Genomic DNA, 57,671 nt, shown 5'->3' on the forward strand with positions numbered 1-57,671 from the left:
AAGTGATCTCCAGGCAGGTGAGAGCGCACTGCGTACCGCCGCGCAGGAGTTCCTGGACTGCCACGCACCGCGCAAGGCCGCTCAAGCCCTGGAGTGGCTCGGCAACGCCGCCGAGGACGGCGGCCGCCCTGCCGAAGCCCAGGCCCTCTACTCCCGGGCCCTGTCCCTCTACCTGCCGGTGAACGGCGCCGATGCCGACCGTGTCCGCGACCTCCTCGCCCGCCTCGCCTGACCTGGCCGGCCCGGCTACCGGGCTGTCACCCCGACCGCGACAACCGATGAGGAACATGCGTGTACGCGATACGCGAGATGGTGCCGAAGGACCAGCCGGCCGCCAAGCAGCTGTGGGCAAGGCGCCTGGCCTGGGCGCGAGCCCGCGGCATCGGATCTATCCGCACTACCCCGCTCGCCACGGCCCGTAGGGCCATGCCCCTCGTCCTGACATCCGAGGGCGTGGTCGTCGCTCTGGCGGTCGTCACCTTCCCGCCCGACTTCGACGGCGACGGCCAGGCACTTGGCCTGGATCGGCTGGTGACCGACCCGGACGTCTCCATGCCCGAGGCCGCCCCGCTGAGCTGGATCTTCACCACGCGCATCAGTGACGTGGCCGCCCGAGAAGGCTACGACTGGGTTCGTATGGAGGTCGCTTCGGACCGGCTCGCCGAGCACTTTCAAGTCCGGCTCGCGTGGCGGCTCGAAGCCACGGTGCACCGCGACGGTGCCCCCGTCCACCACCTCCGCCAGCGCGCCGAGCGCAATGACGCCGTCCAAGCTCTCGCCCCCGCCACCAGCCGGACGCCGCTCTGCCCGGAGCTCCGGCCCTGACTCACCGCCGACGTACCCGTCCGCGGTCGACACCCCGGCGGTCCCTGATCCCCTCCCACGACCCTGAAAGGACCTCCGAAGCATGAGAACGGCGCCCGCACTTGAGGAGGACGAGAGCCTCCTCCTTCAGCACTTAGCCGACGGCGCCCTGCTCGCCGAGCTCCCCGGGCTGCTGAATATCCCGGTGCGAAAGGCCAGCGCTCTCTACGGCAAACTCTGCGATCGCCTCCACGCCCCCCGCAAGCCCGCGGTCTTGCTCGCCATCTGCTGCGCGACGGGGGCCAAGCAGCCCGCCCTGCTCGATCCGGCGGACATCGCGATGCCCGCCATCGAGCGGGAGCTGCTCCCGCTCATGGCCGTCGGTATGACCCTGGAGGGCATGGCCCAGCACCTGGCCCTTTCCCGAGGGACGGTGGAGCGACGGGTCCAGTCGCTCATGGAAAATCTTCAGGCCAAGACCTGGGCGCAGGCTGTCCACCTCGGGTGGCAGTACCAGATCGTGACCGCTGACGTCATCACGGCGTGGCTGAAGACCGGTGCGATCGGCGACACCGCAAGCAACGCGCGCCCAGCCCGGAGCCCCGCCCTGTACATCCAGGCGCGGGAGACAGAAGTCGCGGAAACGTCCCGGGCGTTGTGCCTGGTCCGTGGCCACTCCGGAGACCTGCCCATCCTGTCGTACTGGGACCAGACTGCGGGCGACCGCGACGAGCAGGGGGCACTGTGGGCCCGTCACTCGGGGGTGCTGAGCCGCAGCGGCCGGCCGGTGGGCCCAGCCGTGCCCGGCAGACATCCCAGCCGACAGTTCAGCGCGATGAGTCAGCAGCGGTGCCGGGTCGGCTTCTGCCCAACACCGCTGGATCTCGGCAAAGGTCACGCCCACCTGTATCTGGTGACCGCCAACGAGCTGCTTGCGGACGGCAGCGGCTACCGGACCGTCGAGCCGCCCACATGTATCGACCACGCCCTGCTATGCGCGGAAACCGAGCCGCGCCTCCAGGACGGGTACACCGCCCTGCTCGTCAGCTCCTCGACCATCTCCGGGGTGCTCGGCAAGCGGTTCGCACCTCTGGACGACGGAATCAACGTCGGCGCCACCCGCGACGAAGCGGAGTTCCACCCCTACACGGATCGGGACGCCATGCGCTCGGTGCTGGCCTACCAGCTCGCCCGTGACCTCACCTCGTACACGCCCATTGACCTCCGCCGACTGGTCCGCACGTACTTCCGCACACCACCGCTCTCCATGCCCTCAGCGCCCCGCTCCGCACTCTCGACGCCCTGACCGCCAAGCCGACGGCGGCCACCCGCCATCCGGCCAACCGACGTACCTCTCAGCCACTTTCCGAACCGGACCCGCATATGCCTACGTAAATACCTCTCAATAGAACGCCGATATCCGCAGCGCGGTGCCATCCTCGGTGGCACCTTTCATTTGGCATGCCGAAAATCTCAAGCCACCCTCATTCGAGAGGTCCGCGCGGCGGCGAAATGTGTTCCATCCACCGGGCAACCCTGTTGACCCCAGGCAGGAGACGGTTTAGCGTCCTCCCGACTGCATGCCAGAAGCGGGCAGAAAGGGAATCATCGGCAAGCTGTGTCGAATTCAATAAGTCCGACCTTCGCCAACCTGAAAGGCGACAAAAGGGGGACAAGTTCGGATGCTTTTGGGAAAGTGTCCGGCGAAGCCCGCTAATGCAGGCGGCCGCATCGCCGGGCACGCCGATCCGGCTCGCGGCAAGCGGCTGAAGCCGCCCACGCCGACACCCTGCGATGCCGTTCAGAGAAGGCAAGCCGAGGACGCCGCCGCACTCAGCGAGAGTCGAACCTCCGGCGCGACCGATCAACCAGCCGCCACCGCACCCCTTCAATCCCAACTCTGAGCCCTGGAGGCCGAATGACCGCCATCGTCGGACTCGTCCACAAACACCGCGTCCATCTAGGCGCTGACTCCGCCGGCGTATCCGGCCTCCAACTCACGGTCCGCGCCGACCGCAAAACCTTCCGGAACGGCCCGTATGTCATGGGCTTCACCTCCAGCTTCCGTATGGGACAGCTGTTGCGCTACGCCTTCCAGCCACCGCACCCCACCGGCGACCTCCATGGCTTCATGGTCACCACCTGGACCGACGCCCTGCGCGGCTGTCTCAGGGAGGGCGGGTGGGCCCGCAAGGAATCTGAGCAAGAGCAGGCCGGGACCTTCCTCGTTGGCGTACTGGGAAGGCTTTTCGTCGTCTGTGACGACTTCCAAGTCGGCGAGCACGCCGACGGCTACGCCGCGGTCGGCTGTGGAGACGAACTCGCCCTTGGCGCCCTCCACGCCACCGCCCACCTCGGAATGGCCCCGCGAGCCCGCCTCACCGCCGCCCTCGCCGCAGCCGACCACCACAGCGCCGGAGTCACCGGCCCCTACACCTACGCCAGCACTCCCAAGCAGTAGTCGTGGCAGGTCGCGAGACCCTCGCCGCCGACGACTGCCGCAGAAGGGCTCTCGACCATCGTGTCCCGCTAGTCGGCCGAGAACAACTGCGCCCTTTTCGGCCAAGATCACACCCGGCTGTCCCGGCTGACGGGCGGGCCCGTGTATCACGCACCGACCGTCGGCCCCAGAGAACAGGGGTTCGAGGTTCGGCCGAAAGGCGTGTATTCGAACTGTGTTCCCCCTCGTTGGACCCGGCATCCCCAACAACTGTGAAAGGGGGCGACGTTGATGCCTAGCAGACGGGCCTGGGCCCACCCATGGGCGACGTTGAAGGGGGATGAAGAAAGGTCCGCAAGGAAGTCCGCCCCGCAGCCGAGCCTGTGGCAACACCGGGACTTCCGTTGCTACTGGGGCGGCCAGTCCGTGACCGTTGCGGGCTACGGCATCACCACGATCGGCATCTCGGTGATCGCTGCTGTGGACCTGCAGGCCTCGACCATGGACGTGGCGCTGATCGCCGTCGCGGGCAAACTCCCGGCGCTTCTGCTGTCCCTCCATGCGGGCGTCCTCGCCGACCGCTACCGCAAACGGCCCATCATCATCACCTGCGACGTCCTGTGCGCACTGTCTCTGGGCAGCATTCCCCTCGCCCAGTTCGTCGGGCAGGTCACCCTGGGCCAGCTGTACACGGTCGCCTTCCTCGTCGCCGCCTTCCAGGTGGTCGGGAGTAACGCCTCGATCAGCTATCTCCCCACCCTGCTCTGCGGGGAGCAGCTCAAGGAGGGCAACGCCAAACTCGGCGCGACGAACTCGCTGGCCGACCTCGCAGGCAACAACCTCGGCGGGCTGCTGGTCACCGTGCTGGGCGCCGCCAGGGCGATCGCCCTGGACGCGCTCACGTACCTGATCTGCGCCATCTGTCTGCTGACCATCCGCCACCATGAGCCGGAGCCGGCGCCCCGGCCTGAGGACAGCAGCCAGTGGGCGGAGATCCGCGAAGGCCTCGCCTACACCCTGCAGACCCCCGTGGTCCGTTCCATCGTCCTGTCGAACGCCACCACCTCCTTCGCCCTGGCGGCCAGTTCCGCACTCTGGTCCCTGTACCCGTCGGCCCCGGGGCAACGGGCCAGGCCGTCATCGGTGCCTCTCTGCTGATCCAGACCGGGGCCGCGGTCGCCCATGGCGGACTGCAGCGCACTGTCCGCCAAGAGTTGTGCCCCGCCCATCTGCAGGGCCGCGCACAGGCCACTGGTACATGGCTCGCCTTCGGTCTGCGTCCGCTCGCCGCGTTCCTCGCCGGTGTACTTGGCACCCTCGTCGGCCTGCGGCCCGCCCTCGGCGTGATCACCCTCCTGCTCTGTGCACCGTTCGTGATCCTGTGGCGCTCCCCCGCCCGCGGCCTGCACACCTCCACTGCGCCGGCCCCCGGTGCCGGGCCGGGAGTCGTACCGCAGGTCCCACCCGGCCCGGCCGAATCCTCGTCCTCCACCTCATGAAAGGCGCCGCCCATGCCGCCGCCCCGAGAGCACATCCGTGAACTCGTCACCGCCTACCTGGCCCGCCACCCCGGTGAACGCGCCGCCCTGACACCCCTGCTGGAGGGGCTCGACGCCCTGTCCGACCCGACGTCGCGGGGGACGTTTCCCTGGCACATCACGTGCAGCGCCGTCGTGATCGATCACAGTGGCCGGGTGCTGCACGTACGGCACAACGCCTCGGGCGGGCTGCTGCTCTGCCCCTGCGGTCACGTCAAGACCCGCGACGTGACACTCATGGCCACCGCCGTGCGCGAGGTCCACGAGGAGACCGGCATCCCTCCGGCTTTGCTCAGCCAGACTGCTGCGTTCTGCCACGAGCCCGCCGACATCGACGTCCACCCCATCGACGCCAACTCGGCCAGGGGCGAACCGGCCCACCAGCACTACGACTTCCGGTTCGTCTTCCACCTCGTTCCCGCCTCTGTCGAGACGACCGTGCAGGCCGAGGAAGTCTCCGCGACCCTCTGGCTGCCACTCGACCAGGTCACCTCCCCCACCTTGCGGGAGAAGCTCCTCGACGCCGACCTGAGCGCCGCACCTGAACCGGTCAACGCGTCCGTGATCATCCACGACGCACGAGGAAACTACCTGCTGCACCTGCGCGACCAACGAGAAGGGATTTGGGAACCCGGCGTCTTCGCTCTCCTGGGCGGCGGCCGGGCCCCCTGCGACGCCTCCCTGGAGGCGACCCTGCTGCGCGAACTCGGCGAAGAGGTACCGGGGGTGAAGCTCACCAGCTTGGAGCCGTACGCCGTGGAGGAGACCACCAGCGTGGACGGGCTGAGCGTTCCCGTCCACATGTTCACTGGGGTGTGGGAGGGCCACCCGGACACCGCCGGGCTGCGAGAAGGGATCCTGCTGCACTGGTGCACCCTGGAGATGCTCGACCGGCTGCCCCAGTCCCCTGGCCTGGGAGACCTGATCCGCCGGCACGCCGCCCAGCACCCTGCGTCCACCGGCCCGGCGCGCAGGTCCCGTCCGCCGGCCGACCGGACGCCGGAAGGGACCGAGCTGCATGTGGTCGGGGTTCACCTCTACCTCCAGGACGCCGAGGGCCGGGTCCTTCTGGGGCTGCGTCACCCCACCTCCGCGTACGCCGGCGGCCTCTACCACGCCCTGGCAGGCCACTGCGAAAGGGAGGAAGCGGTCAGCTGCCTGATCCGGGAGGCAAAGGAAGAAGCAGGGCTCCTCCTCGATCCCGAAGGGATCGACCTCGTTCACCTGGTCCACAGCCAGGACTCGCCCACCGAGAGGCCGCGGATCCAGCTGTTCTTCCGGGCTCGGTCCTGGTCCGGTGTGCCGCAGGTGCTGGAGCCCGACCGGTGCGTGGAATGGCGGTGGTTCAACCCCAAGGACCTTCCGGACAACGTCGTGCCGTACACCCGGCAGGCCATCGAGGCGATCCGCGGGGGCCGCCCGTACTCGGACATGGGATGGACACGATGACCGCCGCGGGCACGGACCTCTCTTCAGGACCGGTCGGGATCGGTGCGCAGTCGCGGTACGCGGAGACGGTCCTGAGATTGACGGGTTACGCGTGCCTGTTCTTCACCGATCTGGAGGGCCGGCCCGTGCAGCTGCACGCCACGTACTCCTCGTCCCATCCCTGGCAGTTCCCGGGCGGCACGATGGACCACGGCGAGCAGCCGCCCCAGACCGCAGTGCGGGAGTGCCGCGAAGAGACGGGTCTGGTGGTGAAGGGGCCTTTGCGGCTGCTCGCCTCTGCCTTCAGCCCGCCCGGCGGCTCGTGGCCCTACAGCACGGCCGGGTGGATCTTCGACGGCGGCCGCCTCACGCCCCAGGAGATCCGGTCGATCACCCTGGACGCCGCAGAACACGACGACGTCCGGGCACTGACGATGGAGGACTGGAAAGAGCTGATGCCTGCCCAGGACTACGCCCGGCTGGACGCGGTCATGGCCGCCCGGGCCTCCGGCACCGCCGCGTACATCACCTGGGGCTGGGGGGACCAGTGAGCATGATCCTTATGTCCGACCCACGGGTCGCCGCGATCCCGGTCCGTGAATGCGGTGAACCCCTTGTCGACGTCCGCACCGGCCCGGTTCCGTTGCTCGTCGACGACCGCCGCAGCGACCCGGCCGGCGCCTTCGCGCATCTGCGTGAGCACGTACGCGACCAGCTCGTCGAGGCGCAGGCCCAGCTCCCCGACGGACTGCGGCTGCTCTTCGTAGAGGGCTACCGGCCCCTGAGCCTCCAGACGGAGTACTTCCAGCGGTACGCGCAGAGTCTGCGGGCCGCCCACCCGCAGTGGACGGCGCCCGAGGTGCGGGATGCGGCCAGCCGGTACGTGTCTCCCCCGGAGATCGCCCCGCACAGTGCGGGCGCCGCCGTCGACCTGACGCTCGTCGACGCAGGCGGCCGCGAGCTGGACATGGGTACAGCGATCAACGCGAACCCCGAGGACAGCGAAGGAGCCTGCTTCACCGCGGCCACGAACATCACCGCGACGGCGAAGGCGAACCGGACCCTCCTCACCACCGCCATGACCGCCGCCGGCCTGCAGAACTACGCCTTCGAGTGGTGGCACTTCTCCCTCGGCGACAGGTACTGGGCCCTGGTGCGGCAGCAACCCGCGGCGCTGTACGGGCCGAAGGACTGGCCCTGACGCCCAGCCCACATCCGTGTGCCCCACAGCCGTACGACCTTGACGTACCAACCCGCAGGACGAGTAGGAGCCGGAGCGATGATCGCTGTACCGAAGAAGCAGGCGTGGCAGGAGCACTACGCCGAGGGACGCGGGTTCCGTCCGGTGGGTGAGGTGGAGCGCGCTCTGCTGGCCGAGCACGTCCCCGTGCCCGACGGCGGCGGGCGGGCGCTCGATGTCGGCTGCGGCACGGGTGAACTGGCCATCACGCTGGCCGGCATGGGCTATGCGGTCGACGCGGTCGACTTCGCCGAGGAAGCCCTGGAACGGGCGCGTACCGAGTACGCGGGGGTGGCCGGAGTGCGCTGGCAGTGTCTGGACATCGAGCAGGACCCCCTCCTGGCCGAGCTGCCCGACCGGGACGGCGAGACGGCCGGCTTCGACCTGGTCGTGCTGCGGCTGAGCATCGCGTTCGTCCGGAACAGGACGGCCACCCTGCGCCTGCTCTCCGACCGGTTGCGCGCGGGCGGCACGGTCGTCGTCATCACCCCGCTCGTGGAGAACACCCCCGCCGAACGGCGGAACATTGCCCTGGATGAGGAGGAGCTCGCCTTGCTGGCGGAAGGGTTCCAGGAGGCGGCCCGGTTCGACGCCGAGGGCCTGGCCGTGCTCGTGCTGCGGGCGCCGGACGGGGAAGTTGCCGTGGTCGAGCGCGGCCGGCCGGAACCGCAGGCGGTTCTCGGCGTCTCCGTAGTCGTCACCGACGCCCAAGGGCGAGTTCTTCTGGGCCGCAAGAGGGCAGGTATGTGGGAGCTGCCGGCAGGTGGTGTCGAGTTCGGCGAGACCGCCGTGGCTGCCGCCGTTCGGGAGCTGGCGGAGGAGACAGGGCTGAAGGCGAGGAAGACGGATGCCTTCGTCATCACGGTGCTGCACGACGACCGGCTGGACGTCCGGCGGATCGCCCCCGTCGTCCGCGTCACCGCCTGGGAGGGCGAACTCGCCCTTCCCGAACCCGAGAAGTTCCTCCGCTGGGAGTGGTTTCCGCTCCACACGCTGGCCCGGTTGGGACGGCTCTTCGCTCCGTCCGCTCAGGCGCTGAACGCGGTGTGGCCCGGAGTCCTGCCGGGGCTGCCGACGATCCATTCCTATCCGTGAGCCGGCCGAGGCTGTCCGCCGACCTCGGGCCGCTCCTGGCCGGGGTGGGGAAGCAACTGCTCACGGCGCCTGACTCCTTCGCCACCACGGCTGTCGACAGCTCACCGTGGCTGCCGCGATCCTTTCCGACCGAGGGGAGATCGCCCGCGAGCGACCACTGCCCGGTCTCCTTGCCCGTCTGGACGAGGAGACCCGGAATCGGATCATCCACACCGAGTACTTCACCCGGATCACTCCCGGTCCCGACAGGGGCGATGCCCACCTGCTGACCCGCTGAACTGTGCGCGGGCGGGTGCCCCGCCCGCGCAGAGCTGTGAACGCGGACCGAACCCGTACCAACTGGAGAGCCATGACGACGAATCCCGTGTCCAATGACCCGCCCGGCACGTCCATGACCGACGAGGAGTACGGGCACCTGCGCGCGGCGGCCGCCCTGTGGGCCGGCACGTCGGTGCTGATCACCAACGTGCAGGGCGAAGTCCTCGTGCAGCAGGTGGACTACCGCACCACGCACCTCCTCCCCGGCGGAGCGGTGGATGAACGCGAGTCCCCCGCGGCCGCCGCCACCCGCGAAGTACTGGAAGAACTCGGCGTCGTCACGCCCATCGACCATGGCCTCGCCGTCGACTGGGTCTCCCCCGACGCCGCCTCCGCACCTCCGGCCCTGCGGTTCCCCGGAGAGATCCTCACCGTCTTCGACGGCGGCACCTGGAGCGAAGGCCGTATCGCCGAGATCCGCCTGCCGCCGAGCGAAATCACGGCGATCAAGTTTGTCGCCCCGGCCCGGCTGCCCGAACTGCTCTCCCCGGCCGACGCCCGCCGCGCGCTCTCCGCGCTGCGCGCCCGGATCAACAGCGGCGGCACGGTGCTGCTGGAAAACGGCGTCCCGATCGCCCCCACCGTCCTGGACCGCCTCGGCGTTCTACGCATCCCACCGCCCTCCTACCACTACCCCTGGCACCTGGGCAACGCCCCAAGCGAGTTGGCCGTCGCCCAGGCATGGGGGTGGGCCTTTTCAGGCGACGGCCGGGTCCTGGTCCTCCTCGACCCGGAGACCGGCACCGCCGTACTGCCCGGCGGCAAGCCCGAAGAACGGGACCAAGGCGACCCGGCCTCCACCCTGGTGCGCGAGGCCGACGAAGAGGCATCCGCACGGCTGGGAACGCCCCTCCTCCTCGGGCACGTCACCGATCCGGCCGGAAGCCGGGCCTACCTCCGCTACGCCGCAGCCCTCAAGGGGCTCGGCCCCGCCCGCCCCGACCCCGCCACCGGCACGACCTACACCCGCATCCTGGCCACCCCCGAACAAGCCACAGCTCTCTTCGACTGGGGAACCGCCGCAGGCGACCAGCTCGCCGCCGTCCACCAGGCCCGGCAGAGCCTCGGCATCCCCCGCGCCGCTCCCCAGCCCGTCACCGAACTCCCCGACCCCACCACCTGGTAGCAGCCCGCCAGGCCCGATCATCCGATCTGAGGAAACCCTCCATGCCCCTCTCGCGCCCCACCCCCACCGCTCTTACCGCCAGCCCGGGCACCGTCCTGGCGGAAGACACACCAGATACCGCCTCCGACCCTGAAACGGAGCACCGCACCGGGCACTGCCAGTGCGGCAACATCACCTACGAGGCCCTCGGCACACCCGACGACCCCCACCTGTGCTCATGCGCCCACGAGACCCGGATCTCCGGCGGGCCGGCCGTGCTGTGGGTCGGCTTCAGCAAGGACGGGCTGCGCTGGACCGGCCCCGGAGGAGAACCCACCTGGTACGCCACCTACGAGACCCTCCGGCGGGGTTTCTGCCCGCGCTGCGGCTCCCATCTCATCTCCGTCGCAGCAGGCTCGGACATGGTCATGGTCACCGCGTTCAGCCTCACCGACCAGAGCGGCACCGCACCGGTCGGTCACAGCTACCGCGAACACGCCGCGCCGTGGATGACCATCTCCCTCGCCCCCGACCAACCGGTGCTGCGCCCCGCCGCACGCTGAACACGAGACCGAGGAGAACGCCTCATCGGCGAAGGTTCAAAGAGGCGTACTTCCCGGCTCACCGACGAGGACCAGGGCGGCGTCATGGTCTACCTCAACGAGGGCGCCCAGGTACGCTCAGATCGTCGTGGACTGGCTCTCAACGGCCGCCTCGACCGCGCGGTGCTCGACATGGTCGAACCCGCCCGGACGGACCACGAGGCCGTCGTCCGCTACGAGACCGTCCGTTCCGCGATGGACACCGCCCTCGCCACGATTCTGGGCGGCTTTGCCTGCACCGCCCGTCGGCCGGATGTGTTCGGCTTGGGCCACATCGTCGAACAGCCCCCCAACGCCAGCCTCGACTGTTCAGGGAGTTTCCGTGCCCGAGACTGACCACACCCGCCCTCGGCCCCGCGCCGACGTCGTCGCCTACCAGCATCCCGACCTGCCCGGTCTCCTGCTCTGCCTCGAGCACGGCGACACCTGGCCCGGTCTGATCCCGCTCGCTTCCGGAGATATCCCGTACGGCGGCTTCTGCACCTGGGGAACATCCGACATGCACGTCTGCAGCCGCGCCCTGCCCCCGAAGAAGCTCCCGCGGTGACCCACCCCGAACGCTCACAGCTTCCGTGAGCAGGCGGCGCCATGGAAGACCATGACCATGCCACCTTCGCGTCACCTCGGCCGGATTGGTGCATCGCGCGCGAGGGTCGAACAGAAGTGCTCTGCTGTTGTCCGAGTCATCCATAACCGTCTAGGAAAGGACACCTGCATGCCCATCATCGGCCCTGGCCCGGACGATCCCGAATACGACAACTACGATCCGAACTGGCAGGATCAGGACACCCCGTTCCGCCGCTGGCTCGTGACGCGGCTGGCCGCCGCCGACAGCGCTCTGCCGGCGGACTTCGTCACGATGTACGCGCCTGCCAACCGGTACAACGGGCTCGATGAGGAGAGCGTCGAGACCATCGCGCTCCTCACCGGCACCGACCCCAACGACGTACGGGCTGCGCACGCCGCCGACATCACCGACTGGATCAGCGAGCAGCAACTGCGCGATCACCCGGACCTTGTCTCGGTCGACGCGGACCTCGACCGCATCCGGCACCGGTCGTAAGCACGTTGCGTGAGGGCCGCATCCAGAGCGGTCGTCGCGGACCGGCTGTCCCGGCTTTATTCTCCCGCAATGAGGTACGAAATAGCGGCGTAGGCCATACCCTTTTCCCATGACAAAGCCTGACAGCGGAACAAGGTCGGCAAGTCACATCCTTCCGGCGCAGGAAATCCTGTTGGCCGTACCGAACGTGCGCAACTTCCGGGACGCTTGCATTTCCCCTATGCGGCCCGGAATCCTCTACCGATCCGGTTCTTTGAACCGGCTGACCGCAGTAGGCTCCGAGCGCCTCCGAGAGCTGGGCATCCGTACGGTGATCGACCTACGCAGTGGTGTCGAAAGCAACGTCTGGCCCGGGCAGACGCACGGGCTCGACATCGAATGGGTTCCGATTCCGGCGCTGCCTGAACTGGACGCCCTGAAGGCGATGGGCTTCACCGACTTCTCCGGCTTCGACGGCAAGCCGTGGCCCGTGGACCCAGCCGCCCTGTACCCCTTCATGGCGACCTACGGGGCTCCGGCGATCGCAGCGCTGATCAAGCGGCTGGCCGAGCCGACCGCGCTGCCAGCGGTCGTGCAGTGCGCCGTGGGCAAGGACCGCACAGGTCTCGCGGTGGCGGTGATCCAGTCGCTGCTGGGCGCGCCGTGGGACCAGGTCGTCGGGGATTACGTGCGGTCCAACGTCGAGCTGGAGCTGACGGCTGGACCGACGTCCTTCCAGGACGAGGCGGGGGTCACCCGGTACTCGCACCCGGTCAGTGAGTCCCTGCTGGCCTCGGCGATGGACACGATTCTGACCGGGTTCGGCTCCATCCCCGCATACCTGGCACCCCACGGAATCACGGAGGCCGACTTGGATGCCCTTCGCTCCAACCTGCTCGCCTGACCAGACCCGCCCAACTGCGCCCGCGATCCGGTGGATCGCGGGCGCAGTTGCGTGAGCACTCCGGCCGGCGCGGCCGCGCGTCGATGCCACGTCATCCGTTCGGGTGACGTTCACTACGCGACGCACCGCGTGATCGTCGTGCCGCCGACATCGACTCCCAGCATCGCCGCAGGCCAAGCCGGTGCGCTTTGATCAATTCGGATGCCGGAAGTATTGAATTCGATCTTGAGAATGCCGGACTCTACATGCAGCAGGGCGAGTTGGTCACCCCGGGGCCGCTGCGCAGGGCGGCTCGTATAACATCGCTTGGGTCGCAAGGCGAGCCCTGGTGTCCTAGCGTGGAAATGTGCTGCCAGTAGACCCATGGGCCGATTCGGGATCTAGGTATGGGAGCGGCTTAAATGACTGATGCGCCTGGTGGTGCGGTCATGCTTTCCGGCGGACGGATGACCGACGGCGTCGTCCGGGTAGCGGATTCCGTACGCAGACCGGTTTCGGATTCTTCGGAATTCGTCGCCACCCTCCTGAAAGTATTCGAGCAGCAAGAATTCGACGGCGCCCCGAAATATCTCGGTCAGGCCGACGGGATGGACATTCTGAGCTTTCTCCCGGGTGAGGTTCCGGCGCGTTTCCAGGTGTGGGAGGACGAACAGGTAGCGGCGGCCGGTGCGCTACTGAGGGCCATGCACGACGCCACGCGGGGTAGCGACCTGGCCGGCCGCTCGCCCGTGGTGTGTCACCACGATGCCGCCCCGAACAACGCCGTATTCGTCGACGGCCTGCCCACCGCATGGATCGACTTCGACACCGCGGCGCCCGGCTCGCCCCTGGAAGACCTCGGATACGCCGCGTGGACGTGGTGCATCGCGTCCAAGTGCACCGTCCCGGTGGAACGGCAGGCGGAGCAGGTGAAGATCCTTGCCGACGCCTACGGCATTCAGGGGCCGGAGCGCGGTGCGGTGGTCGACGCCATCCTGGAGCGGCAGGCGCGCAACGCCCGGTTCTGGGCGGAGCTGATGGCCTCGCCCGAAACCGCGCCCGCCGAGCCCGAGGTGCTGGCCTCCCGGATCGAGTGGAGCCGCCGCGAGTTCGCGTTCACCGCATCGAACCGGTCGGTGTTCGAGGACGCTCTGGCCTGACCTGGCCCTTCGTGCGTCAGACGGTGGGCGGGGCCAGGACCGGCGCCGGGGGCAGCCCGAACATCGAGCCGCTGGTCCGTGCCAGTGCCGCGACGTCCACGACTTCGCCCCCTTCCGTGGTGTAGGGGGAGATGTTCCGGTCCAGCCTGGGGTTGACCAGGAAGAGTGTGGTGATGCGCCGCTCCAGCTGGTGGTTGCGGACCTGGTGGTAGAGCGGCGGGATCCGGCCGGCGGTCATCGCGGTGAGCACGCTGCCGGGCATGACGAGCAGGCGGCCGTCACCGACGGCCGCCTGCTTCATCTCCCCGTCGGTCTCGATCTCCAGTCCGGGACCGTCGGAGGTGGCGAGGGTGAACAGGTGGCCGTCCTCGTGGCGGTCCTGGAGCAGGTCCCGCTCGGGTTCCCGGAGGTACCAGTTGATCTCCAGGTAGGACGAGGTACGGAACTGCAGGTCGTCGCGGTAGCCGAAGTGGTCGGCCAGGCCGGTCAGCACCCGGTCGGCGGCGTCGGCGGCGACCCGCCAGTACGCGCCCAGGGCTTTGAGGAACGGGGCGACGGAGGCGGCCTCGTACCCGGGAACCCTGGCCGGGTCGTTCGCCCAGTAGGTGAACGAGCTGTTCATGTCGGGCCGTTCGGGCCTGACGGAGTACTGGCGCCCGTAGGGCCGGTAGCCGAAGTTGAAGTCGCCGCTGCCGTGCCGGAGCTTGGTCTCCTCGTCCTGGCTGAAGAACCGAGCCGCGTGGGTGCGCAGCTCCGCGAGGACCTCGGCGTCTGCAGCGGGCAGCGGAATCGTCGCGTGGCCGCGGTCGAGGAGGTCGCGGGCCGGGCTGGTGAGGGACATGCGGGCGCTCCTGGGTGTCTCGGGCCTGGGTTACAGGAAGTAGAGCTGGCTGAGGGCGGTGGCCTGGGCGGGCGGAGAGCTGATGGGGTCGCCGTCGAGGGTGACCTGCCCGGTGCCCGGGTGAACGCGGACGTCGCTGAGCCGGTCGTTGCGCAGCATGGTGGCCAGGCCGATCGTGCGGGTGTCGCGGACGGCGACGCGGCGGCGCCGGGTCGGCAGGGTGTCGGTGCCGCTGTCGTGCGCGGACCGGCTGACGAAGGCGACGGACAGGTCGGCCGCGGTTGCCCCGTATGCGCCGACCTGCGGCCCGAGGACGAGGGGCTGGCTCGTCTCGGTGGAGGCGTTGGGGTCGCCGGTGACGCCCCAGGCGGGGTAGCCGGCCTTGACTACGAGCTGCGGCTTGGCACCGAAGTAGGCCGGGTTCCACAGCACGATGTCCGCGAGTCGGCCGGGGGTGAGCGCGCCGACCTCGTGGGCCATGCCGTGGGCGATGGCCGGGTTGATGGTGAGCTTGGCGATGTAGCGCAGGACGCGTTCGTTGTCGTCCCCGCCCGGCTCGGGGTCCAGGGCGCGCATCTTGGCGGCGATCGCGAAGGTGCGGCGGACGGTCTCCCCGATGCGTCCCATGGCCTGGGAGTCCGAGGAGGTGATGGGGATGACCCCGAGATCATGGAGGACGTCCTCGGCGCCGAGCGTGCCGGTGCGGATCCGGTCGTGGGCCATCCGCCGGCAGTCCGGATCGTCCGGGTCGAGCCGGTGGACGGTGGCAATCATGTGGAGGTGCTCGGCGGCGGTGTCGCGGGTGTAGGGCAGGCTCGGGTTGGTGGAGGATCCGATGATGTTCGCCAGGCCGGCCAGCTGCAGGACGTTCGGGGCGTGGCCGCCGCCGCAGCCCTCGACGTGGAAGGCGTGCAGGATACGGCCGCCGATGACCGCGAGGGTGTCCTGGACGAACATGGCCTCGTTGAGGGTGTCGCTGTGCAGCGCGACCTGCACGTCGTGGTCGTCGGCGACGGTCAGGGCGGTGTCCAGGGCGCGGGGGTGGGCGCCCATGTCCTCGTGGACCTTGAACCCGGAGGCGCCGCCCTGCTCCAGGGCGCGCAGCAGCGGGTCCGGGTGGGAGGAGGAGCCGCGGGCCAGCATGGCGATGTTGACCGGGAAGGCGTCGAAGGCGCGTAGGGCGTGGCGCAGTTCGGCGGGGCTGGTGACGCCGCAGCCCCAGGTCGGGCCGAAGTTCTGGGAGACGATCGTGGTGACCCCGGAGGCGAGGGCGGCGCCCATGATGCCGGGTGAGCAGAGGTGGACGTGGGTGTCGACGATGCCGGGGGTGGCGATGAGGCCCTCGCCGGGGATGACGGTGGTGCCGGTGCCCGCGAGGACGTCGACGCCTTCCAGGGTGTCGGGGTTGCCGGCGCGGCCGACGGCGGCGATGCGTCCGTCCTTGATGCCGATCGAGGCCTTGCGGATGCCGAGGACGGGGTCGACGAGTAGGACGTTGCTGACGATCAGGTCGCAGGTCCGGTCGGTGAGGCGGGCCTGGTAGTGGATGCCGTCGCGGCCGGTCTTGGCGTAGCCGGTCAGGAACTCCTCGCCCCGGCGTTGGGCGTCGGCTTCGACGCGCAGGGTCAGGCCGGTGTCGGCCAGGCGGACGCGGTCGCCGGTGGTGGGGCCGTGCTGCTGCGCGTAGGTGAGGTGGCTGCTCACAGGTCGCCTTCCTGGTCGGTGGTGGGGCCGGTGTCGAGGTAGCCGGCGACGTGGGCGCGGGTGAGCGCCCTCTCGCGTGCGCCGGGGGCGTCCAGGGGGCCGTCGACCAGGCCGGCGAAGCCGATGACGACTCGGTCGCCGCCGATCGGGGTCAGCTCGACCTGCTGGGTGGTGCCGGGTTCGAAGCGGGTGCTGGCGCCGACGGGCAGGGCGAGGTGGCGGCCGTAGGCGGCACGGCGGTCGAGGGCCAGGGCGCGGTTGGCCTCGAAGAAGTGGAAGTACGAGGTGACGGTGACCGGCACGTCGGCGGTGTTGGTGACCTCGACCCGCACGATGTCGGCCAGCTCGGGCGGCGGCTGGTCGGCGGGCAGGACGGCACCGGGGGCGTGGGCCGGGTCGGCGGGCGGGCCGAGGGGGTGGGTGATGACGATGAGCTTGGAGCCGTCGGCGAAGACGGCCTCGACCTGGATCTCGGTCAGGATGCCCGGCACCTCGGGCAGCACGTCCGCGGCGGTGAGGGCCGCGCGCCCGGCGGCGACCGCCTCCTCGAGCCGGCCACCGTCCCGGGCGGCCTCGCACGCGGCGTGCGCGATGAGCGCGGTCGCCTCGGGCACGTTGAGCTTCACGCCGCGCTGGTGGCGCTCGCGGGCCAGCAGGGTGGCCGTGTACAGCAGCAGCCGTCCCTGCTCGGCGGGGGTCAGGTGCACGGCGTCTCCTTCCGGACGGGGGCGGTCGGGTTCATTCGCCGATGACCACGCCGCACGCCTTGGCGTGGGAGCGGATCGTGGCGCGGGCCTGGGCGAGGTCGTCGAAGGTGATCTCGGGCATCAGCGCGAGGGTGTAGTCCCGCATCGCGTCCTCCGGCATCACCACGTCCTGGTGCGCCCAGCGGGCCGAGACGGCGGCGAGGGTGGCGTCGTCGGCGACCGTGAGGCCGAGCTTCGCGGCGGCCTGCCGGGCGGCGTCGGGGGTGGTGAGGTAGGTGTAGTCGCGGGCGCCGGGCTGCGGGGAGAGCACCTCCGCGTCGATCGCCGAGAACACGCCGTGCTTGCCGCCTTCGGTGATCAGGGCCAGGATCCGCTCGAGATTCTCGGTCAGCAGGGCCCGGGTCATGCCGATGTGGCCGACGACGAAACCGGCGCGGATCAGCATGCCGTGGTCGCGGGCGACCGTGATCGCCTGCGAGTTGAGCTCGTACAGCTTCTCGGCCTCGGCGAGGACGTTGCGGCGGCGTCCGCCGACCGGCTTGTTCATCGCGGCGAGGGATGTCGCGGCGCCGGCGTCCATGCCGATCATGATCTGGCGCACTCCGAGAGCGGTGAGCAGCGCGGTCTTGCGGGGGTCGGCGATGCCGTCGGCGCGGCCGTACCCGACCAGGAGGGGCCGCTCGTCCTCGCTGAGGGCGGACCACCAGGCGGGGGCGTTCGCGGTCATGCCGGTCAGCAGCTGGGCGAACGTCAGGGGCAGTTCGTCGGCGGTCAGGTAGTGGTAGTCGTAGCCGGCGTTCCAGGCGGCCTCGATGGCGGCCCACGCCTGGGCGGGGGTGAGCTGGTTGCGCCACAGCTGTCCGGGGTGGATGGAGCAGAAGGAGCAGGCGTCGTCGGCGGCGAACTTCACGCAGCCGCGGCCGATGTCGACCGGCATGCCGGCCGTGACGGTTCGTCCGAGCAGTTCGTGGATCCGCGGGGCGATCCGGTGGCCGAACTGCCGGGTGTACAGCGGCGTCTGGGGGAAGGCCCGGTCCACCAGGGTGTAGTCGTAGCCGGAGAAGACCGGCTCGGCCCGCGAAGCGGTGGTGTGGACGAGGCCGTCGGCGCGGTACACCAGACCCGGGAACGCCGTCGGGTCGATCGGCGCCGCGGCCCGTAAGGCGCCGATCAGGTCGGTGAAGGGGCCCACGACCTCGTTGCCGACGAATCCGTAGTCCAGGCTGGGGGACGCGTTCATGCACGCCGTGGCCAGGGAGCTGAAGTGGTCGTTGCCCGCGACGGTGGTGATCCGGGTGTCGGTGTCCTTGGCGTGCCGGGCGATCAGGACGCCGGCCTCGTAGTTCGCGGTCAGCATGCCCAGGCAGACCGCCAGGATCCGGTCGGCGTGGGCGGTGATGTACTCCAGGACGTCGTCCAGGGGCGTGATCGTGCCGTCGACGTAGACCGGCTCCAGGGCGGGATTCGTCGCCAGCGAGGAGACGAGGGACAGCGCGCCCAGGCACAGGAAGTCCGACCAGTCGGAGTGCTCCTCGGGGCGGGTGACGTTCAGCAGCCGGCCGGTGATGACGGTGTTGGAGTTCGGCGGGACGACGACCAGGACAAGATCACGGGGCATGGCGGTCTGCTCTCTGCAGGGTCGGGGGCGCGCCCGGCGGGGCGCGCGGCTCACAGGTGGCCGGCCGGCCTACGGCTGAAGCTGCGGCCAGCGGTCGGACAGGGACTTCGCGAGGTGGTGCATGGCGGCGGCGGAGCGCCCGGCGGGCAGGCGGCGGTGCTCCCGTTGCCAGCGGTGGCGGCGCAGCGCGACGAGCACGGCCGCGCACAGGGCCGCGTCGCGCACCAGGTCGCCGTTCAGCGCGGCTCCGCTGCCCTGCTGGTAGCCGTCCAGCAGGTGGCGGGCGCGTCGGGGGGAGAATCCGCGCCGGCCGCACAGGCCGAGCAGCGCCATCCCCACGTCCAAGTGGGGCAAGTCCAGCGAGCCGTCCTCCCAGTCGAGGAAGACCAGGCTCCGGCCGCCGCGGACGACGATGTTGTCCGAAAACAGATCGCCGTGGACCGGAACATGGGGGGCGTCGTGCTCGGTGACGTGGCCAACGGCGTGCCAGGTTGAGCGCGCCCACTGGGCGAACGGCCCGTCCGGCAGCGAGTCCAGGGTGTCGGCGTCGTCGCCGTGCAGCCGCAGGTGCGGGAGCAGCGCACTGTCGAAGCCGGCCGCCGCGGTGCGGTGCACCCGCCCGAGGAGGAGCCCGGCCTCGTGGATCAGGCGGACCGGCAGTCGGGCGGGGCTGCGCCCGTCGACGAAGTCGCAGACGATGACCGGCCGCCCGCCGTGCTGGGTGACCCAGCCGCCGGCGCGCAGCGGCCGCAGCCGCGGTGCCGGGGCGCCGGTGAGCTCCAGGTGCCGCAAGAAGCGTGCGTACTCCTCGGCCTGCGCCGGCGACTTCTTGTTCAGCACGGTCACCACGACCGTGCCGGTGGCCGTCTGCGCCTTGAGGTGGGCGTTCTCCATGCCGCCCGAAAACGGCCGCGCCCGGCGCAGCATCAGGCCGTACGCGTCGAGCAGCTCGGCGGCGTCCAGCTCGGAGAGCGGCTCCGCTGCCGCGGCGGTGCTCACCGGGCCTCCAGCCGGGTCGTAGACAGGATGGCGGTGATGTCGGCGAGGGTGGTGTGGGGGTTGGTGACGGCGCGCAGCGCCTGGTCGAGGCCGCCGAGCGTGGCCGCGATGGCGGGCCGGGTGGCGGTGTCGGTGCGCCAGGTCAGCGTTCCGGCCAGGTGGCCGGCGTGCTCGTCCAGGACCCAGCGCTGCGCAATGCTGGTCGGCGCGCGGCGGGGGCCCCACCGCTCCAGGTCGATGTCCTGGCAGTGCAGGCCGTCCAGGGTCAGCGAGGTGGTGCGCATCGTGTTGAGCGCGAGCGTCACCCGGTACAGCGGGCCCGGCCCGAGGGCGCCGGTGTCGCGCAGGTCCTGGTAGAGGTCCTGGATGGGCAGGGCCTGGTGCTCGATGGCCTCGGTGACGGCGGTGTTCGCCTGCGTCACCAGATCCCCGGCGGTCATCGTCGGGTCGACGTGCAGTCGGATCACGGCGGTGTTCACGAAGTAGCCGATCAGGTGCTCGGCTCCGGGCCGGGCCCGGTTGGAGATCATCATGCCGATCCGCACGTCCCGCTCGCCGTCGGCGTGGTGCAGGACCAGGGCGAGCGCGGCGAGGAACGGTCCGGCCACTCCGCCGCGCTGCGCGCTGGTGGCCGCGGTCTCGCGCAGGCTCCGGACGAGGTCGGCCGGCACGAGGACCGGGTCGACGTCCACCCGGCTGAGGCCGTCGGCCTGCTGCTCGGCCCGGTGGCCGGGCAGCGGCGGGGCGAGTCGGCGGCGCCAGTAGGCGAGCTGGCGCTGCTCCTCGGGGCCGCCGCGCTCGGCGCGCATCTGCCGGCTGTGGGCGGCGAAGCTGCGGGGGATGGCGGGCAGGTCCGCGTCCCGCCCGGCCCGGGCGGCGTTGTAGAGCTCGGACAGGTCGCGGTAGAGGACGCCGATGGACCAGCCGTCGCTGACGGCGTGGTGGATCTGCAGCAGCAGGACGTGCCTCTCCTGGTCCAGGCGCAGCAGGTGGACGCGGAAGAGCAGGTCGTGGCGGGGGTCGACCAGCTGGGCTGGGGCGTGGCGCAGCAGTTCCTCGGCCGTGGGGAACTCCTGCCCGGCCGCGACGGCGTGCGCCCCGAGGCTCATCGGGTCCGGGGCGCGGTCGGTGACGAGCTGGACGGGCGCGCCATCGGGACGCCGGCGGAAGGTGGTGCGCAGCGCGGACTGCCGGGCCACGAGCGCGGTGACGGCGCGCCGGAGGGCGGCGACGTCCAGGGGGCCGTCGATGCGGATGGCGCCGGTGTCGATCGGGCGCAGCCGGGTCGGCGTGCCCGGAGTGGGCCAGGAGCCGTCGGGCAGGACGAACTCGGCGTCGAACAGGCGCTCCTGGCCGGGTGAGAGCGGCGCGATGTCGGTGACGAGCGAGGGCTCGCCGGCGGCGGTGGTCGCGGTCATGCGGGCTCTCCCTCGGTGGCGGGGTGGTCGGGGATGCCTCCGAGGAGGGTGTGCAGCAGTACGAGGCGTTCGCCGCCGGGCAGCAGCCAGCGAATGCGGTCGAAGTCGAGGCCGTGCACCGGGGCCAGAGCGAGGCCCGCTCCGATGGCGGTGTGGCACAGCAGTTGGCCGATGTAGCCGGCGTTCAGCAGGGCGAGGGGTTCGGCGTCGCATCCGTACAGCGGGGCGGACTCGGCGGGGTCGGTCGCCAGGATGATGCTGAACGCCGCGGTGTTCGCCAGGGGCCTGTTGGCCGGGCCGAGGTGGATGCCGGGGTCGAGGTCGATGTCCGGGGCGTGGGGGGTGAGGTCGTGGGCGTCGGGGTGGTAGCCGTACAGGCCGCCGGGCAGGCCCTGTACGCGGCCGGGCCGCACGTGGAGGTGGACCTGGACGGCGTACAGGCCGCCGGCTGAGGGGTAGAGGAAGGCGGGTCGGCCGCCGGCGTCGGTGCGGCGCAGGCTGTCCAGCAGGTCGGCGAGCGCGTCCAGGGTGACCGGGCGGGGGTCGAAGGTGCGCGGGGTGCGGCGCCGGGCCCGGATGTCCAGGTGGCCGGGTGCCCGTTCGGGCAGGGCGCGGGAGGCGGGCGCCGGGCCGTGTGCGGGCCGGGCGGCGCGGAAGGCGGCCCGCTCGGCGGGGTCGGTCAGCTGCGGCCAGCTGGACCACACTCCCGGTACGGCCGACACCGGGGCGTCGGTGGGCTCGGAGTTGTGCTGGAGGAGGGTGCGCAGGGTCGGGGCGGCGTAGAAGGCTTTGAGGTCGGGGCGCCGGCCGGTGTGCTGTTCGACGGTGTTGGCCAGCCGGATCACGTCGACGGAGGTGATCCCGAAGGCGAGCAGGTCCTCGTCCAGGCCGGGCCGTCCGGGCACGATCGCGGCCAGCGCCGCCCGCAGCTCCTTCTCCAGGCCGGTGTCGTGGCGGGCGGGCCCGGTGGTGGGCTGCGGTGCTCGGTGGCCGGGGTCTGCGGCGAGGCGTTCCAGCGCGCTGCGGTTGACTTTGCTGGTGGCGGTCAGGGGCAGCGCGGGCAGGATGGTGAGCGCGGCCGGGAGCATGTGGGCGGGCAGGCGGCGGGCGAGGTCGGCGCGTACCGCGTCCGGGGGGCGGGTGGTGACGGCGAAGGCGGCCAGGCGCAGCTTGGTGCGCTCGCCGGTGGCGACGACGGCGGCCTGCTCGACGCCGGGCACCGCGCGCAGCGCCGTCTCGACCTCGCGCAGCTCGACGCGGTAGCCGCGGATCTTGACCTGGGCGTCGCGGCGGCCGAGGAACTCCAGGGTGCCGTCGGGGCGCATCCGGCCCCAGTCTCCGGTGCGGTAGAGCCTGCGGCCGGTGCGTCCGTCGAAGACGAACGCGGCCTCGGTCAGCTCCGGGGCCTGCCAGTAGCCCAGCGCGGTGCCGTGGCCGCTGATGTACAGCTGTCCGGGGACGTGTGCGGGACACGGCAGCAGCTGGTCGTCGAGGACCTGGACGCTCTGCCCGGTCATCGCGGTGCCGTACGGGATGCTCGACCAGGCCGGGTCGAGGTTGCCGATCTCGTGGAGGATCGACCAGATCGAGCCCTCGGTGGCGCCGCCGAGGCTGACGATCCGGCACTTCGGGGCGAGCTCGCGCAGCCGTCCGGGCAGTTGCAGGGGGATCCAGTCGCCGCTGAGCAGGCACACCCGCATGCCCTCCAGCACCGTGTCGCCCGGGGGCAGGGTGTCCAGGAGCAGGTCCATCAGCACTGGCACCGAGTTCCACACGGTGACGTGCTCGGCGCGGGCCAGGGCGGTCCAGGCGGCGGGGTCGAGGCGCTGGTCGCGGGTGGGCACCACCAGGGTGGCGCCGGCCGCGAGGGTGCCGAACAGGTCCCAGACGGCGAGGTCGAACGTGGCCGGGGACACCGCCAGCACCGCGTCCGTCGCACCGATGCCGAAGCGCTCGTTGACGTCGAGAACCGTGTTGAGCGCTCCCTGGTGGGAGATCATGACGCCCTTGGGCCGGCCGGTGGAGCCCGAGGTGTAGATCACGTACGCGAGGTCCTCGGCCGTGCGGCCGCGCTGCGCCCGGCCCACCGTCGGGTCGCTTGTGGGGGTGGGGTCGTCGGTGAGGAGGACGGTCAGGCCGGCGGGCAGGCGGGTGCGGGCCCGGGTCTCCTGCTCGGTGACGACGACCGCGGCACCGGTGGCGGCCAGGAGGTCGTGGAGGCGTTCGGCGGGCCAGGCGGGGTCCAGGGGAACGTAGGCGTATCCGGCGAGCAGGACGCCCAGCGTGGCGGCGACCTGCTCGCGACCGGGCCGGCACAGTACGGCGACGAGTTCGCCGTCAGGCTCTGCGGCGGTGACCTGGTCGGCGATCTGCCGGGCCGCGGCGGCGAGTTCGCCGTAGGTGGTGCGCTCGCCGTCGCACACGATCGCGGTGCGCCGCGGGTGCCGGCGGGCCTGCTCGATGAACGGCTGGTGCAGGAGCCGGTTGCCACCGAGCGGCTCGGCGAGCTCGGGTGCCGGAGCGGGAGCGCCGAGGCGGGGCCGCTCGGTGGCGCCGGGGTCGTCGATCAGGGTGCGCAGCTGGGCGGCGTGGTCCTCGAGCATCGCCTGGACCAGGCCGTCGGGCAGGCGGCCGTCGACGGTGTCGAGGTTGATCACGAGGTGGCCGTCGGCCTGGTAGGTCTGGTAGTCGACCAGGACCTGCGGGGTCTGGCCGATCCCGAACCCGATGGTGCCGGGGAACGGGGTGGCCGGTTCGGAGCCGGGCACCTCCAGGTCGAGGGTGCTGGTGAACACGACGGGCGCGGCGGCCGCGGTCCGGTCCCGGGCCTCCCGCAGGTCCCGCAGGACATCGACTCCGCTGTAGCGGGCGTGGTCGAGGTCGGCCCACAGCTGGCGCTGCAGCGCGCGCAGCCGCTGGGCGAACGTCGGCGCGCCCAGGTCGATGCCGGTCAGGACGGTGGAGGTGAAGTCGCCGACGATCTGGTTGATCTGCGGATGGACGTCGGGCCGGTTGTAGATGGTGGTGTTGAGCAGGAAGGTGCTGCTGTTGGTGAACCGTCCCAGCGTCTCGGCGAAGACGGCCATCAGCAGCGCGGACAGGGTCGCGCCGTGCGCGGCGGCAACCCGGCGCAGCGCGGTGAGGTCGTCGGCGGGCAGGCGCAGTTGCAGCCGGGAGAACCGCGGCCCGCCGGCCGGGTCAGCGGGTTCGGGCAGGAGCGGCAGCGCGGGCGGTGCGGGCAGGGCCGGGAGCTTCGCCCGCCAGTAGGCGCGGTCGCGCTCAAAGCGCGGGCCGGTGGCCAGGGCGGGCAGGTGGGCCACGTAGTCGGCGAAGGTCAGCTCGAGCATGGGCAGTTCGGCGCCCGGGTCCACGTAGAGAGCGCGGGCCTCGCGGTAGAGGATCTGCCAGCTCAGCGCGTCGCCGATGAGGAGGTCGAAGCTGAGGAACAGACGGGTGACCCGGTCGGGCAGTAGGGCCGCCTCGATGGTGAACAGCGGCCAGGTGCCGGTGTCGCGGCGGGCGTGGGCCAGGCGCTCGCGTACCTGGGCGAGCTGCGCCTCAGGGTCGGGGTCGGAGCGCAGATCCGTGGTGTGGATCCGGTAGGGCGGGACGTCGGTGAGGATCTGCTGGCGGCCGTCGGGGGTGGTGACGGCGCGCAGCATCGGGTGCCGGTCGATCAGGGCCCGCCACACGGCGGTCAGCCGCTCCAGGTCGACCTCGGGCAGGTCGGCCTCGGTGTAGAGGTGGGAGTCGACTCCGCCGAGGTCGAAGTCCGCGTTGCGTCCGGTCCAGTAGGCCTGCTGGATGCCGGTCAGCGCGAACGGCTGCCCGGCGCCGGTGGGCGGGGCTGGGGTGAGCGGCGGTAGCGGGTCGGGGGCGGTGGTCTCGGCGGTGAGGAGGTGGCGCACCCGGGTGGCCAGCGCCCTGGGGGTGCCACCGGTGAGGAGGTCGCCGAGGGTGAGATCGACGCCGAGCGCGGTCCGTAACCGGGTCGCGAGCCGCAGCGCCAGCAGCGAGTGCCCGCCCGCTGCGAGGAAATCATCGTCGGCGCCGACCGGCCGGCTGAGGACGTCGGCGAAGGCGTCGGTCAGCACCCACACCAGCGGGTCGCTGCCGTCGGCCGTCCGGCTGGGCGCCGGGAGGTCGCCCGTCTGGGGCTGGCGGGGCTGGAAGGGGGTGAGGTCGCCGGTGGCCGCGGCCAGGTCGGTGACCCGAACCGTCGCCTCGCCGGCCAGCCGGTGCAGCATCGAGTGCAGGGTGTGCAGCGCGGCGCGGGCGTCGTCGTCACCTGTGCGGGTGCGGTCGTTGACCAGGCGCAGCCGCAATCCGTCGAAGATCTCGACGACCAGGGCGAGCGGGTGGCGGGTGCGTCCGCCCTCGGACCGGATCCCGGCAGTCTCCAGCACCAGGCCGGCCCGGGAGCCGCGGTCGCCGGTGTGCGGGTAGTTGGCGATCGACACCACGCTGTCGTACAGGGCGCCGCCCGGCGCGAGGTCGGCCCCGACATACAGCTCCGCGGTGGAGCAGGCGCTGTTCGCCTCGGCCTCGGCGAGCAGGTCCTGGATGGCGCTCACCCAGCGGCCGGCGTCCCCTACCGGGGCGGGCAGCCGGATCGGCATAGTCGTCGCGACGGGCCCGATCAGGTCGGCGACGCCGGGGAAGGCGGCCGTGCGCCCCGAGAGGGTGACTCCGATGGCGATGTCGTCGCGGCCGCGCTGCCGGGCGGCGACCAGGCCCCAACAGGAGATCAGCACGGCCGCCGCCGTGGTGCCGTGCGCGCGGGCGAAGCCGTCCAAGGCCTCGGCGGTGGCCGCGTCCACGTCGAGGTGGTGCTGCCCGTGCCGCTCCTGGTCCGGGAGCGGCGAGTGCTCGGCGACCGCGGGCAGCGGCTGGTACCCGGCCAGGCGCCCCGTCCAGTACGCCCGCTGCCGGCTGCGGTCCTGGGCGGCGAGCCAGCGCGCGTACGCGCCGAACCGCGCCCGCGCGGCCGGGACGTCCCCGGCGTAGCGCTGCAGGAGTTCGTCGACGAGCGCGAGGTGCGACCAGCCGTCCAGCACGCTGTGGTGGTGGGTCCACACCAGGTGGTGCCGCTCACCGTCGAGGTGCTGGACGACCAGGCGCAGCAGCGGTGGCCGCGTCAGGTCGAACGGCTCGGCCCGCTGGGCGCGCAGCAGCTCTTCCAGGTCGGTCTGCAGGCGGTCGGTGTCGTGACGGCGGCTGTCCACGACGCCGATCGCGCTCTCACTCCGGGTGAGGACGACTTGCTGCGGATCGGCGGCCAGGTTCCAGGCGAGGCCGGTCCGCAGGATCTCGTGGCTGGCGATCATCCCCGCCAGGGCGCGCTCCAGGCGGGAGACCTCCAGCGGCCCGGCCAGGGGGAGAACGGCCTGCTCGACGAACAGGGCGTCCTCGGGGGCGGCGAGCGTGCCGAGAAGGAAGCCCTGCTGCACGGGGGTGGCGGGGTGGACTGCGGCGATCGTGCGGTCGGTCATGATCGTCATCCCTCGAACGTGGCGGTGATCCGGCTCAGGTCGGCGGCCGAGAGCCCGGCCGGCCCGGTGGTGGTCTGCGGGCGGATGGTGAGCGTGGAGGCCGCACGGCGGGCGAAGGCATCGGCGAGGCGCTGGACGGTGGCGGCCGGGATGAATGCCTCGTCGAAGCGCCACCTGACCTCGACCGTCTCCGGCCCGGTCCACACCACGGCCTCCAGGCCGAACAGCGGGCTCGCGGCGGTGTCCGGAAGGTCGGGGCCGCGGTCGGCCGCGAGGTCGCCCAGGTAGTTGAGCGCCACCGGCGGCAGCGCTCCGCTCCAATCCCGGGGCTCCTCGATCCGGCGGTGCAGGGCGGCGGCCAGCGCCGCCGGATCGGCCAGCACATGCGGCTCGGCCCGCAGCGGCCGGAAGTCGGTGAGCCAGCCCACGGCGGCCGCCAGGTCGAGCCCGGGCCGGTCACGGCCGTGGAGCTCCACGCACAGCGCGGGCGGCAGGTCCGGGCGCACCTCGGCGAGCGCACCCAGCAGCCCGGCCCCCAGCACGGCGAGAGCCCAACGCGGGGCGTCGTGCTGCGCATCGGCCAGGGCTCGGCGGGCGTCCACGCTCAGCCGCGAGACGGCGTTACGGCACGCGGTCGGCCCGCCGGACCCGGGCCAGGTGGGAAAGGGCGTGGCGGGCCGTCCGTCCTGGTCCCGCAGCCACGCCCCGTACCCGTCCCCGTGCCGCTGCACCGGCTGGGCCGGGCTCGCGTAGGCGTGCCAGAGCTCCTGGTTCAGGCTCTGCAGGGAGACGACGTCGGCGACCAGGTGGTGGACGATCCACACGACCCTCTCCGCCTGTCCGGCGGAGCGGATCAGGCACAGGCCCACCAGCCGGCCAGCGAGGTCGATCCCGTCCTCCACCTGCTCCAGGGCGGCGGCCACGGCCCGCTCCCGCTCGGCGGCCGGGACGCCGTCCAGGTCGAGGACGTGCACGGGCACCGGGCCGGGCTCGCCCAGCCGGGCCGTCCACCGGCCGTCGGCGCGCGTGAACGACGTCCACAGCGCCTCGTGCCCGGCGACGGTCGCGGCGAGCGCCCGCTCCAGGCGCCCGGTGTCGACCGGGGCGGGAGCGTTGGCGCTCCACCGCACGGTCCACCGCTCGGGACGGGCGGCGGCGCGCGCGAGGAACCCGGCCTGGTGGGGCGTCAGCGGCACGGGCCCGGGCTCCACCGCATCCCGAACGCCGACCGGGCGCGCAGCAGCCGCGATCCGGCGCAGGGTCCGGCGCTGAAGGATGTCGTGCACGGTCAGCTCCAGGCCCGCCCGATGCGCCCGGCCGGCCAGCAGGACCGCCTTGATGGAGTCGCCCCCCTCGGCGAAGAAGTTGGCGTCCGGGCTGCTCGGCGGCGCGGAGAGGACCTCGCTCCACAGCGCGGCGACCACGGCGAGCTGCGGGTCGGCCGCGTCCAGCGCCTCCTCCCCGGTGGCGGGCGCGGGGCGTTCGGCCAGCGCCCGGCGGTCGACCTTGCCGTTGCCGCGCAGCGGCAGCCGGTCGAGGACCTCGTACCGGTCGGGGCGGGCGTAGAACGGCAGCCGGTCGGCCGCGAGCGCGGCGGCGGCCTCGGGCAGGGCGGCCGGGTCGGCGTCGGGGGCGGGGACGAGGAACGCGGCGAGCACCGGTGTGCCGCCGGTGGTGGTGACGGCGGCCGCCGTGATGCCGGGGTGGCTGGTCAGGACGGCTTCGATCTCGCCGGGTTCGATGCGGTAGCCGTGGATCTTGAGCTGGTCGTCGCCGCGGCCGAGCATCACCAGCTGCCCGCCGGGGCCGAGGTGGGCGAGGTCACCGGTCCGGTAGGAGCGGGTGTTGGTGTGCGGGCCGGTGGTGAAGCGGGCGTCGGTCTCGGCAGGCCGGCCCAGGTAGCCGGCCGCGACACCGGGCCCGGTGACGACGAGTTCCCCGGCCGTGCCGGGCAGCGCGAGCAGGCCGTTCGGCGTGCGCAGCTCGATCGTCGTGTTGTGGATCGGCGTGCCGATGGGCACCGGGCCTGCCGCCGGGTGCTCGCCCAGGCGCAGGGTGTGGGCGCAGCAGCCGACGGTGGCCTCGGTGGGTCCGTACTCGTTGGTGACGAGCAGGCCGGGTGCGTCCAGGAGGTCCAGGGTGGCGGCGGTCAGCTGCTCGCCGCCGACGACCAGGTGCCGGGCGGCCCGGGTGATCTGGGCGCCGGTCAGGAAGGTGCTGAGCAGGCGCAGGCCGCCGGGGGTGACCTTCAGCGGGCTCAGGCCGCGGGCCCGGGTGAGGGCTGCGGCCAGGTCCTTGGGCTCGTCGGAGGGCAGCAGGGTTACGGCCTGCCCGGTCAGCAGCGGCAGGAACAGGCTGGTGATGGTCATGTCGACGCTGATCGAGGAATGGGCCAGGGTGCCGCTGCCGTCCGCGGTGCCGTAGCGGCGTGAGGCCCAGCCGAGGTAGTTCATCAGGGCCGTGTGGCTGATGGGGACGCCCTTGGGGCGGCCGGTCGAGCCGGAGGTGTAGATCACGTACGCGTCCGTCTCCGGTCCGGCCGCGACCGGCTCGGGTCCGGCCGCCGGGATGCCGGTCGGCAGCGTGTCGATGCGGAGCACGGGCGGACAGTCGGCTGGCGGGAGGTCGGGGCGGTGCTGGTCCGTGACGAACAGTCGCGGGTCGGCGTCGGCGAGCAAGTCGGTCACTCGGCCGGCCGGAAGGGCCGGGTCGATCGGTACGAACGCGGCGCCGCGGCGGGCGACGGCCAGCAGCACGGCCAGCAGTGGCGCCCGGCGGCCCATGGACACGGCCACCCGGTCCCCGGCGGCCACGCCCCGCCCGGCCAGCGTCCGGGCGAGCTCGGCGCTCGCGTCGTGCAGTTCGCGGTAGGTGACCTCTTGGTCGTCGTCGCGGGCGGCGTAGGCGGCCGGGGTGCGCACCGCCTGAGCGTCGAACGCCTCCACCAGGGTGGTGGGCGCCGCAGTGCCGGCCCTGGCCTGGTCGGCGCCGTGCAGGCGGCTGTCGGAGGCGTACGGGTCAAGGATCCGCGCGGCCGCGAGCCCAGCCGGGGTGTCGAGGTGGTCCGGCAGGCCGGTGCACAGGGCGGCCAGCCAGTCGGCCAGGCGTCGGGCGCTGTCCTCGGTGACCGCGGCACTGTCCGCGTCCACGGTGAGGCGCAGTCGGCCGCCGATGTGCAGGGAGTGCAGGTCGAGGCGGATGCGGTCGGTCGCGGCCCGCAGCGCTTTGATGGCGACGTCCAGGCCCGGTCCGAAGTCCAGCGGGGGCGCGTCCACGTGCCGGAATCCGACGGTGAACTCGCCGCCCGGCCGCGGGTGGGTGAAGAAGTCGCCGAACCGGGCGGCGACCACGTTCTCGCGGTGGCAGCCGCGGACGGAATCCGCGAACGAGTCGGCGGTCTGCGGACGTACCAGCATAGGGACGCAGCGGCCCAGCAGGCCGATCGTGTACGGCAGTTGCTCCACCGGTCCGGGGGTGAACAGGCCCAAGGCCCCGTCCTCGCAGGGCGCGATCCGGTTCAGCAGCAGCCGCCACACCGTCACCACGACGGCGTCCACGCCGACCTTGAGGTCCCGGGCGAGACGGACGAGCCGGTCTCCGGCAGCGTCGTCCAACGGCACGGGAAGGTGCAGACGCGGACCAGGCGTGGCGGTGCGCATCACCAGGACGCGGGCCAGGTCCTCCGCCGCGGTGTCCAGCCGGCGGGTCTGCCAGTGCTCGCGGCCGGCGTCGGCGCCCGGGTCGGTGAGCAGGCTGGTGAGGAAGGCGTCGACCGTCTGCGGGTCCGGGCCGCCCGCCCCGGCGGCGGCCTTGGTCCGGTAGCCGGCGGCGACGGCCGCGGCGGCCCGCAGCAGGCCGGTGGTGTCGACCGAGCCGAGCGCCGGGCTCAGGCAGAGGGTGTGGCTGCCGTCGGCGGTGCGGACGAGCCGGACCAGGGGCTTCTCCCTGCCAGTGGCGGTGGCGTCGAGGCGGCGGCGCAGCGCGGGGTGCTCGCGCACGGTGTGTTTGGCGGCCTCGCGAAGCCGGTCGGCGTCCAGCGGTCCGGTCAGCCGCAGTTCGAGGATCGGGGTGGTGAAGGCGGCCTCGGGGTGGGAGGCCAAGTGGAGGTGCTGTGGTGCGTCCGGTGCGACGGCCGGGCCGCCGGCGGCGTCGATCTGCCACACGGTGGTGGCGGTGGCGTGTCGGGGGCTCGAGGTGGTCACCGGGATTCGCCGTCCTCTCGCAGGTTGGCCAGTCGGTCACGGAGCAGGTCGTGCACGGTGGCGGTGCCGGGCCGCAGAAGGATCCGCAGCCGCTGCAGGGGCAGTTCGGGCAGGGTGCAGAGCGCGGCCAGGACGAGCGGGTACGCCTCGGCCAGCCACGGCGGATCCACGGGGTGGCGGGCGTGGGCGTCGAACCGCAGCAGCGCGCTCGCCCCGTCAGCGTGCTCCTGGACGTCGAGCATCAGCGGGTACGGCACCGGCCACAGGGCCGGTTCGCTGCCCGTGATGGTGCAGCCGTCGAGGCGCAGCGGGTGCCTGGCGGGTGACTGGAGGGTGAAGAGCGTGTCGAAGACCGCACCGGCGCCGTCGGCGACCAGCCCGTAGGGCACCTCGGCGTGGCTCAGCGCCTCGGCCGCGGCAGCAACTGCCGTATCGATGTGCCCGCCGGCGGTGGCGGACCAGTCGACGCGGACCGGGACGGGGACGAGGTTGGCGAAGAAGCCGACCGTGTCGGCGAACGCCTCCTCGTTGCGGCCCGCGACCGGGCAGCCCGTCGCCACCGCATCCGTGCCGGCCGCGGCCGCGAGCAGGAGCTGCCAGGCGGCGAGGTGGACCGCGACCGGCGTGACGGACCGGCTTCGCGCCGCCGCCCGCACCGAGCCCATCAGGTCGGAGTCCAGTGCGAAGCGAAGGTGGCAGGGCTCGGTGGGCAGACCGGAGGGCGTGCTCCAGGGGCGAGCGGCTGCCCGGTCGAGCGCGGCGCGGACGGCGGCCGCGCCCTTGTCTGTGCCGCTCTCGCGCCGCAGGAGGGCCGCGGCACTGTACTGGGCGAACGTCGCACCGACCGGAACGCCGGCCAGGGCCTGCGGATCCGTGTACGCGGCGCCCAGGTCGCGCTGGAGGACGTCGACGGACCAGCCGTCGGCCGCGCTGTGGTGCAGCATCAGCAGCAGCACCTGGTCGTCCGGGCCCAGCCGCAGCACGGTCGCGCGCAGCATCACGTCCCGGCCGATGTCGAACCTCGCTGAGAAGAACCGGCGGGCCAGCAGGTCCGCCCGGTCGGCACGGTCGGTCTCCGGCAGGCTCGACACGTCGTGGACCTCGATGTCGACTCCATAGCCGGCGGTCAGCCGGCGCTGCACCAGCGCCCCGCCGTCGTCGACCAGCACGGTGCGCAGGGCCGGGTGCCGGGCGACGACCGCCTCCAGCGCCGAGCGCAGCCAGCCGAGATCGAGCGGGCCGGCGATCCGGTACGTCAGGGGGATGACCTGGGCGTTTCCGCGCCCGCCGATCGCCTCCGCAGCCCAGACGCGCTGCTGCCCGAGCGACGCAGGCGCGGTGTCCGCGTCCGACGGCAGCTCGTTGGCAGGCCGCTGCCCCGCGCCCGCCTGCTGGGCCGCCCCGCGGACGGTCGGATGCGCCAGGAGCTCGTGGACCGCCAGCTCCACTCCGTGTCGGCGAAGGCGCGCGCAGATCACCGCGGCGGTCAGCGAATCGCAGCCCAGCGTGAACAGGTCGTCGTGGACGCCGATCGGTGCGACCTTGAGCGTCTCCTCCCACACCGCAGTGATCCGGCGCTCCGTCTCGGTCTGCGGCGCGACGTACGGGGTGGTGGACGCCGTCTCGCCGGGGCGCCGGTAGGCGTCAACGGCCAGCGCGGCGGCCTCTTGCGAGACGGGCCAGCGCACCCGCGACGGAACCCCGGTGGGCGGGCACTCACCGGCGATCGGGGCCGCGGCGGCGGGCTGCGGCGGGGTGAGGAGCCGCCAGTCCAAGGTCGCGGCCGCCGAAGCATCCACCAGATCGGGCGCATCCGGGAGGTTGAACCGGGTCCGGGCAGCGTCGGCGAACTCTAGGGCCGGCCGGTTGCGCGGGCCCGGCGTGCCGGTGAGAGCGATGCCGTCGATGCCGAGAGCGCCGGCTCGCCCGGCCAGCTCCCGCAGGACGCACCACTCGACGTTGCGTCCCAGGGCGCGGCAGCTGACGAAGAAGTCCCTCACCCGCAGCACCCGGCCGTCGGCGTCGGCCGAGGCGAAGCCCACGAGCCCGTAGTCACCGAAGCGGTCGCGCACCCGGACCGACAGCGCCACCCCGGTGGCCGCGAGGACCTGACGGACCGTTCCCGGCGTATGGCCGCGCAGCGCCAGGTTGAACTGGGTGGTGCGGGCCGCGAGCTGCGCGATCCGCTCCACCTCGTCCCCTGTCGCCTCGGACACCTCCACACGGAGGTCCAGCTGCTCCAGGTACTCAGCCGTCGTCCCCGTTTGCGCCGCAGTCCTCCGGCGCCGGGCCTCCCCCGCGATCAGGGCCGTCCGCGCGCGGTCCTCCGCGGTCCCGGTGCCCTCCAGCGCCAGCTGCCACGTACCGCGCAGGGCGGCGGTGAAAGCCTCAGCCTCGGCGGGCAGGTCGACGACCGTGACTCCCGGGTGCGCGATGGCCACCTCGGCCCGCTCGGCCGCGCTGTCGTCGACGAAGACCAGCGACTCCACCGCGAAGCCGAGCTCGTCGGCGATCTCACCGACGGCGACGGACTTCGGGCCCCAGCCCGCTCGCACCACCGTGAAGTCCCCCAGGCCCAACGGCATGTCCGGGTGGGCGGCGAACACCGCCTCCAGGTCGCCCGGGTTGTTGCGGGAGCACAGGCACAGCACCCGCCCGGCTTCCTGCTGCGCGCGCAGCGCCTCCTGCACCAGCCGGTAGGAGCCGCCCGTGTCCACGTTCTCGGGCCCGATCTCGCCGCACACTCCGCCCCACAGCGTGTTGTCGCCGTCCACGACCACGGCCTTGACCACTGGCCGATGCGCGGCGGTCATCCGTCGCAGCACCGCCTCTGCCCACGCCAGCACCACACGAGGCTTCTCGGCGGCGACGTCGTTGGGCGTGAGGGGCGGCGGCTCGACCCAGGTCAGGCCGCGGGCTGCGACGGCCTGACGGACGATCCGCGTCTCGGCGGGCATCGCGCCGGGGCGAGAGGTCACGTACAGCGGCAGGGCTGAGGTCTGGGCCCAGCGTTCGGCGGCCGCGATCTGGCACTCCATCCACGGGGCTTCGGGGCGCGAGGCGCCGGGCCGCATGCCGTACAGCATGTAGATCTCCGATCCGGCGAACAGCGCGTCCTGTTCGAGGACCGTCTCGAAGCCCCGGCGCTGGAGGAGGGTTCGGAGTCTGTCCACCCGTCCGTCCCGGGCGTGGACCTCGGCGACGACCTGGCCGATACGGGGCCAGTGTTCGTCGTCGAGCCCGGCGAGGACGTCCTCCTCGGCGCGCTCGGCGTCGACCTTCAGGAGGTCGATGCGGCTCACGGCGTTGTCGCGGATCCAGTCCGACAGGCGGATCACCGGAACCTGGAGCTCCTGCCGCTCGGCCGTACGCGCGCGGGCTGTCGGCGCGAGGGCCTCGGCGGCGGCCGCTCGCAGCTCGGCAGGGAGTCCGGGAAGTGCCTCGGCCTGGTGGCGGGCGTACTCCCCCACGATGTGCTGGTCGCCCTCGGCGTCGGCGTAGAAGCCGGACTGCAGCGACGACTGCGGGTAGAAGGTGAGAGCCCGGACGCCTGCGCTCGCTCCGGCAGCAGCGCAGCTCACCGTGCCGCTGATCCCGTACAGGCTCATGTTCATCTGCAGTGCGCGGGCCACGATGGGGACCGGCTCGAAGGCGTGGACCGTGACCTTGCTCGCCTGCGCGGCGGCGAACAGAGCGAACATCCCGATGTTGGCCCCGACATCGACGACGGTGTCGCCGTCGCAGAGCTGTACGCCGTGTCGCAGGTACTGGTTGCGTACGACGATCTCGTCGTAGAGCTCACGTGTCTCGTTCGCGTTCGTCTGCGCGATAGGGCGGCCGTCCGGCAGCGCTCCCAGGCCCGTCCCCAGCGCGGTCTCACCTTCTGGGGCTGCCTCGTGCTTCGGCTGCGGGAGGTTACCCAGGCCCTGCTCCAGGATGACGAGATTCGCTCCCCACGCAGCCGGCCGGAGCCCTCCTCCAGCCGGCCCCGACGACGCCTGGGTCTGCTCGGTCTCGACGCGGTGCACCGTCACGGGCAGCCCGACCGCGTACCCCCAACCGCGAAGCGCGGTGGTCACTTCAGCAAGTCCGGTACCCCCCAGGACCTGGGTCTCGAAGCCCAGCGGCCCGGCCTGCTCCGCGGCCTGGGCCACGGTCAGGTCCGGTACGGCAGCCAGCGAATGCAGTACGGCGTCAACTAGGCCGGCGAGTGCCCACAGCCTGTCCTCGTCGGCGACTCCGGGCAGAGCGCTGAGGGTCCACTCCCAGCCCGCCGGAACGACACGGACCGAGCAGACGAGTGGAGACAGCGCCGGGGGCGGGGTCTGCCCGGCCGCCGAAAAGTGGAACGCCGGCAGCGCGCTGGAGTCGATCAGCTGCTGCAGGCCCGGGAGCCCGCCGACCTTGGTCAGCGGCGGCGAGCTGTCGGCCCACCGTGCGCAGAGGTGGCGGATCGCGGCTTGCGGAAGCACCTGCAGAGCCTCAACTCGCGATGGCTCCCCAGCCGCTGTGGTGCCGCACACCATCCGCACGTCCTCGACGCCGGAGCTGATCGCCAAGACGACCGCGAACGCCGTTCGTGCGAGCAGGCCGACTTCGACGCCGGCCGGTGCATCCGTCCAGCCGCCGGGCGGGCGGGTGAGGGATGACACCGTCACCCGATGACGCCCCCGGTCGTGGGCCGTATGGGCCCGGCGCGTGCACGGCCGTCCGAGATCGGCTGGTTCAGTCCATGCAGACGCCATTCTTCCCCCTCGTCGACGTGCACATCCCGGGCTCACGACAAGTCGGCTTCATGCGGCCGAGGCCCCGCACCGTGCGGGTTCTACGGACGCGCCAGTTGGCCGCCCTCAAGGAGACCGCCGGTCGACAGCGGCAGGAAGAGCGCTGTCGTCATCTCGAGTGGCCTCGCGGTCATCCAGCGGTCATCCACCTGTACCGGGGGTCTCCCATGAAGGGCTTCGCCCGGGGACACTTGGGCAGCCGGTCCAGCAGCGGAGGGGAGCACCGTTGAGCGAGGTCGGGGATCTTCTCGACTACCTCGTCGCACATCACGGGGGAAAGGCCGAAGCGTTCCTGAAACGGATCGCGGCCCGCCATGAGCACATGGGGTTCGGCAGCATGGCAACCCACAAGCAGAAGCTCCACCGCTGGAAGACCGGTACTCGGCCGGACAGAACGACCCAATTCGCGCTTGCCGATTTTCTGGGATTCCCCCGGCGCGACGTTGTGGAACTCGGCTGGCCGGCCTGGCTGCATCGCGCAGTGCCCGATGCACTGCTCGCACCGCGCCGCGCGACCCCGACCGCGCTGAAGGCCCCACGAAAGGCCGGTGAAACCGTGGAACGTCGTCGGTTCATGATCACAGCCGCCGCCGGTGGCATGGCCCTCGCCCTTGCACCCGGCGCCCCAGCCACGGCCAATGCCGGCCGTAGAGTCGGCGATGGCCTGGCCGCCCTTCACGAACAGCGCTTGATCGCCCTACGGCACCTCGACGACAAGGTCGGCTCGGGCCACGTCTACAACGCCGCCGTCAACGAGTTCGACATGATCGCGGGAGCGCTGCGCACCGCGACCTACAGCGAGGCAACTGGTCGGCGTCTGCTCGCCGCCGCGGCCGACGCACAGCGAGCAGCTGGCTGGACCGCGTACGACAGCGGGCACGCGGATCGCGCTGAAGCACACTTCGCAGACGCCTCCGAGGACGCTCTTTCTTCCCGTGATTCGGAGGTTCTCGCCACGACCCTCTCCTTCTGGGCCATTAAGCTGTACTCAACCGGCACCCCCCAGGAAGCAGTGTCCCTGGTGGAAGCCGCGAAGGTTCACGGTCGTGCAACCGGGTCCGCCCGGATGCTCGCAATGCTCCACGCCCGGGCCTGTCGAGCTCACGCGAGGGCGGGCGAGCGGCAAGCTTCCGACCGGGAAGCGAGCGCGGCCCTGGACGCATACAGCAACGCCATCTGCCTCACCGAGGATCTTCCGTCGCTGTACTGGGTCAACCTGGGAGAGATCTACCAACTCCTGGGCAGCTCCGCGCTCAACCTCGGTCATCCCGCCCGCGCGCTGGACCACTTCCAACAGGCCGCCACCGCTGGCGTGGCCGAACTCCAAGAAAGCTACGACGGCGACTCCTTTCCACGCGGGGCTGCAATCTACGAGGCACGCGCCGCCGAAGCACACCTTGAACTCGGTTCCATCGAACAGGCCGTAGCCATAGCCCACCTCGCCGTCGAGCACATGGGCGGCGTGAACTCGGCCCGCGGCAACACTGCCCTGGCTGACCTCCGAACGAAACTGCGGGCTCATCAGACTGTGGCCGAAGTCCGAGACTTTCTGAAGTTCACCGCGTAGCGGGACACCCAAGGAGTGGCGGCCAGGCCGCCTCCCGGCAACCACGTGTGTTCCGACGTCGGGTCGGTCGGGCTGCGTTGTCCGAAGCGGTCCTCTCCCCGGCTCGCCCCGTGACTCCGTGCCGAGCGACTGCGGGCAGATTCGGCTGCCGTGCTGCTCGCGGGGCTTCCGGAAGCCGCCGGACCGCCCTCAGCCGTCAGAACTCCGTCGCGCGCCGCGACGCCTCTCCCGCCCCCTTGCCCAACGGTGGACCACCTTGCTGATCAACGTTGTCCTTTTCACCCGTTTGAGGGATACCGCCCCGGCCAAGGGCATCCACATTCCGTCATAACTCAGCACCAAGGCCGCCCCGCCAATCGAAGGTCACCGACTCGGCGTAGCATCACGCACTGTGACGTCACCAATACAGGGGCTCTCGGTCGTCGTAGCTCTCGCAGCGCCGATGGCCCTCATACCTTCCTCCCTCTCCGGCCCAACGGACCGGCCGAGTCGTGCCGCGGTGGCCCCGGCCCCCTGCATCAGCGGAGAGCGTGAACGGCGGAGCGAGTCCTCCGTCGACGACGGCGAGATCCGCTGGACGGACAAGACCCGCTATGACGGGCCCCGCGAACACGCGCTGAAGGCGTGGCAGTACTCCGGAGCGAAGATCAAGCTGCGCCCCGACAGCGCCAGCACCGTCAACGACCTCGAGTTCCGCGACTACAAGGGCGGCACTGCCGACCGGGCGGCGGTGGCCCAGTACGTACGCGACTCCGGAACAGCGGCCACCGACTACATCCGTTTCAACCGGGACAAGATGAGCGGTCGCAACAGGGCATTCATGAACAGCGCCAGCGCTCACGAACTCGGCCACGCGCTCGGCCTCTGCCACAAGGGCGGCCGGGTCCTGTCCCTGATGTGGACCGACATCGCCTCGCCGCCCATCACTTCCCCCCAGGCCGTCGACAAGGCCAACTACAGCAACCTGTGGAGATAGTCGTGCGCAAGCGGTCGTGGATCATCACCGCAGGCGTCGGCCTCGCCCTCGCGGCGGGCACCGGCATCTACGTCCTCGTCGCCGACGGCGAGGTAAGCGTCTCCTCGCTGTGCACGCCGCCGGCCAGCACGCCCGAGTACGTCGCCGCCTACGCCCCCACCGTCGTCATCGGCACGGTCACGGGCCCCACCCGCTACACCCCCGACACCGGCGACCCCAGCACCGGCGTACAGGAAGCCACCCTCACCGTCGAGAAGACCCTCAAAGGCCCCCAGCAGCGCGATCTCGGCCTCTCACAGTCCGTCACCCGCACCGCCGAGGGCACCTACACCACAGCAGAACCCCTCTACCAGCCCCTGGCGACCGGGAAACGGTACGCCGTCGCCGTCCTCGACCGGGCGCAGGACGGAGGCCGATGGGTCTGGGGCGCGGAGCGGGCACCGGACGAAACCGCCGACGAGCGGTGGACCGCCGCCGTCGCCGCCAAGGCGATCCTGCCGACCGCCACCTGCGACGACACCCGCACCATCACCTCCACACCTGACCCGCAGTAGAGCAGCCCCACCAACGGCACGCATGCGGCGAAGGACAGGGAGCCTCGCTCCGCGCGAATCCGAAGGCGTCTGTGCGGTCGGTGTGGCCGTCTCGGCTGGTGATGGGGGCCGGGAAGCTGGGAAGCGGTCTGGAAAACCCTGCCACCGGCCCCGTTGACCTGCGACGAGTGTGGGCATCCGATGTACGCGAATAGCTCCTGCGGCGGCTTGCGGTTCTTCGCCCGCACCCCGGGAGCCCCTCGTGTGCGCTCGGCCTGAGTCCGTCACCCACCACCTGCTGATGCTGGAGATGGCCAACGCCGCCCGCGACGCGGGCGCCCACGCCGAACTCGAGGTCCCCGGCCTCCAAGGCCTGAGCGGCGCTCTGCGCTGCCGGGGCAAGGCCGGGGAGCTGGGGCTGGACCCGCACCGACGGGCCCGTGATCGCGGACCGAGTCAGGTGGCTCTCCGTACGGGCCGCGCTCCACTCCTCACCGGCCACCGGATCGCCTCGCGTACGGACAATCGCACGCCGGTGCTCCGGTGGCGCGGTCGCTCGGTATCAGGCTTCTCGGAGACCACCAGTGCCCGGCGTGGCGGGTTCCGCTCCTTCACTCACTCGCGAAAATGGGAGGATGACGACATACCACCTTCGCGCCGTAGATTTCCGTGGCATGCCTGGGCAGGTGGAGGCTGAGCTGTCGGACACAGCCATGACTGCCGCAGCCGCGCACTTCTCCGCGCTCCGCGTGCGATCGGAGTGCGGTGCGCGAAGAGTTTGGGTTCTGCTAGGACGCACAGATCCGACGTACAACGACTTCATCGTCATGCCGCGATGGATGCCCGGTGCAGTTGACGGTGGGGCCCCTGCCGGACTACAACAGCATCGTCAGCAGCCACCTCCACTACAGACTTCACGAGGGGCATCCTGGGCGCAGCTCCAAGGCCGCCCCGATGCCTGGTCCATGCTGACCACCGCCCTGACGGAGACGAGACCTGGCGTTGCACCGGTGCCGATCTGGTCTGCGGATGCCGTCGGCAGGGCGCTGGTCGCCCAGGGAGGCGGTCCGCGCGGTGGAAAAGATCACCCTGCCCTCCCTCATCGGAGAGGCAGTACCCACGGTGGTACTGCCGGCTCTCGGTGTTCACCCGCAGGCCGGACAGGAGACGAATGTCCGGGTGCGAGTATGGCGAGCTTTGATGTGGGCTCTCTCCGCTGCTGCGGATCGTACCGGGGGTCTTGTCACCGTGAACGGCGAACCGGCGCCGGCTGGTGCGAGGGGCAGCTACGACCCGTTCGATTTCATGAGCGACGAGCAGTGGCGGATGCTCCGTCATATGCTCCCGCCCGAGCTCGCCCTTTTGCACAGTGATCTGCGGTCGCATCTTGACGGCGTTCTCTGGTGCGTGCGGAGCGGACGCTCCTGGGAGCATCTGCCCGTCCAGCTAGGCACCTCAGACGGTGACCTCTGGCACCGCCGGTGGACCAGTGACGGCACGCTTGATGCCCTTCGCCGAGTGCTCGTCCCCTATCGGCCGCCCACTGCCGGTGGCGACTCCATCGAGACGGCGAGTTCGGGTGCGTACGGGCTTCCGGGCATCTCCTGTGAAGTCTGACCGGGATCGTGCTCGCGACCGGCTGAGCACCGCAATCATGCACGGCCGGTGGCGCGGGTCCGTGATTACCGGCCCTGGAGCGTCTTGCTCAGAGCTCGGTTGATCTGCGGGTCACGGCCGGTGACGTAGGACTCGACCTGGGCGTACCCGGCCTTGTCGTAGAGCGCGAGCGCGGAACGGTTGAGGGAGCCGGTCTCGAGGATGATCCGCCTGATGCCCCGCCGCTGGGCCGCGTCTTCCAACGCTCGGAGGATGGCCTGTCCCGCTCCTGTGCCCCTGGCTTCGGGGACCACGTACATCCGCTTGATCTCTGCCGTACGCGAGGCGAGCTGGCGGATGCCGCCGCAGCCCACGGCGGTCGATCCGCGTCGGGCGACGAGGAAAAGGCCGTTCGGTACGCGGAAGGAGGAGATGGGCGTGGCCGTGGGGTCGTCGGCGAATCCGTAGAGGCCGACCTGCTCGCGGTGCAGCGCCTGTGTGAGGCGCTGGGCGTCGGGGTGGTCGTAGGCCACCGGCTGGAGACGCAAAGGGTGAGCTTGGGAGTGGTGGGTGGTACCTGTCATGGGCGCCCCGTTCCTGCTCGGTTCTGCCGCCCAGGCCCGGGGGCGCGGATGCGTTGAAGCGTGTCCCCCCGACTGGAACGGGGGGACGCGCTTCAACGGGGCGACCGGATCCGTCAGATATCGAACGCGCCCGTTTTGAGGCCCGCCATGAAGGCCGTGAACGTTGCAGCGGGAACGAGCAGCGCGGGGCCCTGGGGATTCTTGGAGTCCCTGACCCCTCGCTGCCCGGGCGACGCGGCGGCGGTAAGGTCAGCGACTTCTACGCACTGGCCTTCGTTGCCCCCACTGTAGGAGGACTTCCGCCAGACGGCGCCTCGGAGTTCGGGGGCCGTCGGGTTGTTGGTGGTCACTGGTGCAGTCCTTCCAGGTACTGATGGAGAACATCCCGCGATGTGTCGACGGAACGAGCGATGCCGGCGATGGCAGTGAAGTCCTTCTCCAGGAACCCCACCTGCTTCGCGTCTTCGGTGTGGTTCCCACCCATGGGGCTGTCGGTGCTGGCGACCTTCGCCCACGGGTGCTTGAAGGACATGATGGTGATGGCGCCGTTGGACCCGTAGGTGGGGTGCGCGGTGAGGGGCACGAGCTGGAGTTCGACGTTCGGCATCGCCGAGAGGTCGAGCAGCCTGAGGATCTGGTCGCGCATGAGCGCGGGACCGGACTCGAAGGTGGCGTGGAGCGCCGACTCGGGTACGAGAGCGTGGAGTCTGCGGACCTTGTTGAGGACGACCTGCCGGGCCTGGCGGATCGCGACGAGCATCTCCGCGTGCTCGGCCGAGACAGCGGTGGGCGCGCGGGTGATCATCTCCCGGACGTAGCCGGGCGACTGCAGCAGGCCGGGCAGGATCGCCGGGTGATGGATCTGCAGTTCCCGGGCGTCGGATTCCAGCTCGATGAAGTCGAGGTAGTTCTCCCCGATGATCCCCGCATAGGGCTTCCACCAGGCGGAGTTGAGGGGTTCCTCTGCAGCCCTGGCTACTTCTTCGACCGCCTCGGGGTCGTCGACGCCGACGATGTCGGCGAGCTTGCGGACGTCGGCGGCCGAGATCCTGTATGTGCCTTTCAGGATGCGGCTCAGACGGGTCCGGTCCCACTGCATCTGCTTGGCGACGTCGCCGGCCGTCGCCGTTCCGATCCACCGACGCAACTGACCGCCAACTCTGCGCCGTTTGAGCGTCGGCTTCGCGCGCTTCTGCGTCATGGACGCAGTCTGGCACGTCGATGACGCACGGGACCATGCCCAGCAGAGCCGGTTTTTGGCAATCCGACTCACACACTTGCGCCCCGACCGCCAAAAGGAGCAAGCTATGGGTGTGGCGGACGCTGACTGTCCATCAAGTCATGATCATTCGTGACGCACAGTCGCCTCTGCCGCGATCCGGGCCGCGTCGTCGGCCCAGCGGGTCCCGCCCTCCCACCCCCGAGGGGGCGGGACTCCGCATCCCCCCTCCGACGAAGCCGAGGCTGTGATGAGCCAGAGCACCACCCGCGCCTCCCGTGCCCCCGCGGACTGGATGGATCGCGACAATGACGGCAACCGGGCGTTCTGGCCCGACCTTCCCCGCGTGGCACCGGACCGGAACATCCAGCTCATGCGGCTCCGCAGAGAACAGATGGAGCGCCGACTCGCAGCATTGAGGGTCAGCGGCCGCGTGCCCCGGATCGCCCTGTACGCCCGCACGGTTAACGGGCAGACCCCGGCCCGGTCCCTGACCGCCGCCCGCAGCTTCGCCGAGAGCAGGGCCTGGCAGGTCGGGCGCGAGCAGGAGTTCACCGACTGCCTCAGCCTGAGTGCCGCCGAGGACCGCCTCGGGTGGTTGCAGATGAAGCAGCGGATCGCGAGCGGATTCATCGACGGCATCGTCGCGATCACGCGGCCCGACGTCAGCCCGCAACTCAGCGAGTACGAGCACGAGTTGGATTGGCTGGCTTGGCACGGCGGCTTCGTTGCCCTCGTGCACCCCGAGAACGTCGTGCCGCAGTAAGAACACCCCCGCAGACTCGAACCGACTCCCAAGCGCTCAGCCCGGTGGTGGCCGTCCGCACAGCCTGACCGGCGCCGGGCCCCGCGCCCTCCTCCGGCCCGCGGGCGGCTCGCGTCACCTCTCACCGAAGACTCCCGCCCCGGCCTGCTGCCGGACACACGTGTCCACCATGGCGCAGGTCACGGGGCGGGGTTCCACCTTCCCGCCCGGGCACGGCCAGGCGACCGTGCAGCCGGAGCTCGCGCTGCGGCGGAATGGCAGCCGTGCACCTGGCCGGGAAGTTCACGCCACTCATTCGCCGCTCAACAGCTTCCAGGAGGACGCGATGTTCCTTCCCTACCCCGTGATCGAACAGCTCGACGACTCCCAGGTGGCTACCTGGGAGGAGCACTTCGCCGGCGCCGGACATGAACGGCCCCGGGCGATCGAGGAGGGCATCTGGCGCAGGACGCAGGACCCGGCGAACGCCGTCCAGTCCGGCTGGTCCGAGGACGCCCAGGGCCGCCGCCGCATCGTGCACTACCGCTACCGCTACGGCATCGACTACACCTTCCCGGTGCCGCGTCTCGTGCTCGCGGAGCTCTACCTCTACACCTCGGTGCTCGCCCCCAGGGCGGAGATCAGCGAGTACGGCGACAACGTACGCTCCTGGCTCGCCGAGGGCGGCTGGCGGCAGACCGGCGACACCACGTGGGCCAAGGGCGACCTCCGGGTCACCGTCACCCCGCACGACACCCACCCCCAGGACGAGCGGGCCTCCCGGCCGACGCCGGCCGGGTTCTGCTCGCTGGACGTCGTGTTCCTCTCCGAGGACTTCGAGGTGACCCGCAACGTGCGCCAGATGCCGTGGAACGTCCTGGCCGGCGGCATCCGCATCAAGGACGAGCGCGGCAACCCCGCCTATGCCGAGGACCTGGGCGAGCTGAAGAACCACCTGCCCTTCCAGGTCGAGATCGGCTGCGGCACGAGCGTCGAAGCCGGTGTGCCCCCGCTGCACTTCCTGCACCAGGCCTACCGGGTCACCGAGCGCACCGACAACGTCATGAAGCAGACCCACCCGTTCGTGCTGTCCCCGGCCAAGGACACCCTCGTGCAGGAGATGCTCCTCGACGCGACGGCGAAGGCCGAGGAGCTCACCACCATGTTCCGCGTCAGCTTCCTCGCCGAACCCACCGCCGCCCATCACGCTCTCAAGGCCCTGCACGACGCCGGCCACTTCGTCGGCCCCGTACTGCAGCACAACTTCGACCTCCTCGCGGCGCGGGCCGGACTCGAAGAGCACTTCGTGCGCCGGTACGACCAGAAGATCCCGCCCGTGCCGTTCGACCCGGAGGCCAAGGCGCTCCTGGTCATCGGGCTGCACGCCGACCGGCGCTCGGTGCAGAGGCGGGCCCGCGAGCGCGGCATGAAGGTCTTCTACCTCGACACCGAGGGACTGGTCGAGTTCGACGAGTACATGCCCTACCCGCTGGAGGGCCCGCAGGACGGCGACACGATCGTGCAGGCCGAGGCCACCCCCATGCTCCTGGACCTGTGCCACCAGCTCGGCGTGGACGTCCCCGCCGCACACGCCCCCGCCTGACCAGCACGCACCCCGTGGGGCCGCGCGCGAGCGCGGTGCGCGGCCCCACCCCCTCAGAGCACCCAAGCACGCACGCCCGAGAAAGGAACTCCCTCCAGTGGACTCGTACGCGCAGAACCGGCCCCGGCTTCTGACCTCCTCCAGGCCCCTGCCGGACTTCGAGGTCGTGGGCACGCAGGGCCCCTGGCTGCACCTGCAGGGCGGCACCCGGATCTTCGACGGCTCCAGCGGACTGCTGTGCACCAACACCGGCCAGAGCAGCCCCCGGGTCCGCGCCCGGATCCAGGAACAGTTCGACCGCTACACCTTCGGCGGGGCCGCCGTCGTCCAGCCCCGCATCCAGATGGACCTGATGGAGCGGCTGTGCCGCGCCGTGGGGCGGCCGGAGGACTCCGTGGCACTGACCACGTGCGGAACCCTCGGCGTCGAGGTCGCCATCCAGCTCGCCCGCACCATCACCCGCGCACGCGACCGGAAGGCGCGCGGGGACATCCTGACGTCGACCCTGAGCTACCACGGAATGTCCGCCCTGACCCTCGGCCTCGCGGGCAACCACACCCGCCGGCCCCGCGCGCAGGACGCGCTCGGCCTCGGCCCCGCCTTCCCCGCTCCCTACCCGCCGGCACACGGCAGCGCCCACCCGGACCGGGCCTGCGATGCCTCCTGCGCCGACGAAGTCGCCCACGAGATCGACCGCCGCGGGCCGGAGAACGTCGCCGCGGTGCTGATCGAGCCCATCAACGGTACGACGGGCGGGGCATTCGTCCCGCCCGACGGCTACCTCCGCCGCGTCTCGGAGATCTGCCGGGAGCGGGACGTCCTGGTGATCCACGACGAGGTGCTGACCGGGATGTGGCGCACCGGTATGGCGCTGGCCAGCCACCACTGGGAGGGCTGCGAGCCCGACATGGTGATCCTCTCCAAGGGGCTCGGCGCCGGCTACACCAGCGTCGGCGCGGTGCTGGTGTCCCCCATGGCGGCCCGCTGGCTCCGGCACGAGGAAGCCGATTCGCTGCCCGCGATGGGCACCATGGCGGCCAACCCCCTCATGGCGGCCGCATGCCTGGGCGTCCTCGACGAGCTGGAGCAGCTGGATCTCACCGCGCTCGCCGCGCTCGGTGAACGGCTCTCTGACGCCATGACGTCGCTGACGGACATCCCAACGGTGCGGGACGTACGCGGGCGCGGCTTCCTCTACGGGGTGGAGGTCGGTGCCGGACGGCTGTGGCCGGTGATGAGGGCCGCCGAGGAACGGGGCGTGTTCTTCTACCCGTTCACCGGTGCCGGGGATCCCACGAGCGAAGGGTTCGTCGTCGCGCCCCCGCTGTCCTCGACGGACGACGACATCGAGTTCCTGGCCAGCGCGCTGACCGGCGCACTCAAGGCCGCAAGCTGACCCCCGGGCCATCAGCCCCGCCGCCCGGCATGCCCCGACTCACCTCTGAACATCCGAGCGAGAACCCCAACAGGCGTACGAGTGCGCCCAGTTAAATGATCTCGCCTGCCGATAGCGTCTGGGGCACACCGCCTTCGGTGTGCCCGTACGAGACAAGGACGACCTGCAATGCGCGTTTCCGTGATCGGCTGCGGTCACCTCGGCATCCCGCACGCTGCGGCGATGGCCGAGCTCGGCCACGAAGTGATCGGCGTCGACGTCGACCAGGCCAAGGTCGACCGGCTCAACGCCGGCGAATGCCCCATCTACGAGAAGGACCTGCAGGAGCTCCTCGCCCGCCACACCCACAGCGGACGCCTGCGCTTCACCACCGACATCCGCGCGGCCGCCGACTTCGCCGAGCTGCACTTCATCGGCGTCGGCACCCCGATCGACGCCGACGGCCGCTCCTACGACACCGCCCAGGTCTTCGGCGCGATCCGCCAGCTCGCCCCCCACCTCGACCGGCCCTGCACGATCATCGGGAAGTCCACCGTCACCGTCGGCACCACCGCGAAGGTCACAGACCTCGTCCAGCGCCTCGCCCCCGCGGGCAACCGGGTCGACGTCGTCTGGAACCCCGAGTTCCTGCGCGAGGGCCACGCCGTCGAGGACACCCTACGCCCCGACCGGCTCATCGCAGGCGTCTCCACCCCTGAGGGCGAGAAAGCCATCCGGGCGGTCTACGCCGGGATCATCGACGCAGGCGTGCCGCTCTTCGTCACCTCCCCGTCGACCGCCGAGCTGGCCAAGGGCGCCGCCAACACCTTCCTCGGCCTCAAGATCTCCTACATCAACGCCGTCTCCGACATGTGCGCGGCTGCGGGCGGCGACATCGCCCAGATCGTGGAGATCCTCGGCATCGACCCGCGCATCGGCGCCGGAGGCATGCAGCCCGGCATCGGGTACGGCGGCGGCTGCCTCCCCAAGGACGTCCGCGCCTTCACCGCCTCCGCCCGCCAGCTCGGCGCCGACCGGGCGGCGGCCCTCCTGCGCGCGGCCGAGGAGATCAACGAGGACCGCATCACCGTCGCCCTCGGTCTCATCACCCGCGCCCTGGGCGACCGGCCCGTCAACGGCAGCCGGATCACCGTGTGGGGCGCCGCGTTCAAGCCCGGCACCAACGACGTACGCGAGTCCCCGGCCCTCGCCCTGGCCCAGGCCCTCCAGCAGGCCGGCGGAGTCGTCACCGTCCACGACCCGCAGGCCGTGCCCACGGCGATGGTCCGTAACCCGGAGCTGGACTACACCGACAACCTGGCCGCCTCTCTCGACGGCGCGGACCTCGTCGTCCTCGCCACCGAGTGGCCCGAGTACCGGCACGCCGACCCCCACACCCTGGTCAACCGCCCGGCCGCCGCCCTGCTCGTCGACTGCCGCACCACCGTCGACCCCGAACCGTGGCGCACCGCCGGCTGGACCGTCCACCAACTCGGCCGCCCCAGCCCGCCGAACCAGGAAACCCCGTGACCAGCGACGAGGTAACTGTCCGCCGGGCCCACGATGCGGACGCGCTCGCCGCCGCCGACGTGTGGCTGCGCTCCTACGCTGCCGCTCTTCCCTCCGTGCGCTGCGCCCACAGCGCGGCGGAGGTGCGGAACTGGTTCGCCAATGTGCTCATCCCCCAGTACGAAACCTGGGTGGCTGTCGCCGGGAACACGGTGGTGGGACTCCTGGTCCTCAACGGCCGCGACCTCAAGCAGCTATACCTCGACCCGAGCTGGCGGGGCTGTGGCCTGGGAGACCGCTTCGTGGCCCTCGCCAAGCAGCGCCGGCCCGACGGACTGTCGCTGTCGACGTTCCAGGTCAACGGCCCGGCCCGCCGCTTCTACGAGCGCCACGGCTTCACCGAGGCCGAACGCACCGACGGACAGGGCAACGACGAACGGGAGCCCGACATCCGATACGTATGGGCACCACGAACCTCATAGACCAGTCGGCACCCATACCGAGGGCGGCCACTGCCTCGCAGCAGCGGCCGCCCTCGGCGTACAGGCCATGGGACTACGGTGTCGCTCATGACAATTCTGGTCGTCGGCGGCAGCGGCTTTCTGGGGTCCGAGATCATCCGGCAGGCGGACTCCGCAGGGCACCAGGTGGGCGCGACGTACGCGACCAGGCCAGGTGAAGGGCCCCCGACCCGCTGGCACCGACTCGATCTGCGGGACCCAAGCTCCCTCGACGCCGTCCTGGCCGAGGTACAGCCGGACATCGTCATCAACACCGCGAGCGCCCGGTCCGACTGGGCGGTCACAGCCGAAGGACCGCTCCACCTCGCGATCACCACCGCCAGGCGGAACATCAGCCTGGTTCACGTGTCCTCCGACGCCGTGTTCTCCGGAACCGGACGCATCCACTACGACGAGTCCTGCCGCCCCGACCCCATCACCGCCTACGGTGCGGCGAAGGCCACCGCAGAGACAGGTGTCCTCGCCGTACACCCCAAGGCCGCCGTCGTCCGTACCTCACTGATCATCGGATACGGCCGCTCCGCCCACGAGCGCCTGGTGCACCAGCTGGCAGCGGGCACGGTCGACGGAACCCTGTTCACCGACGATGTCCGCTGCCCGGTCCACGTCACAGACCTGGCCGCCACCCTGCTGGAAGTAGCCCTGAGCGGCGGCACGGGTCTCCACCACGCCGCCGGGCCCGATGCTCTGAGCCGACACGCCCTCGGCCTGCTCATCGCACAGCGCGACGGCCTGGACATCTCCCTGCTACGAAAAGGGCTGCGCGCCGGCAGCACGATCCCAGGAGCCCTCGACGTACGCCTCGACAGCCGAGCTACGCAACGCTCACTGCGTACCCGGTTTCGTGGCGCACGGACTTTCCTCGGCCCGGCAAGCCGGTAGACGATCCGCCGAAAAGGATCGCGGCGGCGAGGGGCACGTCACCTCAGCACGAGCCGCGGCAAGCGGTTCCGGCCGCTGAACTACTAGCCCCACCCGCTGCTCGTGCCGAGCGCCGTCCACTGCCTGACCGCCGAACCCACGAACGGCCGCTCGGGCACCAACCGCCGATTTCCACGCGCACTACGCCCCGCCCGCGCTTATCCAGCGAGGCAACTGATCACGATCCCAAAGGGGTCATCTGTGCGAGGTCAGGATCACTGCCAGCTCGTCGACGAGAGCGATGAGGCGATTCAGCTCTGCCCCCTGCCGGGGGAACGTGGCCACCACCGCCGCTGCGATCAATGAAGACCGCATGGCCGCGGTGGTCCATGCCAGTCTGTCCCAGCGGGAGCTGCTACCTGAGGAGCACTGGGTCGACACTGGCTACGCCAACAGTCCCGCCATGGTTGCCGCCCGCCGCGACTACGGTGTTGAGCTGCACGGCCCTCTCCAGGCGGTCAACAGCGTCCAGTCCTTGCGCGGTGATGGTGCTTACGGCCAGGATGCGTTCACCATCGACTGGGATAACGAGCGCGTGACCTGCCCGAACGGTCGCACCAGTAGATCGTGGGCCGTTTACAGCTCGCAGCGGCGGATGCCCGTACTCCGGGTCGGCTTCTCGGTCCTGGACTGCCGCCCCTGCCCACACCGGCGTGACTGCCTGAGCACACCAACGACGCAGCGACGACAGATCACGCTCCGGCCACGCGAAGAGTACGAGGCTCTCCGGCAGACTCGTGTTCTCCAGCAGACCGACGAGTGGAAAGAGCGCTACAAGATCCGTGCCGGCGTCGAGGGCACCATTGCTCAAGGCGTCCAACATTGCGATATGCGCAGGTCCCGCTATCGCGGCCTGACCAAGACCAGCCTCCAGCACCAACTCACGGGCGCCGCCATCAACCTCGCCCGCATCGACGCCTGGCTCTCCGGTACCAGCCATGCCCGCACGCGCGTCTCACACTTTGCGGCTCTTCAGCAGAGTGAGGGCTGAGCAGCGCTCACGGATTGATGGCCCCAGAACCGCTTACGGCTTTGCCGATATCGACTGGCCAACTGGGCCTGTATCGGGCAACGAAGTCGGCGAAGTCCTCGCACAGATACCGCGGGTCAGAGGGCTTCAGCCGTATCTGCTGGTGACCGCTGTGCACCCACCAGACCTCGAACTCAGTCACTGTTCCCTCGACAGGCCAGTCTTCGCTTCGCCGACGAGGCAAGAGCACGACGTCGACGAACCCTCCGACACTGAGGCCAATGTCCACGAAGACACCAATCGCCCCCGGCCTGGGCACCCGGACGACGGTGCCCGTGAAGACCTGACCGAAGCGCAGCTCACCTTGAACTCGCTCCCACTCTGCATCCGTCACCACTTACGCATCCTCGCACCTCAGCACTGGCCTGGACAGGAAAGCCCGGTGCGAGCTCCAACTCACACCGGGCTCAACTTCTGAGTTCGCCAACAGCGTCCAGGACAAGTGGCCGGGGCGTCGCGGTGTCAGTGTGCGTTGACCCTCACGTCGAACGTCTCGCCAGCCGCGATCCTGCTACCGGCCGGGGGCGCCGCCGGTGGTGATGGACGTCGACTCGCGCCAGCAGGTGACGCGGCTCGTGGCTGCCCCGGGGGGCGTCGGACGGGGACCCGGTGGCCGGCACGGGGGCGGTCGAGGTGCTGGACGCGCACACGGCCGCGACGGTGTGGTGGCGGGCAAGCGGCCATCTGTTGGAGCGGTTACTCGACGGCAGTCCGGTGGTGCTGCGCCAGTTCGAGGACGGCCCGGCCGCCGCCCGCCGTCAGGACCAAGTGCGGGCGCACTTGGCTGCGGCGGCGGTGCCGGGGCCGGGCATGGTGGCGGACCGGTTCAGTGTGCTCAGCCCCGGCACCGAGCGGCGGCATCTGGCGGGGGCGGACCGCGAGGCCGGGTACATGACGCTCGGCCGGTCGCGCTCGGCTGCGTGCTGGAGCTGTCCCGCCGCGGGGCCACCAGCGTCCGGGTGGTGACCACGCGTCGGCACGCCGCGATCCGCCGAGCTCCGGGGTGATCTGTGTACCGTCCAAGGGCGCCAGGCGGGGACGGTTGGTCCTCGACGCGGCCGGCGTCCCGGCGACCGCGGCCATGTTGACCTCGCCCGGCGGCATTCTCGGTCTGCTCGGCACTCCCGCCGGGGGCGTCGCGCTCGGTGCGCTCCAGGTGCACCGGGCCGGCTGGAGCGTGGTGGGGATGCACGAGTTGGCACCCGCCGCCGAGGGCGCGCACCAGGCCGCGTTTACCACGGCCTGGTGCTGGCTCACGGGGCATCTCGATCCGGCCCTGGCCACGTTCTGGTGCCGGACGGTGCCCGGCGAGAAGGCGCCGCACCTGTTCGCCCTGCTCGACGGCCCGGGCCGCCCGGCCGAGCCGGTCCTGCTGCTGGACTGGAGGCTTGCGTGAGCGGCGTGAGTGCGGTCGGGATGGGGCTCTACAGCATCGGCGTTCGGGGCCTGGACGTGCCGGAGCTGCTGGAGTGGGCCGGAGCGCAAGGCGTTCCGTTCGTCCATCTGTGGGGCGGACCGCCCCGCTACGACCTGGTCCGGCAGTCACCGGAGTTACTCGCGCACTGGCGTCGGTGCGGGGAGTCGTTCCACGGTGCTCTTCACCAAGGACCGGCGTCCCGACAGCGCTTCGGGGCGCTTCATCGACCGCGACTACGGCGTGCTGGGCTACGAATGGCTGCACATGCTCGCTGTCACCCGCGGCATCCTGCCCGCCCCAGCATGGGAGCACTACCTGGCCCTGGACCCGGCCACCACCACGACCGAGCCGGAATACGACCCGGCGCTGTTCGTCGCCGCCCTGACCGAGCGAGTCGACCTCCCCCGCCCCGGCGCCCCGGGCGCGCTGCGGCTGGAGCTGACCTCCTCGCTCCTCGGCCCGGGGCAGGCCGACGACGACGCACCCGCACCACGGCCCCCGTGGCGCCAGGGACTTCGCGCGGCCGACGACCGCTACCGGCACGTCACCGTCCACGCCGGACGAACCCGCTTCACCCTGCATCTCGAACCCGTCACCCCACCCGGGGGCTGGCAACTCGAGCGCAACCAGCACCGGCTCACCGCTGTACGCGACGGCGCGGTCGTGCACGACGAAGTCCTCGCGGACTCCCCGCTGGAGACCTCCGTACGCCACGCGGCCGCGGCCCTGTTCGCCGAAGCCGCCCCACCCGCGCCCGACCTCGAACCGCTGCGCCGTATCGCGCGGCTCGCCGATGTTCTGCGCGAGCGGGCGCCGGACGCTTTGACCCTGATGCGTCCCGGACCAGCGCGTAGCAGCACACGACCCCGCCCCCGGCGCCTGCCGGGCCGACCGGAAGGCCCCGCCGTGATGAATGCCCTCTCCCTGACCGCCGGCCAGGGAGTCGTCACCATCCACTCCAACACCCCAGGGGTCACCGACTGGGCGACCAGGTACTTCGGCCGGTACTGGAAGGCCTCACCCCCGGAGGAGAGCACCGCCGTCACCGGGCCGGTGGTCACCGTCGTGGACGGTGACCACCGCGCCCCCGTCGTTGGCTCGCATACGCAGCATGCCGTCTTCGCCCGCGAACCCGTCGGCTAGACCCGCCACCCAGACGGGACCGTGAGCGCGCATACCCTGTCGGACCCGCCCTCGCCTTCCAGTACGCCCCCGCCGAGCAGCGCCTGCGGATATCAAGCCAACGAGCCCTGCAGCCGGCAGCCTTGCCGGGCCGGCCGACACGGCTGGCGACCGCCGCCACCCGCTTCGCCCGCGAGATGATGCGTGCGCGGCTTATCGGCGACGGCTGGGTCCTGCTCCATGCCTCCGGCGTCGTCTTCCCCGGCGGACGTACCCTGCTTGCCCTGTGCGACTCCGGAGCGGGCAAGATCACGACCGCTCTCACCCTGGCCTCCGCCGGGGCCGCGCTGCTGGCGAACGACTGCTGCTTCGCCCGCCCCCACACCGACGGCACGCTCCACCTCCTGCCGTGGCCCGCCACGGCCGCCGTCGGCCTCGGACTTCTCCACGCACTCACCTTCACCCACTCTGCCCGCTCCCACCTTCAGGCCAGCGAACCGCCTCATCCCACCCAGGACCAGCGCGTCACCAACGTCCTCACCACCGAGCGGGCGAGTACGCTGATGTCCGCATCCGGACGGGAACTGAAGGCACACATCTGGCCCGAGCAGCTCACCCGCCGGTTCGGCCTGTCGCTGGCCACCACCGGCACCGCGGCCGGGATTCTCCTCCCGCGCGTCACCCCGTCCTCCGGATCCCCTGCACACGCGAACGCGACCCGCCGTCCCGAAGTCACCAGCAGCATCTTCGTGACCTCGAACGAGGAGCGCTACCCCAACATCTTCGGGTTAACCGAAGGAAGCAACACCGGGACGCCTAGGGCCCGCGCGGAGGTTCTCGAGCACCTCAACCGGCTGCCGCGCCAAGAGTTCGACCTGAGCCACGACCAGACCGCGAACACCCGGCTACTCACCGCCCTGACCGCCTCGCTCATCCCGGCCGTCAGCCCGTCGCCCCTGCTGAAGTCGTGAAACGTGACAGTTGTTGGCCGGTGTGCCGGTCTTCGGTCAGGTCGTCCCTCACCCCGGCGGCTGCGCTCATCTCCGTGGGCCAGGAGAGTCCCCGCCCCACTGGAGAACGAGCAGTCGGCCCGCAAGAGGCGGTCTGAGAAGCGTGAGGGTGTGGTGGCCCGGGTTCCGCCGCAACCCGGGACGTGGGCTGCGACCCCGCCCGCCCAGGGTCGGACGGACCTTCTGGGGCTGGCCGCTCGCGTACGAGCTCGCGGCGGGAAGGCCGCCGGGGCCGGCGGCTGCTTCGACCTTCTGCACTCGCACCTCTCGCTGCTCGAACAGGCCCGCCGCCCGGGTGAGGCCCTCATCGTGTGCATCATTTGTGATGCTTTCGTATGTAGCCTGAAGGGCGAGGACCGGCCGGTCGTCGGCGAGCCCGGAGAGTGAAATGAACTCGGTCGCCTTCCGTCCGGCACTCTCCGGCTCACCGGGGCGTTCTCATCTGTGTGCTCAGGTCAGCGCAGGCCGTCCGCGTCGTCGCGCTCTTCGCCAACCGGAAGTGGCCGACGGTCGCCCCCCGGGTCCTCACTGTAAATGACCGCGGAGACCGCGCTGTCGTAGGCATCGTTGAGGCTGTTGCCGCTCGTGCCGAGCACGTTCTCCCAGTCGAATCCCATGCCCAGGAGCCTAGCCGCACTGTCCGATGATCTCGGCGATGCGGGGATCGATCTCGTGGGCCCGGGTCAAGATCACGGCTTCTGCTTCAGGGGGATGCATCCCTGGGTCCACTGGGGTTTCTGGGCTCCCCTGGGTCAGGCGCAGGCGCCTGCCCTCCTCGCCTCAGGCGAGGGCTACTGTCCGGTTCTCCCCGTCCAGCCACCGGCCCGATAGGTCAAGGGCTGCTGTTCGGCGAGCCGGTCGCCTCGATGTTCACGCCGGTGAACACCACCTCGGCCACCGGCTCGCCGCCGCCCACGCGGATCTTGGCGCCCACGGCCATGTTGGGGACGGTCGTGATCGGCAGCGGGACGACGACCAGGTCGCCGTCGACGGCCTTCGATGCTGGGCCTGCTGCGGCGAGTTTGGCCAGAGCTGACCGATGGCGGAAGCCCGAGAGGGTGAACGCCTACGATCGGGAGTACAACCAGGCCGCCCGCAACAGCGTCATGCGTCCGGAGCTGCGGCCTCTCCGGCTGGCTGGGTGCGGGCATCACACATCGAGGCGTCGAGAGCGGCCCGGATCTCAGGGGCGAGCTCGTAGTCGCCGGCGGTTTCAGGGTCGACGTCCAGGGCGTGCGAACAAAAGGCATCTCGCTCGGCGGAGAGCTGCTGAATGGTCTGGGTAATCCGGTGGATCTTCTGGCGCAGCTTCTCCCACTCCTGCTTGGCGAGTGCGAGTTCAGCGAGCTGGTTCTGGATCTCAGCCTCGTTCTCGCGGGCATAGCTGTCGCTCACCAGTACGACCAGAGGGACCCCGAGGGCCTCGGCAGCGGTGACCGCCTCGTCGAGCCTGACAGCACGGGTCTGCTGCTCGATACGCGTGATCGCGGTTGAGTCGACGTTCGTGCCGAGCAGTGCGGCCATACGGCGCGCCAGTTCTGCCTGGCTGATGCCGAGGCGCTCGCGCTCTTGGCGAAGTCGGCGAGCGAAAAGGTCGCCGGGCAGTGGATTCATGGCGATTTGATACTTCCTGGCTCAAGACCGCGGTCGACGGGGATGCCTGGGGTGGCCCGCCACGAGATCGAGCAGACCAGCGTCGTAGCAGCGCTGGAGCAGCACACTACACATCCCGCACTGCGGAATCCACAGGCATGCACCACGGCCCTGCGATCGAGCGGCACGATGCCGACTCGCCTCGTTCCCGAGCACCCCTCGACTCCTTGTCGACAGACCTTTTGCGACCCATGGGAATCGCCATTTGAATGAGGTAGATTAGCGATTATCGATGCGCACGTATACGAGCTGGCAGGAGAGTCGACAGCAGGCCATCTAGCATTCCATCTTGTATCACTGCCCGCCCTGATGAGCGGTCTGCGCTTACCGCTTCGCGACTCGCCTTCACACGGCGGAACGATTTGAAAGGCGAGAGGAAAGAACCATGACGAAGATCTACGAGGCGGCTGCCCTCACACAGGCCTCCCTGCCGAGTGCGGCCTGGGACATGACCAGCTTCCTGCAGAACGCCAAGTTCCAAGCCCAGATCTGGGGCGGCCTTCTGCTCATGTTTCTCGGCGTTGTCGGCCTGATCTGGGGCGGCGTACTCCTGATCAGGAAGCTGATGGCCAACCCGCAGTCCGCGAATCAGTTGCCGGGCTGGGGCACAATCGCGCTCCTCATCCTCGTCGGCGGAGCGCTGGGAACTGGCGGGTGGTCGCTGATCTCGATGATCGGCTCCGGCGGCCAGCAGACAATCACGGACCTCGGCGGCGGCACGGTGATCGTCCAGACCTCGGACCAGGTCAGCGGTTCCATCAGCAGCTCCGCCAAGTGAGTGGGCGTCACAGATCGTGCGCACGACCGGGAAGGGAGGCGTCCAGTGAACCGGGTCGGTTGAGGTGCAAGGCATCCTCCGGCCCGGTTTGCCATATCCAGGCCCGCAGCACAGCGCAGACACGAAAGGGAGCAGAGCATGGGGATGAGGGACAAGGCGCTGGCCTTCAGCGGAAAGTTCAAGCTCGACTCGCACCACGCGATCGAGCGTTTCGGGGTGCTCTTCGGCATCTTCGCGGTCACGGGCGCGATCGTGATCGGCGCATCGGGGGTCTCGGCGTACCAGGCGGGGCGTGACTCGCTGTCGCAGACGGCGCTGTACACCAGCGACTTCAAGACGTCGAAGACGAATCTCGATGGCACCGTGGACGGGGTCTACTCCAACAAGAGCGGTAACAAGGTGCTCGTGATGATGCACTTCGGCCCAACCGCTCAGATCTCGTACAACGCTGTTGACTACCGCGCGTTCCTGCTCGGATCGGACACGTCGTTGAACAGCGAGCCGGTCAGCACCAGCGGGATCGAGGGCTCCTTCTACGCCTTCGGCTCGACCGGCTACTTGGGGGTCCTCCTGAACGCAGATCGGCCCTTCGACCGCCAAGTGCTGAATCTGACGGTCCGTGCGAACGCCGAACTCACCACTCCCGGGACGAAGCAGACGCAGAGCAGCGGCAAGCTGGCCGGCGACGAGACCTTCTTCAAGTACGACCAGTGGCGGGTCTTCTTCAACCCTGGTGCGTCCGGGGTCCAGGAAATCGAGGCGCTCAACGCTCCGTCCTTCGATCCGGCGCAGGCCTACTACGAGGTCGTGCTCAAGGAGAAGGAGACCGAAGCCAGGGCCGCCCTGGACCAGAAGCTCGTGGAGATGCGCACGAACCTGACGCAAATCCAGTCGTATACGACGGACTTGCAGACGACGAAGATCGACGGCCTGTTCTTGCGTCCGCCGACCGTCCCGGTCTCGATCGCCACCGACAGGATCACGGGTGTCTCTGCAGCCGAGGCCGAAGACGGCGCCCCAACGCTGGCACTGCAGACCACGCATGTCGTCCCCGGCGGCTTCGACCTCAACTGGCGTTCAGGCAACGTCTACGACGGCTACCTCGACGCCCTGGTGCCGGCCGGGCAGAGCTATGCCCAGTTCTTCACCAAGAAGCGTGACGAGAGCTCGGATCCGACGAGCAGGCAGATCTCAGACATGCAGTGGACGCTTTCGGACGGCACCAGCCTCACCGAGGACTACCAGTCCTCTGACGTCACGATGCGCCCGCTCATGAACATCATGAACAACCTCTCACAGGCGTATCTCAACTACTCCACGAACAAGTCCCAGTACGAGTCTGATCTCTCGCTCGACCTACTCCGACTGGACGTGAGCCTACGGGATGTGCAGTCCAACAGCTCCATTCGCAACGACAAGGAGTTCCTCATCACGCTCCAGTGAGTGCGGTCAGGAAGGAGCACCTCCAGCTACCTGGCCTTGAGCCGGAAAGGGAGACGACATGACCACCGGCAAGCCGAATCGGAGACCCACGAAGGAGGCGACGAAGGACCCGCCGAGCACGTCGGTGAGCAAGGGAACGCCCCGGCAGCGGCCCGGGACGAGCCATCACTCTGAGCAGGGCATCGAGAGGTCCTCCGAGACCAAGGCCAGCGCGCCCAAGCAGTTTCCGAGGCCGGGAGTTGATCTCTATGGCGCGGCGAACACTGCACCGACGATGCCGGACGCGACGAACACGGCAGAGACCGCAGGCAAGGCCGGCAGTGTCACGAAGGCCGGATCGAAGATCAAACAGGGCATGAACGGCATCGCCGGAAACGTGGCCGGAGGCGCGGTCCAGAAGGCGATCGAGGTAGACGGCAGCAGCGCGGTCCGCCGTAACACCGGGCGCTACGCGGGAGCTGCCGTCTCCGGTGCCGTGGCCGGAGCCCAGGCAGGCGGGCTTCCGGGAGCTGCGCTTGGTGCAGCGAAGAACGTCGGAGTCGAGGGTGCCGAGGACGCGGTCAGGGGGGTGTCCAAGGTCACCGGCGGTGCCGCGGACGCGCAGTCGGCCGACCGGCGCGAGCTGGGTGCCGGCGGCACGGGCTACGAG

The 57,671-nt window shown here is 70.8% G+C and carries 51 protein-coding genes (2 of these 51 running past the window's edge); 36 read left to right on the forward strand and 15 right to left on the reverse strand.

The window, feature by feature from the left end:
- The 17 genes from ACFWRT_RS13470 to ACFWRT_RS13550 all read left to right on the forward strand — a co-directional run.
- Window positions 1–232, forward strand: partial view of a hypothetical protein gene (locus ACFWRT_RS13470; protein ID WP_380949223.1) — the 3' portion only. 1,943 nt of this gene lie to the left of the window's left edge; only the last 232 of its 2,175 coding nucleotides appear in the window; the start codon falls outside the window, past its left edge; the stop codon is at window positions 230–232.
- 194 nt (window positions 233–426) lie between these two features.
- Window positions 427–825, forward strand: coding sequence for a hypothetical protein (locus ACFWRT_RS13475; protein WP_380949222.1), 399 nt, complete (start codon window positions 427–429; stop codon window positions 823–825).
- An 82-nt stretch (window positions 826–907) separates the two neighbouring features.
- Window positions 908–2,110, forward strand: coding sequence for a hypothetical protein (locus tag ACFWRT_RS13480; RefSeq protein ID WP_380949221.1), 1,203 nt, complete (start codon window positions 908–910; stop codon window positions 2,108–2,110).
- Window positions 2,111–2,722: 612 nt separating this feature from the next.
- Entirely contained in the window at window positions 2,723–3,265 is a 543-nt protein-coding gene (locus ACFWRT_RS13485; RefSeq protein ID WP_380949220.1) for a hypothetical protein, read from the forward strand.
- A gap of 405 nt (window positions 3,266–3,670) precedes the next feature.
- On the forward strand, window positions 3,671–4,402 hold the full coding sequence (locus tag ACFWRT_RS13490; RefSeq protein ID WP_380949219.1) for an MFS transporter: 732 nt from the start codon (window positions 3,671–3,673) through the stop codon (window positions 4,400–4,402).
- A gap of 353 nt (window positions 4,403–4,755) precedes the next feature.
- The gene (locus ACFWRT_RS13495; RefSeq protein WP_380949218.1) at window positions 4,756–6,231 is read left to right on the forward strand and encodes an NUDIX domain-containing protein; all 1,476 of its coding nucleotides are present in this window, start codon (window positions 4,756–4,758) and stop codon (window positions 6,229–6,231) included.
- Window positions 6,219–6,761 carry an NUDIX domain-containing protein gene (locus tag ACFWRT_RS13500; protein WP_380949217.1) on the forward strand — a complete coding sequence of 181 codons (543 nt, stop codon included), beginning with the start codon at window positions 6,219–6,221 and terminating at the stop codon, window positions 6,759–6,761. The genes ACFWRT_RS13495 and ACFWRT_RS13500 overlap by 13 nt, the downstream gene beginning before the upstream one ends.
- A 2-nt stretch (window positions 6,762–6,763) precedes the next feature.
- Entirely contained in the window at window positions 6,764–7,411 is a 648-nt protein-coding gene (locus ACFWRT_RS13505) for a M15 family metallopeptidase (RefSeq protein ID WP_380949216.1), read from the forward strand.
- 78 nt (window positions 7,412–7,489) lie between these two features.
- Window positions 7,490–8,545: a bifunctional class I SAM-dependent methyltransferase/NUDIX hydrolase gene (locus tag ACFWRT_RS13510; RefSeq protein ID WP_380949215.1), complete on the forward strand. Its 1,056-nt coding sequence runs from the start codon at window positions 7,490–7,492 to the stop codon at window positions 8,543–8,545.
- 106 nt (window positions 8,546–8,651) lie between these two features.
- Window positions 8,652–8,822: a hypothetical protein gene (locus ACFWRT_RS13515; RefSeq protein ID WP_380949214.1), complete on the forward strand. Its 171-nt coding sequence runs from the start codon at window positions 8,652–8,654 to the stop codon at window positions 8,820–8,822.
- 72 nt (window positions 8,823–8,894) lie between these two features.
- The gene (locus tag ACFWRT_RS13520) at window positions 8,895–9,989 is read left to right on the forward strand and encodes an NUDIX hydrolase (protein WP_380949213.1); all 1,095 of its coding nucleotides are present in this window, start codon (window positions 8,895–8,897) and stop codon (window positions 9,987–9,989) included.
- Window positions 9,990–10,030: 41 nt separating this feature from the next.
- Window positions 10,031–10,531: a GFA family protein gene (locus ACFWRT_RS13525; protein WP_380949212.1), complete on the forward strand. Its 501-nt coding sequence runs from the start codon at window positions 10,031–10,033 to the stop codon at window positions 10,529–10,531.
- Window positions 10,532–10,615: 84 nt separating this feature from the next.
- The gene (locus ACFWRT_RS13530) at window positions 10,616–10,906 is read left to right on the forward strand and encodes a hypothetical protein (RefSeq protein WP_380949211.1); all 291 of its coding nucleotides are present in this window, start codon (window positions 10,616–10,618) and stop codon (window positions 10,904–10,906) included.
- Window positions 10,893–11,117, forward strand: a complete 225-nt coding sequence (locus tag ACFWRT_RS13535) for a hypothetical protein (RefSeq protein ID WP_380949210.1) — start codon at window positions 10,893–10,895, stop codon at window positions 11,115–11,117. Before ACFWRT_RS13530 ends, ACFWRT_RS13535 begins: the two co-directional genes overlap by 14 nt.
- A 168-nt stretch (window positions 11,118–11,285) precedes the next feature.
- Window positions 11,286–11,633, forward strand: coding sequence for a hypothetical protein (locus tag ACFWRT_RS13540; protein ID WP_380949209.1), 348 nt, complete (start codon window positions 11,286–11,288; stop codon window positions 11,631–11,633).
- Between the two features lie 109 nt (window positions 11,634–11,742).
- Window positions 11,743–12,516, forward strand: a complete 774-nt coding sequence (locus ACFWRT_RS13545; protein ID WP_380949208.1) for a tyrosine-protein phosphatase — start codon at window positions 11,743–11,745, stop codon at window positions 12,514–12,516.
- Window positions 12,517–12,917: 401 nt separating this feature from the next.
- Window positions 12,918–13,655, forward strand: coding sequence for a phosphotransferase family protein (locus ACFWRT_RS13550; protein WP_380949207.1), 738 nt, complete (start codon window positions 12,918–12,920; stop codon window positions 13,653–13,655).
- Window positions 13,656–13,671: 16 nt separating this feature from the next.
- Here ACFWRT_RS13550 and ACFWRT_RS13555 read toward each other — a convergent pair whose 3' ends face one another.
- The 9 genes from ACFWRT_RS13555 to ACFWRT_RS13595 all read right to left on the reverse strand — a co-directional run bounded on the left by ACFWRT_RS13555 (window position 13,672) and on the right by ACFWRT_RS13595 (window position 35,108).
- Window positions 13,672–14,496, reverse strand: a complete 825-nt coding sequence (locus ACFWRT_RS13555) for a hypothetical protein (protein ID WP_380949206.1) — start codon at window positions 14,494–14,496, stop codon at window positions 13,672–13,674.
- 30 nt (window positions 14,497–14,526) lie between these two features.
- Window positions 14,527–16,200: an urease subunit alpha gene (locus ACFWRT_RS13560; RefSeq protein ID WP_380949205.1), complete on the reverse strand. Its 1,674-nt coding sequence runs from the start codon at window positions 16,198–16,200 to the stop codon at window positions 14,527–14,529.
- Window positions 16,197–16,907, reverse strand: coding sequence for an urease subunit gamma (ureA, locus tag ACFWRT_RS13565; protein ID WP_380949204.1), 711 nt, complete (start codon window positions 16,905–16,907; stop codon window positions 16,197–16,199). Before ureA ends, ACFWRT_RS13560 begins: the two co-directional genes overlap by 4 nt.
- A 31-nt stretch (window positions 16,908–16,938) precedes the next feature.
- Entirely contained in the window at window positions 16,939–18,525 is a 1,587-nt protein-coding gene (locus tag ACFWRT_RS13570) for a radical SAM protein (RefSeq protein WP_380949203.1), read from the reverse strand.
- Between the two features lie 69 nt (window positions 18,526–18,594).
- Window positions 18,595–19,524, reverse strand: coding sequence for a phosphotransferase enzyme family protein (locus tag ACFWRT_RS13575; protein ID WP_380949202.1), 930 nt, complete (start codon window positions 19,522–19,524; stop codon window positions 18,595–18,597).
- Window positions 19,521–20,942, reverse strand: a complete 1,422-nt coding sequence (locus ACFWRT_RS13580) for a condensation domain-containing protein (RefSeq protein ID WP_380949201.1) — start codon at window positions 20,940–20,942, stop codon at window positions 19,521–19,523. The genes ACFWRT_RS13575 and ACFWRT_RS13580 overlap by 4 nt, the downstream gene beginning before the upstream one ends.
- On the reverse strand, window positions 20,939–26,434 hold the full coding sequence (locus ACFWRT_RS13585) for a non-ribosomal peptide synthetase (RefSeq protein ID WP_380949200.1): 5,496 nt from the start codon (window positions 26,432–26,434) through the stop codon (window positions 20,939–20,941). Before ACFWRT_RS13585 ends, ACFWRT_RS13580 begins: the two co-directional genes overlap by 4 nt.
- Window positions 26,435–26,439: 5 nt before the next feature.
- Window positions 26,440–30,636 (reverse strand): amino acid adenylation domain-containing protein, encoded by a 4,197-nt coding sequence (locus ACFWRT_RS13590; RefSeq protein ID WP_380949199.1) that lies wholly within the window; start codon window positions 30,634–30,636, stop codon window positions 26,440–26,442.
- On the reverse strand, window positions 30,633–35,108 hold the full coding sequence (locus ACFWRT_RS13595) for an FkbM family methyltransferase (RefSeq protein WP_380949197.1): 4,476 nt from the start codon (window positions 35,106–35,108) through the stop codon (window positions 30,633–30,635). The genes ACFWRT_RS13590 and ACFWRT_RS13595 overlap by 4 nt, the downstream gene beginning before the upstream one ends.
- A 538-nt stretch (window positions 35,109–35,646) precedes the next feature.
- On the opposite strand from ACFWRT_RS13595, the gene ACFWRT_RS13600 reads away from it, so the two are divergent.
- The 4 genes from ACFWRT_RS13600 (at window position 35,647) to ACFWRT_RS13615 (ending at window position 40,113) form a co-directional block, all read left to right on the forward strand.
- On the forward strand, window positions 35,647–36,987 hold the full coding sequence (locus ACFWRT_RS13600) for a transcriptional regulator (RefSeq protein ID WP_380949196.1): 1,341 nt from the start codon (window positions 35,647–35,649) through the stop codon (window positions 36,985–36,987).
- Window positions 36,988–37,486: 499 nt separating this feature from the next.
- A complete protein-coding gene (locus ACFWRT_RS13605) occupies window positions 37,487–37,963 on the forward strand; it encodes a hypothetical protein (protein WP_380949195.1) in 477 nt (158 codons plus the stop codon).
- 2 nt (window positions 37,964–37,965) lie between these two features.
- Window positions 37,966–38,517 carry a hypothetical protein gene (locus ACFWRT_RS13610; RefSeq protein WP_380949194.1) on the forward strand — a complete coding sequence of 184 codons (552 nt, stop codon included), beginning with the start codon at window positions 37,966–37,968 and terminating at the stop codon, window positions 38,515–38,517.
- 1,284 nt (window positions 38,518–39,801) lie between these two features.
- Window positions 39,802–40,113: a transposase gene (locus tag ACFWRT_RS13615; protein WP_381121297.1), complete on the forward strand. Its 312-nt coding sequence runs from the start codon at window positions 39,802–39,804 to the stop codon at window positions 40,111–40,113.
- 65 nt (window positions 40,114–40,178) lie between these two features.
- On the opposite strand, the gene ACFWRT_RS13620 is transcribed toward ACFWRT_RS13615, so the two are convergent.
- From ACFWRT_RS13620 to ACFWRT_RS13630, 3 genes are all read right to left on the reverse strand, one after another.
- The gene (locus ACFWRT_RS13620) at window positions 40,179–40,676 is read right to left on the reverse strand and encodes a GNAT family N-acetyltransferase (RefSeq protein ID WP_380949192.1); all 498 of its coding nucleotides are present in this window, start codon (window positions 40,674–40,676) and stop codon (window positions 40,179–40,181) included.
- Window positions 40,677–40,789: 113 nt separating this feature from the next.
- The gene (locus tag ACFWRT_RS13625; protein WP_380949191.1) at window positions 40,790–41,026 is read right to left on the reverse strand and encodes a DUF397 domain-containing protein; all 237 of its coding nucleotides are present in this window, start codon (window positions 41,024–41,026) and stop codon (window positions 40,790–40,792) included.
- On the reverse strand, window positions 41,023–41,877 hold the full coding sequence (locus tag ACFWRT_RS13630) for a helix-turn-helix domain-containing protein (protein WP_380949190.1): 855 nt from the start codon (window positions 41,875–41,877) through the stop codon (window positions 41,023–41,025). Before ACFWRT_RS13630 ends, ACFWRT_RS13625 begins: the two co-directional genes overlap by 4 nt.
- Window positions 41,878–42,145: 268 nt before the next feature.
- Here ACFWRT_RS13630 and ACFWRT_RS13635 point away from each other — a divergent pair, with 268 nt between their 5' ends.
- From ACFWRT_RS13635 to ACFWRT_RS13665, 7 genes are all read left to right on the forward strand, one after another.
- On the forward strand, window positions 42,146–42,661 hold the full coding sequence (locus tag ACFWRT_RS13635; RefSeq protein WP_380949189.1) for a hypothetical protein: 516 nt from the start codon (window positions 42,146–42,148) through the stop codon (window positions 42,659–42,661).
- 325 nt (window positions 42,662–42,986) lie between these two features.
- On the forward strand, window positions 42,987–44,243 hold the full coding sequence (locus tag ACFWRT_RS13640) for a hypothetical protein (RefSeq protein WP_380949188.1): 1,257 nt from the start codon (window positions 42,987–42,989) through the stop codon (window positions 44,241–44,243).
- A 97-nt stretch (window positions 44,244–44,340) separates the two neighbouring features.
- Window positions 44,341–45,639 (forward strand): class-III pyridoxal-phosphate-dependent aminotransferase, encoded by a 1,299-nt coding sequence (locus ACFWRT_RS13645; protein WP_380949187.1) that lies wholly within the window; start codon window positions 44,341–44,343, stop codon window positions 45,637–45,639.
- Between the two features lie 168 nt (window positions 45,640–45,807).
- A complete protein-coding gene (locus ACFWRT_RS13650) occupies window positions 45,808–47,148 on the forward strand; it encodes a UDP-glucose dehydrogenase family protein (protein ID WP_380949186.1) in 1,341 nt (446 codons plus the stop codon).
- On the forward strand, window positions 47,145–47,609 hold the full coding sequence (locus tag ACFWRT_RS13655) for a GNAT family N-acetyltransferase (protein ID WP_380949185.1): 465 nt from the start codon (window positions 47,145–47,147) through the stop codon (window positions 47,607–47,609). Before ACFWRT_RS13650 ends, ACFWRT_RS13655 begins: the two co-directional genes overlap by 4 nt.
- A gap of 87 nt (window positions 47,610–47,696) precedes the next feature.
- Window positions 47,697–48,530, forward strand: coding sequence for an SDR family oxidoreductase (locus tag ACFWRT_RS13660; RefSeq protein WP_380949184.1), 834 nt, complete (start codon window positions 47,697–47,699; stop codon window positions 48,528–48,530).
- A gap of 316 nt (window positions 48,531–48,846) precedes the next feature.
- Complete coding sequence (locus ACFWRT_RS13665) at window positions 48,847–49,560, forward strand: transposase (protein WP_380949183.1); 714 nt, start codon at window positions 48,847–48,849, stop codon at window positions 49,558–49,560.
- A 7-nt stretch (window positions 49,561–49,567) separates the two neighbouring features.
- On the opposite strand, the gene ACFWRT_RS13670 is transcribed toward ACFWRT_RS13665, so the two are convergent.
- Complete coding sequence (locus ACFWRT_RS13670) at window positions 49,568–49,936, reverse strand: hypothetical protein (RefSeq protein ID WP_380949182.1); 369 nt, start codon at window positions 49,934–49,936, stop codon at window positions 49,568–49,570.
- Between the two features lie 272 nt (window positions 49,937–50,208).
- Between ACFWRT_RS13670 and ACFWRT_RS13675 the strand changes: the two genes are divergently transcribed.
- The 5 genes from ACFWRT_RS13675 to ACFWRT_RS13695 all read left to right on the forward strand — a co-directional run bounded on the left by ACFWRT_RS13675 (window position 50,209) and on the right by ACFWRT_RS13695 (window position 53,535).
- On the forward strand, window positions 50,209–50,565 hold the full coding sequence (locus tag ACFWRT_RS13675; RefSeq protein ID WP_380949181.1) for a hypothetical protein: 357 nt from the start codon (window positions 50,209–50,211) through the stop codon (window positions 50,563–50,565).
- Between the two features lie 76 nt (window positions 50,566–50,641).
- Window positions 50,642–50,995, forward strand: a complete 354-nt coding sequence (locus ACFWRT_RS13680) for a hypothetical protein (protein WP_381121280.1) — start codon at window positions 50,642–50,644, stop codon at window positions 50,993–50,995.
- 195 nt (window positions 50,996–51,190) lie between these two features.
- Complete coding sequence (locus ACFWRT_RS13685; protein ID WP_381121282.1) at window positions 51,191–52,159, forward strand: hypothetical protein; 969 nt, start codon at window positions 51,191–51,193, stop codon at window positions 52,157–52,159.
- A 122-nt stretch (window positions 52,160–52,281) separates the two neighbouring features.
- Window positions 52,282–53,109 carry a hypothetical protein gene (locus ACFWRT_RS13690; protein WP_380949179.1) on the forward strand — a complete coding sequence of 276 codons (828 nt, stop codon included), beginning with the start codon at window positions 52,282–52,284 and terminating at the stop codon, window positions 53,107–53,109.
- A gap of 153 nt (window positions 53,110–53,262) precedes the next feature.
- Window positions 53,263–53,535 (forward strand): adenylyltransferase/cytidyltransferase family protein, encoded by a 273-nt coding sequence (locus tag ACFWRT_RS13695; protein WP_381121299.1) that lies wholly within the window; start codon window positions 53,263–53,265, stop codon window positions 53,533–53,535.
- Window positions 53,536–53,603: 68 nt separating this feature from the next.
- Here ACFWRT_RS13695 and ACFWRT_RS13700 read toward each other — a convergent pair whose 3' ends face one another.
- Entirely contained in the window at window positions 53,604–53,765 is a 162-nt protein-coding gene (locus ACFWRT_RS13700) for a hypothetical protein (RefSeq protein ID WP_380949177.1), read from the reverse strand.
- Between the two features lie 487 nt (window positions 53,766–54,252).
- On the reverse strand, window positions 54,253–54,762 hold the full coding sequence (locus ACFWRT_RS13705; RefSeq protein WP_380949176.1) for a helix-turn-helix domain-containing protein: 510 nt from the start codon (window positions 54,760–54,762) through the stop codon (window positions 54,253–54,255).
- 424 nt (window positions 54,763–55,186) lie between these two features.
- On the opposite strand from ACFWRT_RS13705, the gene ACFWRT_RS13710 reads away from it, so the two are divergent.
- The 3 genes from ACFWRT_RS13710 to ACFWRT_RS13720 form a co-directional block, all read left to right on the forward strand.
- Entirely contained in the window at window positions 55,187–55,579 is a 393-nt protein-coding gene (locus ACFWRT_RS13710; protein WP_380949175.1) for a hypothetical protein, read from the forward strand.
- A gap of 138 nt (window positions 55,580–55,717) precedes the next feature.
- Entirely contained in the window at window positions 55,718–57,022 is a 1,305-nt protein-coding gene (locus tag ACFWRT_RS13715) for a hypothetical protein (RefSeq protein ID WP_380949174.1), read from the forward strand.
- 58 nt (window positions 57,023–57,080) lie between these two features.
- A protein-coding gene (locus tag ACFWRT_RS13720) for a phage tail tip lysozyme (RefSeq protein WP_380949173.1) crosses the window boundary here: on the forward strand, window positions 57,081–57,671 show its 5' end (the start). The gene runs 1,587 nt beyond the window's last position; only the first 591 of its 2,178 coding nucleotides appear in the window; its start codon is at window positions 57,081–57,083; its stop codon lies off the right edge, out of view.

Source organism: Streptomyces cyaneofuscatus (genome assembly GCF_042718795.1).
GTDB lineage: Bacteria > Actinomycetota > Actinomycetes > Streptomycetales > Streptomycetaceae > Streptomyces > Streptomyces cyaneofuscatus_A.

Excerpts from the sequence above, each read along its gene's own strand:
- ACFWRT_RS13475 (WP_380949222.1), top strand. The coding sequence starts at position 427 with ATGCCCCTCGTCCTGACATCCGAGGGCGTGGTCGTCGCTCTGGCGGTC.
- ACFWRT_RS13480 (WP_380949221.1), top strand. The coding sequence starts at position 908 with ATGAGAACGGCGCCCGCACTTGAGGAGGACGAGAGCCTCCTCCTTCAG.
- ACFWRT_RS13485 (WP_380949220.1), top strand. The coding sequence starts at position 2,723 with ATGACCGCCATCGTCGGACTCGTCCACAAACACCGCGTCCATCTAGGC.
- ACFWRT_RS13495 (WP_380949218.1), top strand. The coding sequence starts at position 4,756 with ATGCCGCCGCCCCGAGAGCACATCCGTGAACTCGTCACCGCCTACCTG.
- ACFWRT_RS13500 (WP_380949217.1), top strand. The coding sequence starts at position 6,219 with ATGGACACGATGACCGCCGCGGGCACGGACCTCTCTTCAGGACCGGTC.
- ACFWRT_RS13505 (WP_380949216.1), top strand. The coding sequence starts at position 6,764 with ATGATCCTTATGTCCGACCCACGGGTCGCCGCGATCCCGGTCCGTGAA.
- ACFWRT_RS13510 (WP_380949215.1), top strand. The coding sequence starts at position 7,490 with ATGATCGCTGTACCGAAGAAGCAGGCGTGGCAGGAGCACTACGCCGAG.
- ACFWRT_RS13520 (WP_380949213.1), top strand. The coding sequence starts at position 8,895 with ATGACGACGAATCCCGTGTCCAATGACCCGCCCGGCACGTCCATGACC.
- ACFWRT_RS13525 (WP_380949212.1), top strand. The coding sequence starts at position 10,031 with ATGCCCCTCTCGCGCCCCACCCCCACCGCTCTTACCGCCAGCCCGGGC.
- ACFWRT_RS13530 (WP_380949211.1), top strand. The coding sequence starts at position 10,616 with ATGGTCTACCTCAACGAGGGCGCCCAGGTACGCTCAGATCGTCGTGGA.
- ACFWRT_RS13540 (WP_380949209.1), top strand. The coding sequence starts at position 11,286 with ATGCCCATCATCGGCCCTGGCCCGGACGATCCCGAATACGACAACTAC.
- ACFWRT_RS13545 (WP_380949208.1), top strand. The coding sequence starts at position 11,743 with ATGACAAAGCCTGACAGCGGAACAAGGTCGGCAAGTCACATCCTTCCG.
- ACFWRT_RS13550 (WP_380949207.1), top strand. The coding sequence starts at position 12,918 with ATGACTGATGCGCCTGGTGGTGCGGTCATGCTTTCCGGCGGACGGATG.
- ACFWRT_RS13555 (WP_380949206.1), bottom strand. The coding sequence starts at position 14,496 with ATGTCCCTCACCAGCCCGGCCCGCGACCTCCTCGACCGCGGCCACGCG.
- ACFWRT_RS13570 (WP_380949203.1), bottom strand. The coding sequence starts at position 18,525 with ATGCCCCGTGATCTTGTCCTGGTCGTCGTCCCGCCGAACTCCAACACC.
- ACFWRT_RS13580 (WP_380949201.1), bottom strand. The coding sequence starts at position 20,942 with ATGACCGCGACCACCGCCGCCGGCGAGCCCTCGCTCGTCACCGACATC.
- ACFWRT_RS13585 (WP_380949200.1), bottom strand. The coding sequence starts at position 26,434 with ATGACCGACCGCACGATCGCCGCAGTCCACCCCGCCACCCCCGTGCAG.
- ACFWRT_RS13615 (WP_381121297.1), top strand. The coding sequence starts at position 39,802 with ATGAGCGACGAGCAGTGGCGGATGCTCCGTCATATGCTCCCGCCCGAG.
- ACFWRT_RS13620 (WP_380949192.1), bottom strand. The coding sequence starts at position 40,676 with ATGACAGGTACCACCCACCACTCCCAAGCTCACCCTTTGCGTCTCCAG.
- ACFWRT_RS13630 (WP_380949190.1), bottom strand. The coding sequence starts at position 41,877 with ATGACGCAGAAGCGCGCGAAGCCGACGCTCAAACGGCGCAGAGTTGGC.
- ACFWRT_RS13635 (WP_380949189.1), top strand. The coding sequence starts at position 42,146 with ATGAGCCAGAGCACCACCCGCGCCTCCCGTGCCCCCGCGGACTGGATG.
- ACFWRT_RS13640 (WP_380949188.1), top strand. The coding sequence starts at position 42,987 with ATGTTCCTTCCCTACCCCGTGATCGAACAGCTCGACGACTCCCAGGTG.
- ACFWRT_RS13650 (WP_380949186.1), top strand. The coding sequence starts at position 45,808 with ATGCGCGTTTCCGTGATCGGCTGCGGTCACCTCGGCATCCCGCACGCT.
- ACFWRT_RS13660 (WP_380949184.1), top strand. The coding sequence starts at position 47,697 with ATGACAATTCTGGTCGTCGGCGGCAGCGGCTTTCTGGGGTCCGAGATC.
- ACFWRT_RS13700 (WP_380949177.1), bottom strand. The coding sequence starts at position 53,765 with ATGGGATTCGACTGGGAGAACGTGCTCGGCACGAGCGGCAACAGCCTC.
- ACFWRT_RS13705 (WP_380949176.1), bottom strand. The coding sequence starts at position 54,762 with ATGAATCCACTGCCCGGCGACCTTTTCGCTCGCCGACTTCGCCAAGAG.
- ACFWRT_RS13710 (WP_380949175.1), top strand. The coding sequence starts at position 55,187 with ATGACGAAGATCTACGAGGCGGCTGCCCTCACACAGGCCTCCCTGCCG.
- ACFWRT_RS13715 (WP_380949174.1), top strand. The coding sequence starts at position 55,718 with ATGGGGATGAGGGACAAGGCGCTGGCCTTCAGCGGAAAGTTCAAGCTC.